The organism is Rothia sp. HMSC068F09, assembly GCF_001812775.1.
GTDB lineage: Bacteria > Actinomycetota > Actinomycetes > Actinomycetales > Micrococcaceae > Rothia > Rothia mucilaginosa_A.
Genome location: NZ_KV810430.1, coordinates 393,476 through 450,978, shown reverse-complemented (window position 1 = coordinate 450,978; position 57,503 = coordinate 393,476). Strand labels below are relative to the sequence as shown.

The following is a 57,503-nucleotide window of genomic DNA, read 5'->3' as shown; positions in this document are numbered from 1 at the left end:
CAGCGCTGCGCTGAACGTCCGGTGCCCATCTCGAGCATTGGCGCAGAGACGATGCTCTTTCTCGGGGTCAACGCGCGCGCCCGTCTGGCCAGCGGCCAGTGCACCATGTTGGCCGCCGGGATGGGCCAAAGTGCCGCCGATCTGGTGGCCACGGCGGTGGCCGTGCGCCTCGCCCACAGCGCCTACTTGCAGGTCGAGAACATGGTAGCCGGCTGGTTCGAATCGCTCGGTATCGCCCAGGACGGTAAGCTCCCTGACGGGCTGACGGTGCGAACCCACATTCGCGGCGCCCTCGCCGGCGACCCCGGCGAGGTCCGGTACCTTATCCGGCTGGCGCTGCCCGAGCTCGGGTACTATAGCGCATCAATAGCGATGCCCTATTCACCCCTCGTCGCGGCGGTACTTTTCGGAGCGACAGCCTATCTTGACGCCCGACTCAACCCCGAGATTGCCCGCCGGCGAGTGGCTGGACGGCTGTCCAGGATCACCGGAATCCCCGCGAAAATCATTGAGAAATTTATTGGGAAGGCCAAGCTATCGGTGGAGAAGGCGAATACGTGGCGGGACGTGGGCAACGCGGCACACAACGTGCGTACCGCTTCGGCTGATGAGTACGGGGTCGCGGCGCACCGGGGAGAGAAAAATCAGCTTTCTGTAGGCTCCAGCTCGGAACGGTTGCAGGCGGCCGCCAAGGCTCAGGACCAGGAATTCGAGCGTTCTCAGCAGGACCCGACGAAGGGCGAACGCGGCGCCGTGATGGTCACCGTCATGTACGAAGAAGGCCACGAGGGTGACCCCGCCTACGCCCTGTACGTGGTGAGTATTCCGGGGACTAACTTTGACTCCTGGGGCGGCTCTCCCATGGACCCTGCGGGCGCTATACGTGAAACGTTAGGTGAAGATACCACGAAGAACCCCGCCTATCGGATGGTTCTGCAGGCTTTGCGTGATGCCGGTGCGCCGCAGGGGGCCCGCGTGTACCTGGAAGGGTTTAGCCAGGGAGCCATGATTGCCTACAACATGGCTAATAGTTTCGAGGTCGCCAAAGAAATCAACATCGTCGGTATCTACGCCCAAGGTGCTCCGCTACGAGGTTTGCCCGCCAAACGCCGAGACTTCGCCGTGGACTATGTGGAAGGCGAAGGCGATATCGTTCCGGATAGCGCGGTGAGGCCTGAGGGGGGTTGGCGTCCTGACGACCGTGATACATCAATCACCGTTCAGAACTCTGTACACCATGGCGAGAAATACCGAGAAGCCCTAGACCGCGAAGGGTATAGCAACACGGTACCCGGGGGCATCCGTGCGGCGATGGATGGTAAGGAATACGTGCTGGGGGAGCAGAAGGTTACCTCGGGTTCTGCTATGCCGGATGGATACAGCCTAGCTGAGCGAAGGGACGTAACGATCTCACGTATCGGAATCTACTCGCGTCAGGCCTACAAATCGGGAGTTAGGTTTGACGAGAAGGGTGTAGACGAAACGATTGAACATGGAACAGGTGGCATGGTTAAGGGCGTTCAGGACGCCAAAGATAAGGGGGAACGAATCCAAAAAGCAGCCCAAGATACGTGGGAGAGCGCCGAACGACGTCTCCCTCACCCGGGCCCTAAACCGTCGCAGGAGCCGGGGAGCCCGAAGCCGACCTGGCCCGAGATGCCTGCACCTCAGACGCCCAAAACACCTCCCCTGCAGGGATACGACCCGCAGAATGTTCCGCCCGCCATCAACTTGCCGGCGGACCTGAGCGGCCCGGAGCCTGCCACCATCAAGTTGCCCGCTCGAGTCGAGCCGGAGGGTCCACCACCCCCGGCAGATTTGCTCCCGCCGGACCTTCTACCAGAGCCCGCAGGCTCACAGGCAAACATCGGAAAGGTTATTAATCAGCCAACCATCGATGACCTGCCACTCCCTAAAATTGGTTCTGCGTTTGCGGGCACATTCCTCGGGCCCCGACAGGGCGGGGACTACGATGGCGGGGAATCGCTTACCCCCGACCTACCAGAGCTGAAGCCTGTTCCCATGCCCGTGGCGCCGGCCGAGGACATCGACCCGGGGTTCCGCACGCCGATTCCTCCCGAGGAGATCGACCCGGGGTTGATACACCCCGCACCGGAGCCTCGGCGCGCCGTCACCGTTGAGCGGGAGCCGGTATTTGCCTAGTGGGGAGCCCGGCCGGTGAGGTGGCGGAGACCGGCATGGGGATGGCTCGTCCTGTCCCCATGCTGGTCTTCACCCCGGTGGCACTGGCTCCGCGGCGCTCGCGGGCACATACTAAAGCTATGAGCCACTCAGAAGAACCCACCAGCATCCCGGTCCGCCCCGTCTTCGATACCCTGCCCAGCTATGCCGCGGGCAAGCCTCCCGTTCCCGTCGATGGCCTGACCCGGTACAAGCTTTCCTCTAACGAGAACCCGCTGGGCCCCGTGCCCGAGGTGGCGCGCGTGCTGGCCGAATTCGATGCGGTGCACCGCTATCCCGACCCCCTCTCAACCGCCCTGCGCACCGCCCTCGCCGGGCAGCTGGGCGTGGATGCCGAGGATATCGTGACCGGCGCCGGCAGCCTCGGCGCGCTCAACCAGATTCTCAAAACCTTCGCGGGCGTTAACGCCGACGGTGTGCAGGACGAGGTCATCTACGCGTGGCGTTCCTTCGAGGCTTACCCCATTCTGGTTGGCATCATGGGCGCTCGTAGCGTGCAGGTGCCGAACCTGCCCGACGGCGCGCACGACCTGGACGCTATGGCCGCGGCCGTCACCGACCGCACCCGCCTGATTCTGGTGTGCACCCCCAATAACCCGACCGGTCCCGCCGTGACCGAGAGCCAGATTCGCTCCTTCCTCGCGAAGGTGCCGGCTACCGTTCCCGTGGTCATCGACGAGGCCTACTTCGAGTTCTGCGCGGCCTCCTCCATCCCGGAGGGGGAAGAGCCTCCGTTGAACGGCCTGGATATCTACCGTGACTACCCGAACGTCATCATTCTGCGCACTTTCTCCAAGGCGCAGGGCCTGGCGGGTTTGCGCGTGGGCTACTCGATTTCGCATCCGCAGATTACCCGCCACCTGCGGGTTGCCGCGACGCCCTTTGCCGTGTCCGCCCTGGCCGAGCGGGCCGCCGTCGCCTCCATCGAGCACCAGGAGGCCGTCATGGCGCGGGTCAGTCACATTGTGGCCGAGCGTGAGCGCGTCACGGCCCGTCTACGCGAACTGGGCTACGAATTCCCGGGCACCTACGCAAACTTTGTGTGGCTGCCCCTGGGGGAGCGGACCGGCGAGTTCGTTGACCTCATGAACCGGAATGCTCTCTCGGTGCGTGCCTTCGGGTCCGAGGGCGTGCGCGTGAGTATTGGCGAGATCGAGGCAAACGACCGTTTCCTGTCCCTGTGCGAGCTCTTCGCGCAGGAGGGCTAATCTCGCTCAACATCGCTGGATAAGCTTGAATCGTATAGCGGTCCTGAGCGGATGAAGATGAAGGAACCCTCCTATATATTCTGATTATCGAATATATAGGAGGGTTCCTTTGGCCATTAAACGCAATTGGTAGCGCTGCTGGTTTTCGCCTGCTCATATGCTGAATGACGGGGTGCAATACGCGGTGTTCCAGGCGTGTTCCGAGCGTGCACGTTATTGCCGAGAGCCCGAAATAGTAAACTGGTAGGTATATATGCCCAGTCCTGATGGTGCACCGGCCGTAAATCAGCCTCTCAACCCTCCACCTTTCGTGGAGAATGAGGCTTGGCCCCGGTAGCCCGCAGGCGAAGCCATCGTCACGTGTGGAGGTTAGATGCACGAGAACGACAAGTACCCGGGAGTGCCCGAGCGCATCCAGCTCATGGATGAGAACGGCACCGTCCACGAACACCCCACCTTCAGTCGATACGTCAAAGACGTCGATGGTGATATCCTGCGCGAGGCCTACCGCCTCATGTACACCACCCGCCGCTTCGACGACGAGGCGACCGCCCTGCAGCGCCAGGGTCAGCTCGCCCTGTGGGTTCCTAGCCGAGGCCAGGAGGCCGCGCAGGTCGGTTCCGCGCTGGCCTACGCCCCCAACGACTACATCTTCCCCTCCTATCGTGAGCACGCCGTCGCTCTGGCACGCGGTGTGGATTTCCGCGACCTGATTACCATCTTCCGCGGCACCACCACCCACGGTTGGGATATGAAGGCCCACAACTTCCACACCTACACCAAGGTGCTAGCCGCCCAGACCCTGCATGCCGTCGGCTACGCCATGGGTCTGAACTTCGATGCCGATATCGAGGCTGAAACCGGCAAGCGCCCCACCGGCCAGGGCCAGGCCACCGACCCCGCAACCGACGCTCAGAAGCCCGCCGTCGCGGTCTACTTCGGTGACGGCTCCTCCAGCGAGGGTGACGTTCACGAATCCATGGTCTTCGCGGCCTCCTACGATGCCCCGGTGCTCTTCTTCGTGCAGAACAACCGCTGGGCCATCTCGGTTCCCTTCGAGGTGCAGTCGCGCGTGCCGATTTCGACCCGAGCCGCCGGTTACGGCTTCGAGGGCCTGCGCGTGGACGGCAACGACATCCTGGGCGTGCTCGCGGTGACCCGTTACGCCATGGAGAAGATTCGTGCCGGCGAGGGACCCGTGCTCATCGAGGCCGAGACCTACCGTCTGGGCCCGCACACCACTGCCGACGACCCCACGAAGTACCGCACCGAGGCCGACCTCGAGGGGCCGCTGCACCGCGACCCCATGATTCGCCTCGAGAAGTACCTGCGCGAGCAGGGCTACGCCGACGATGCCTTCTTCGAGGAGGTTGCCGAGTCTGCCCAGAAGGTCGCCTCCGGCGTGCGCGACGCCGTGCTTTCCGCCGAGGTGGCCGACTTTGAGCACTTCTTCGACCGCGTCTACGCCCAGGAACACCAGCAGGTTGAGGACGACCGCGAATTCTACCGCACCTACAATGCAGGCTTTGAAGAGGAGTAAAGATGAGCGAAAACATTGAGCGTTTGACCCTCGCCAAGGCCATTACCCGCGGCCTGGAGGACGCCCTGGAGGCTGACCGCACCGTGGTTCTGCTCGGTGAGGATATCGGCAAGCTCGGCGGCGTGTACCGCGTAACCGAGGGCTTGCAGGCCCGCTTCGGCAACCGCCGCGTCATGGATAGCCCGCTGGGGGAGTCCGGCATTATCGGTAGCTCCATCGGCATGGCGCTGCGCGGGTACCGCCCCGTTCCCGAGATTCAGTTCGACGGCTTCGTCTTCCCCGCCTTCAACCAGATCACGAGCCAGCTTGCGAAGATTCACAACCGCACCGATAAGCAGTACATCGTGCCGGTGACGATTCGTATTCCCTACGGCGGCGTAATTGGCTCGGTGGAGCACCACTCCGAGTCGCCCGAGGCGCTGTTCGCCCACACCGCCGGCCTGCGCATCGTGACCCCCTCGAGCCCGCACGAGGCCTACTGGATGACCCGCAAGGCGATTGAGTGCCCGGATCCGGTCATTATCTTTGAGCCCAAGCGCCGCTACTGGCTCAAGGGAGACGTGGACTTTAGCGACACCTCCTTTGACCCGTTTAGCGCCAAGGTCGTGCGCGAGGGTACCGACGCCACGATTGTTGCGTACGGTCCGCTGGTTCCGGTGGCCCTGGCAGCCGCGGAGGCCGCGGTTGAGGACGGCCGCTCGATTGAAGTGATTGATCTGCGCTCGATTTCTCCGCTGGATGTGCCGACCGTGGCCGCCTCGGTGGCGAAGACCGGCCGACTGATTATCGCCCACGAGGCCCCCACCTTCGGTGGCATGGGTGGTGAACTGGCGTCCGCGATTACGGAGCGTTGCTTCTACAGCCTGCAGGCCCCGGTGATTCGCGTGGGTGGCTACTACATGCCGTACCCGGTTTCCCGCGTGGAGGAGGAGTACGTGCCGGATATTGACCGCATCCTGGAGGCGGTTGATCGCGCTTTCGATTACTAGGCACGGTTTCGGGGTTGGTATGCGCGCCCCGTTTCTTGACGCTTCGTTCTGAGGTGTACCGCCGGCCTGCTATCGGCGGCGCACCGCGGCGGGTAGGACCGCCCATAATATTCCATGTAGGGTATATTCCCTAGTGAGAGGTAAATATGTCCCAGATTTTTTCGCTTCCCGACGTGGGCGAAGGCCTGACCGAGGCTGAAATCCTCAGCTGGAAGGTCGCAACCGGCACCGAGGTCGCCATCAACGATGTGCTGGTCGAGATTGAGACCGCCAAGAGCGTGGTCGAGCTGCCCTCGCCCTATGCCGGTACCGTCGAAGAACTGATGGTCGCCGAGGGTGAGACCGTCGAGGTGGGTACCCCCATCATCCGCATCTCTGGTGGCGACGGCGCGGCCCCGGCCGCCCCCGCCGCACCGCAGCAGGAGACCGAATCCGGCACCGCGTTGGTCGGCTCCGGACCCAAGGCGGACGCCGTCAAGCGCCGCGCGCGTAAGCGCCCCGCCTCCGCAACCCAGCCTGCACCTGCCGCCCCCGCAGCCCCCGCGGCGCCGGCAGTCCAGGCACCGGTGGCACACACCCCCTCCGACCCGGTGAACCGCAACCAGGGCCTGCTCAGCGAGCTGGCCGAGCGAGCCTCTCGCTTTGTGGAGAACAGCCCCCTGAACTCGATGGTTCAGCGTCTGGCCCACGAGCCCATCGCCGCCCAGACCCCGGCACCCGCGCAGGCTCTGTCGCCCGAGCAGGTTCCGTACCGCCCGACCTTGGCAGCCCCTCCGGTGCGTTTGGCCGCTAAGGAGCTCGGCGTCGACCTGGCCCACGTGACCGCCACCGGTGCCCGCGGCCAGGTGACCAAGCAGGACCTCATGAACTATGTGGCGCACCTGAGCGATGTGCAGCATAGCGGCGCCCGCCAGCCGTTCTGGCAGCCCGCAGCCACCCCCGGTGACCGCATCGAGCGCATCCCGGTGCGCGGCGTGCGCAAGGCCACCGCGAAGGCCATGGTCGCCTCGGCCTTCAGCGCCCCGCACGTGTCGATTTTCGTGGACGTGGATGCATCCCGCACCATGGAGTTCGTCAAGCGCCTGAAGAAGTCCCGCCACTTTGAGGGCGTGAAGGTCACCCCGCTGCTGGTTCTGGCCGCCGCGGTGATTTGGGCCGCCGAGCGTAACCCGCAGGTCAACGCAACCTGGACCGATAGCGAGATCCAGATTAAGCACTACATGAATCTGGGTATTGCGGCCGCCACCCCGCGCGGTCTGATGGTCCCGAACATCAAGGATGCCCAGGAGCTTTCCCTGCGTGAGCTTGCGATTGCCCTGAACAACCTGACTACTCGCGCTCGTGAGGGCAAGACCCAGCCGGCAGAGATGGCGAACGGCACCCTGACCATTACGAATATCGGTTCGCTGGGCATTGATACCGGTACCCCGATTATCAACCCGGGTGAGGTTGCGATTGTGGCCTTCGGTACCATCAATCAGAAGCCGTGGGTGGTCGACGGCGAAGTGATTCCTCGCTGGGTGACGACCCTGGGCGGCTCGTTCGACCACCGCGTGGTGGACGGCGACCTCTCGGCTCGCTTCATGGCCGATGTGGCGGCCATCCTGGAGGAACCGGCCCTGCTGCTGGATCACTAGGCAATAACCTAAACGGCCCCGAAGGGTCGCTCAACGCGAAGACCTCCGGCGCACATAGCGTGCGCCGGAGGTCTTCGCGTTTTGTATCGGCATCGGTGCGGTGTCCGGTGCTTCGGAGGCTAGCCGTCCTCGCGCTCCACCCGGGTGCTCGGGTACTTATCCACGCGGCTGTGGTATATCTGCCCGCAGGCGCCGCCTATGAGGGCTCCCAGGAAGCTGAGCGCCAGGATGAGCATAATCGCCAGCAGGCCGTTGGAGGTATCCCCGTTCATGAGCCGCTGCATGGAGAACGCGGCGGTGCCGTTCGGGAAAATCTGCGGGACCAGGTAGGTGGCCAGCGAAGCCACAATGAGGCCCATGAGGTGCCACAGCCACACCGCAATACCCTGCTTGGAGCCGGCGAATCGAGCCATGCGTCCGGCGGCGTATCCGCCGACCAGGTAGGCACCAAAGATGAGGACGCTCAGGGCGACCGCCACGGGAACTACGGAGGATTCCCCGGAGAGTAGTCGTCCGATGACGGCGTGGTACTCGAGGGACTGCTCCTGCCCGGTAGAGGTGAGCCAGGCGCCGATGCCCCAGCGGCCGCCGTCCATGAGGGTGATGGCCACGAGCCAGCCGAGCAGGCCCGGGAGCACGTGCATGCGGGAGTACCGTTCCTTCTGCATCTGCAGGGCGGTGGCGGCGGTGAGTACCGGTTCGCCGGGCTGGAGGATGGGCTGGGTGGGTTGGCCCGCGGGGACGGCGAAGCCCCCGTGCTGGGTGGGCTGTTCCGGCGCGCGCGGTGCGGTGTTCTGCGGGGTAACGCTGGGTGCCGTTCCGCGGTCGTTGGCGGCCTGCGCGCCGCGGCGCTCGGACACGCTCGGGGCAGACGCGGCGCTCGGCTCGGGCGCGGAACCCGCGGATGCGCCGCCACCCGAGCTACCCGAGCCGGGGGTGTTGAGCCAGCCGAAGGCGCTTTCCCCGCCGTCCGAGGTGTCCGCGTCATCCTGCGGGCTGGGAGCCGGGATGGGGCTGGGGAAGGCGCGGGTCGCCTCCCCGTCGGTGGTTCGCGACTCGGCGCGGCGTGAGGCGGCCTGCTGCAGGTCCTCGGCGGTCAGCACGACCGTGGGGTCGTCGGAGGAGAAGGCCGCGTCCCACAGATCCTGCTCGCTGGGCGCGGAATTGTCGTTGCCCTTTGCCTGCTGGCTGGCCGCCGGGCGGGACTCCGGCTGCTGGTTGTGTTGTGTATTCATGGCTTCCGATAACGGGGTTCGGGGATCGTCTGGCGACCCGGTGTGTGCGGTGGCTCGCGGGCCGAGCGGGTCTTAGCCTACTCGCTGTGCTCGGACTGGAAGGCCCGGGCCTCTTCGAGGGATTCGGCGGAGTAGGGGTGGGGGTGTGCGGGTCGTTCGTTCTCGTCGAGGGTGCGAACTACGCGTCCGGGGTTGCCGACCACGACGGAGTTTGCGGGTACATCCTTGGTGACGACGGTACCCGCACCGATGACGGAGTTCTTGCCGATGGTCACGCCGCCCAGGATGATGGCGCCGCCACCGATCCAGACGTTGTCCTCAACGGTGATGGGCTTGCCGCCCTCCCAGTATGCGGCGCGGTCGACGGGGTTGAGCGGGTGGGTGGGGGTGAGGAACTGCACGTTGTTGCCGACGAGCACGGTGGAGCCGATTCGGATCGGGCAGACGTCCAGGAATACGCAGCCGAAGTTGAAGAAGGAGCCGTCGCCAATGTAGGTGTTCACGCCGTAGTCGAAGCGCGCACCGGGGCGGATGTGGGAGTGCTCGCCCAGGTGGCCGAGGTTTTCGCGGTAGACGTGCATGGCCTGGGCGTGCTCGCCGCGTGCGTAGTGCTCCTCCGCGAGGACGGTGGCGGCGTGGATGCGCTTAGTCTGTGCCACACATTCGGCGTCGGGCATGTAGGCGGCACCGGAAATCATGCGGTTGAAGACGGCGCCGGTGGGGCGCTGCGGGGTGTGCATTAGTGGGCTCCTCCCAGAAGGTAGACTAGGGCGATGATGGCCAGTCCGATGAGAATGACGACTCCTCCGGCGATGGCGAATCGTTTGGAAATTTCGCGGAGGAGCTGCTTGAACTGCTCGTCGGTTATGTCTTGCTGTCGCTTACTCATGGTTTAAGTATCCCAGAGTTGCGCCGAGCGCACCCCGGGGAGCGTCGTGGAACGGGTCCCCTTAGCTGGGAGCCTGCCGTGAAGATGGCTTGGAAGGGCGCTGGAAGTTGAGCCGAGGGGTCGTCGGCGGGCACAATCGAAATCATGACTGAGGCTCAGAAGAACACGAACACGGGGGACGCTGCCCCCGCGCGCGCCGCGGTGTTCGGCGCACCCGCTACCGAATCCGGTGAGAACCCCCTGGCGCACCGCCCCTGGCTGAAGAACTATACCCCATGGACCGCGCGCGATATTGAACTGCCCGAAACCTCTCTGAGCCACCTCATCGATGAGGCGGTGCGTAGCGTCCCGCAGAAGGTCGCCCTGGAGTTCTTCGGCGCGACCACGACCTACGCTGAGCTGGGGGACCAGATTGAGCGTGCTGCGGAGGGTCTGCGCGTTGCGGGTGTGCAGGCGGGTGACCGTGTGGCGCTGATTTTGCCGAACTGCCCTCAGCATATTGCGGCGTTCTATGCGATTTTGCGCCTGGGCGCGATTGTGGTGGAGCATAACCCGCTGTACACGGGGGCCGAGCTGCGCCACATGTTTGAGGATCACGGCGCGAAGGTCGCGATTGTGTGGGACAAGATTGCCTCGCACGTGACCGAGATGCCGGCCGATATCCGCCCCACCCACATTTATTCGGTGAACCTGATTTCGGCGATGCCGCGCCTCATGCGCACCGCGCTGAAGCTACCCGTCAAGAGCGCGCGTGCCTCGCGTGAGAAGCTGACGGGCCCGGCCCCGGGCACGGTGCCATGGTCGCAGCTGCTCAAGAGCGAGCGTATTGATCCCGCGCATCGCCGCCCGACGGCACACGACATTGCGCTGCTGCAGTACACCTCCGGCACGACGGGTCTGCCCAAGGGCGTGATGCTCACGCACCGCAACCTGGAGTCGAACGGCCGCATGGGTGAGGCGTGGATTAACCCGGGCGATGACGAGGTGATTTACTCGGTCTTGCCGCTCTTCCACGCGTACGGTATGACCCTGGGCGTGACGATTGCGTCGCTGTGCCGTGCCCGCCTGGTGCTGTTCCCGACCGTGGACATGGACCTGATTTTGAAGGCGATGAAGAAGACCCGTCCGACGATTCTTCCTGCGGTTCCACCGGTGTACCGCCGCCTGATGGATGAGGCGAAGAAGCGCGGCGTGTCCCTGGAGGGTATCCGCTACGCGGTGTCGGGCGCGATGAACCTGCCGCCCGAACTGGTGGCCGAGTGGGAGGAAGCCTCCGGCGGTTTCATGGTGGAGGGCTACGGCCTGACCGAGTGTGCGCCGCTGGTCTCCTGCAACCCGCTGAACGACACCCGCCGCGCCGGCTCGATTGGTGTGCCCTTCCCCTCGACTGATATTCGCGTGGTGGATCCGGAGACGGGTGCGGATGTGCCTCTCGGCGAAGAGGGTGAGCTGTGGGTCAGCGGTCCCCAGCGCTTCATGGGTTATTGGAAGCGTGAAGACGAGACCGCGAAGACCATCACCCCCGACGGCTGGTTGCGCACGGGTGATATTGTGCGTCTGGACGAGGACTTCTTCATCCAGATTGTGGACCGCATCAAGGAGGTCATTATCACCGGCGGCTTCAACGTCTCCCCGACCGAGGTGGAGGTCGCCCTCAAGCAGCACGATACGGTCGCGGATGCGGCGGTGGTCGGTATCCCGCTGCCCGGCGGCGGCGAGATGGTCGTGGCCGCGGTGGTTCCCGCCCCCGGCCGGGTGGTGGAGGAGCACACCCTGCGCGAACACTGCTACTCGAAGGTGACTCGCTATAAGGTGCCGCGCCGCATCGTGGTCGTGGACGACCTGCCGCGTTCGATGCTCGGCAAGGTGCTGCGCCGTAAGGTGCGGGAGCAGCTGATTGCCTCGGGCGATTTTGAGCAGTAGCGTCGGTTGGTTTGCCGCCCGCCCGTAACGGGCGGGTACGATGAGCGCCGGCTCGGGTTTTAGGCCCGGGCCGGCGCTTTGCGTTGACGCAGACGGATGGCTGGTGGGGGAGTGGAATTGGCGAATAATCATCGTGTGACGAAATATGACGAAATATGACGAGCTTGACGTTCTGTGTCTCATGATTGACCCTTAACTTCCACCGCCGCCCCTGTGCGTGCTGTAATTGTCCCATCATCATTCGCATCGGCTTGTCGGCGCTCTATGCCCGTACCCGGTGAAGCACGTCATCATTCAACAGAAAGATTCATAGCCGTGAAGAAGTTTGCCGCTGCTCTTGCAGTCGTCCCCATGATTTTCAGCATGGCCGCTTGCGGTTCCACCTCGAACTCCTCTTCCTCCTCCTCGAAGAAGGTCACCATCGGTGTGGTCGGCTCCGAGAAGTTCAACAAGACCCTGAAGGAAGAAGCCAAGAAGCAGGGCATCGACATTGAGTTCAAGGAGTTCAGCGCATACACCGAGCCGAACCCCGCTCTGGACGCCGGTGACATTGACATGAACCGCTTCCAGCACATCGCCTACCTGTCGAACTACAACGTCAGCGCCAACAAGGACCTGCAGATCGTGGGCCCGACCGTCATCTACCCGATGGCTCTGTTCTCCAAGAAGCACACCAAGCTGGCCGACATCCCCCAGGGCGGCGAGATCGTGATCCCGAACGACACCGTGAACGAGGCACGCGCGCTGAAGCTGCTGAAGACCAACGGTCTGGTTACCTTCAAGAACGCTGACGTAGACGCCCCCACCATCGACGACGTGGACACCGCTAACTCCAAGGTGAAGGTCACCCCGGTCGACGCAACCCAGACCGTGGTTGGCATGGAGTCCGCTGACGGTGCAGTCGTCAACAACGACTTCCTCAAGGACGCAGGCCTGAAGCCCTCGGACGCACTGGCTCAGGACGACCCCAAGACCGACCCCTCGGCCATCAAGTACGTGAACCTCTTCGTCGCCCAGAAGGACAAGGCTGACGACGAGACCTACAAGAAGATCGTTGAAATCTTCCACACCAAGCCCGTCATGGACGCTGTTCAGGAAGAGACCCGCGGCACCGCCGTTGAGGTCAACGTGAGCACCGACGAGTTGCGTCAGTCCCTGGCCAACGAAGAGGCCAAGCTGCGCGCCAAGAAGTAATCTCCTGACAACACGCCTCTCGTAGGCACACGTAAGGCGGTAAGCCCGGGCACCCGATGCGGGTTAGAAGGGCTTACCGTCCTTTGCGTACCGGCGCCAAGTCCTCCCCGGCGCCCCAACCACGACATTTAACGGATACAAATACTATGAGTGAACAGCTAGAAGAGGTTGTAGAAAGCCTCCCCCAGCCCATGGTGATTCTGGACGGCGTGTCCAAGGTCTTCGGTAACGGCCCCAAGGCTGTCCCCGCCGTGGACAACGTCTCCCTCACCATCAACCGCGGTGAAATCTTCGCGATTATCGGCTACTCCGGCGCCGGCAAGTCCACCCTGGTGCGACTCATCAACGGCCTGGAAAAGACCACGAGCGGCACGCTAATCGTGGACGATTTCGAAATCTCCGGCAAGCGCGACTCCGAGCTGCGTGAGGCCCGCACGAACATCGGCATGATTTTCCAGCAGTTCAACCTCATGAACTCCCGCACTGTGCTCGGTAACGTTGAGTTCCCCCTCAAGGTGGCCGGTTGGCCCAAGGCCAAGCGCCGCGAACGCGCCCTGGAGTTGCTGGAATTCGTGGGTCTGAGCGACCGCGCCGGCCACTACCCGAACCAGCTTTCGGGTGGTCAGAAGCAGCGTGTGGGCATCGCCCGCGCGCTTGCGACCAACCCCTCGCTGCTGCTGGCTGACGAGGCCACCAGCGCCCTGGACCCCGAAACCACCCAGGAGGTGCTCGCCCTTCTCAAGCGCGTGAACCGCGACCTGGGTATCACCGTTGTGGTCATTACCCACGAGATGGATGTCGTGGCCAGCATCGCCGACCGCGTGGCGGTCATGGAGTCCGGCCGCGTGGTGGAAGAAGGAACCGTCTACGACGTCTTCTCTAACCCGCAGACCGATGTGGCGAAGCTCTTCGTGGCGACCACCGTCAAGCTGGCCCCCACCGGCCAGGAGGCGGAGGATCTGCGTGCATCGCACCGTGGCTACCTGGTCAACGTCGAAATCGTGGAGGGCAATCAGGAGCTCGGCAAGGTGCTGTCCTACCTGGGTGCCCGCAACGTCCGTTTCAACATCGTGGGCGGCGGTATCGAGACCCTGCAGGGCAAGGCCTACGGTACCCTCACCCTGGAACTCCTCGGCGAAATCACCAGTATTGATGCCGCCGTTGCCGAACTGAAGACCGTTGCCCGCGTGCAGGAGGTGCGCTAAATGTTTGCTACTACTCTTCCGCTGGCCGCTTCGAAGACCGACTGGGGCGAGTTTCTGCCCGAGAAGCTTATTCCGGCTATCGGCGACACCTTCTACATGGTGTCCATTACCATGCTGTGCGCCGGCCTGGTCGGCCTGATTGTGGGTGCCCTGCTGTACACCACCCGCGCCGGTAATATCTTCCAGAACCGCTTCGTGTACACGGTCCTGAATATTCTGGTGAACATCATTCGCCCGATTCCGTTCATCATTCTGATTGCGGCCCTGGGCCCGCTGACCAGCGCCGTGGTGGGTACCCGCCTGGGCGTGAATGCCGCGGTCTTTGCGATGAGCTTCGGTGCTGCGTTCGCTATCGCCCGCATCGTGGAGCAGAACATGGTCTCCATCGATCCCGGCGTGATTGAGGCGGCCCGCGCTATGGGCGCCTCGAAGCTGACCATCCTGTTCACCGTGATGATTCCCGAGGCGCTCGGCCCGTTGATCCTGGGCTACACCTTCCTCGTTATCGGCGTGGTGGATATGTCTGCAATGGCCGGTTACGTGGGTGCCGGTGGCCTGGGTAAGATCGCGATTGTGGACGGCTACCAGCGCTTCAACGACGAGATCACCTGGGCCGTTGTGGCGATTATTATCATCCTGGTCCAGCTGGTTCAGTTCATCGGTAATGCACTGGCCAAGAAGGTTATGCGCCGATAGGCTCGTGCCGCTATATGCACGGCTGATAAGGCATGGAAGACCCCCGGTCTGCTCTTGACGAGCGGGCCGGGGGTCTTTCTTCGCATCGGGGGAGGGGACGCTAATTGCTTAGCTCTGCGCCGCCTCAGACTGCTGTGCCGCCTGAAGCTTGGCAACCCAGGCGCGGGCCGCCTCCCACAGCTGCGGGTCGCGGAAGGAGTCAAAGCGCCCGTAGCCCTCGGGGGCCTTCGCGGGGTCGGTACCGGCGGGAGTGTAAATCATGACCTTCGTGCCGGCGTCGCGTGCCGCCTGAGCACCGGCGGGGGAGTCCTCGAACGCCAGCGCTTCGTGACCTTCAAAGCCGAGGCGGCGCGCCGCCTCCAGGTACATGTCCGGGGCGGGCTTACCGTTGGGAACGTCCTCGCTGCTGACCCAGGTGCGTACCAGGGGAGCGTAGCCGTAGCTTTCCATTTTCAGGGTCAGAATCTTTGCGGTGGAGTTCGACGCCACCGCAACGGGCATGTGCTCGCTCAGGAAGCCCAGGAACTCCTGCGCACCCTCAATCAGGTCCACGCCGGAGCTGATGACCTCGTGCTCGGTGGTGAGCAGGTCCTTCATCACGCGCTCGTGGTGCTCGGCGTATTCTGCGGAGGCGGTGTCCGGCTTCTGACCGTTCTGCGCCTCGTAGGAGAGCAGAGCAAGCTCCTCGGCGACGTCGGCTGCCGCCAGGCCGGTGAGGCGGTGCTCCACCTCCTCGGTGAAGGGAACAGACCAGCGGGCGAAAAGCTCACGCTGCACATCGTTCCAGACGGTCTCGGAGTCGAGGAGGATGCCGTCGCAGTCGAAGATTGCGCAGCGGGGGAACCAATCGGAGGGTACGGTGTGTTCAAACATAATGCCAGTCTCTCACAGGGCCATCGGTGAAGGAAGCGCCAGCCCGGCGCCTGAGAAAACATGCAGGGTACAAGCCGGGTCGGGACACAAAAGAACGCAGTACAAGCGCGCACATCAAGAAACCCTCCCGCCGCGTCCGGAGAACGCAACGGGAGGGTAGGAACCGAACAGTCTAGAGAGCGGATACCGGCTTATGGGTCACCTGACGCATAAACGGAATGGTCGCCAGCAAGCCCGCGTAGACCAGCACCAGACCCAGCGCAATAGCGCCGAAGGTCAGACCGAACATCTTCGCCAGAACCTCACCGGGAAGGCCCTGAGCCGCAATCAAAGCGGTCAGCGGCAGACCCAGTAGCGCAGAGACCACGCTGATGAGTACCAGCGGGCCGAAGACCACGGTCAGGCGCGAAGCCTGCAGCAGCCTCGTGGGGGTACCCATCATATTCAGCGAAGAATACAGCGAACCGCGCTCGTAAATGGCGGCGCTCTGGTTCAGTACTGCGGAGAGGGTGACCAGCAGGTACGAGAAGAACAACATGAGCAGCATGCCCTGGAACATATCCTGCATGATGGTCATGAAGGGGCCGGCGGCGGGACCGGCTTCCTTCGCGTCTTTGCTCATCTCACCCGCCAGAATCAGGATGGGGCCGAAGAAAGTCACCAGGAAGGTCGACAGAGCCACACCCGAAACCTGACGCCACGCACCGCGCGGAGACTCCAGCACAGCACGGTAACCCAGCAGAACCGACGCCTTCTGGGTCATGCGTACACGAATCTTCGCGTACGCCCACACCAGGAAGGTACCAATCAGGTCGATAGCAACCATCATCAGCAAACCCGGCAGAGCAATGAAGATCGCCAGGTTCTTAATAGCGCTATCGGCACCGCCGTCCTGGAAGGGCGAGAACATCTTGAAGCCCGTAGAGGTCGACGCCAGAACCATCACGGCAATCACCAGAACAACACCGATACCCAGGGCAATGTAACCGGCAGAACCAGCCTTCGCGCGGGTACGCACACCCAGCGGGCTGATGCTGACCTTCGCCAGACCGAAGAGCGAGCTCAGAGCCGCCAGGGCCATACACCCCAGGAAGCAGTAGAAAATCATGCTCACCGGCAGGAGCATATTCTGAGCACCCAGCGGAACGTTCATGAAGTGCATGGCACCGAACGGGAAAATCAGCACCAGGTAGAGCAACAGGCCAATAATGAAACCCACGAAGGAGTACACCAGCGCATCCGCCACCGACAGACCCACAATCAGGGTCGTAGAGGCACCAATCAGACGCAGGGACGCAAGGCGCTCGTCTCGGCGGCGGGCACTCAAACGAGCCGCCGAGGCGCCCAGGGTAAAGAGCGGAACAACCAGCACCAGGGCGGCAACCCACGCCAAACCCATGTAGAGCTTCTGAATGCCCATCAGGTTCACCAGTTCGTGGTCAACGTTGGCGGCGTGCTCAAGCCAGGTGCTCAGCGCCTGAACACCACCGGCAACCGTCAAAAACAGCGCCGATGAGGCCGCAAAAGCCAGCACGGGAAGAATCGCCTGCGAACTCCATAGGGTTCGCTTGGCGAGCAGAGCATAGATTTGCATTATGCACCTGCCTGAGACTGAGCGTCAGGGTTCTGGGTGCCGTTCTGCGCGGGTACGCCGCCCTGGCTATTGCGCTGATCGCTCACGATCTGACCGTCCTGCAGGTACACCACGCGGGAGCACGCGGCAGCCACGTTCGGATCGTGGGTAACCACCAGCAGAGTCTTACCCTGCTGCGGAATCATGGTCAGCAACAGCGCCATCACCTCGCGCGCGGTCTTCGAATCCAGCGCACCGGTCGGCTCATCCGCGAAGGTCACGGGGGCGCCGTTCACCTGCGAACGGGCAATAGCCACGCGCTGGGCCTGACCACCGGACATCTCACCCATGCGGCGGTCCAGCATCTGGCCCAGACCCAGGCGGTTCAGCAGGTCAGCAGAAATGGCGCGCGCCTGCTGGCGGGGAATACCCGCAATCATCGCGGCGAGGGAGACGTTCTCCTCCGCGGTCAGCTCGGGAACCAGCAGACCCTGCTGGAACACGAAACCAAAAGAGCTAGCGCGCAGGGAGGTGCGCTCGCGCTCGCTGAGAGACTCGACCGCCACCTGACCGGTGGGGGAGTTGAACAGCACGGAACCGGCATCGAGCTTAATAATGCCCGAGAGCGCGTGCAGCAGGGTGGTCTTACCGGAACCGGAAGGACCCATAATCGCCACGGATTCGCCGGGGTAGATATCGAGGCTCACGTTACGTAGAACCGGGTTATTGCCGTAGGACTTGTGCAGGTTGCGGGCAGAAATAATCGCACCGGGCGCGAAGGGCGCCTGCTGCATCTGCTGGGGCATCTGGGGTGCCTGAGCGGGGTAACCCGGCTGGCCCTGATAATACCCCGCCTGGCTCGGCTGACCCGGCTGGGTGGAGTACTGGCCCGCAGGCTGCGCCGCCTGCGGAGGGGTCATCGAGTACGGGTTCTGGGACGTGGGAGCCTGGAACTGCGGGTTCTGGGGTTGAGGATTCTGCGTCATAGCAACCTTCATCGGATATGAACTAACGGAAGTACCCGTCTATCATCTCAGCTTCTCGGCGGCTCGGCCCTCCATCTGAGGGCTGAAAAATATGGGAATACGCTGAGAAAAGGGCCGACGCGGCGCTGGAGGGAGCTATTCTCCTCATCCTCCGGTATGAGGCCGGCACCGCGGGCGGCGTGCCGGCGGTGTGGCTTCGACCCCTTGAACTCGCGGAGACGAGTGGGATACTAGAAGGATGACCGACGCACAGAACACCCCCATCATCACCCCCGTCGCGCCCGAACCGCACGGAACCCGCATCATTCTTATGCGCCACGGGCAGACCGATTGGAACATCGACCACCGTTTCCAGGGCGGCACCGACATTCCCCTCAACGACACCGGCCGCGACCAGGTGCGCACCGCCATCGACGCGCTGAAGCAGGCCCGTGACGAAGGCACCGTCGTCGACCTGGTGCTCTCCTCGCCCCTGAGCCGCGCGGCCGAAAGCGCCGAGATTGTGGCCGAAGGCCTGAACGTGCCCTACCGGGGTGCCGTGGCCGGATTCCAGGAGCGCTCCTTCGGCGAGCTGGAGGGGCAAATCGCCACTCGCGAGCTGGTGCTCGCCTCCCGCGAATCCGGTGAGGAGTACGGCGTGGAACCCACGGAGGAATTCGTCGCCCGCGGCCTGGCGGCCCTGAACCGCGTGCGCCGCGAGTACGACGGCAAGACCGTGCTGGTGGCAACCCACGGCATGTTCATCGCGCTGATGATGAACGCCCTGCTGGGGGAGCGCCCCGACTGCCTCACCGAGGAGGGTTTCTACCCGATTCCCGTCAACGCCTCCCTGACCGAGGTGCCCCTGCAGTACCTGGACAGCACCATCGACCGCCTGCTCGTGCGTCAGAACGAACCCGACCTGGGACCTGAGCCCCTGCCCGCCGGCGCCGAGAACACCTCCCTCACCCTGATTCGTCACGGCCAGACCGACTGGAACAAGGTGAACCTCATGCAGGGCGTCACGGACATTCCGCTCAACGACACCGGTCGCGAGCAGGCACACACCACCGGCAAGAAGCTGGCGGAGATGGGCCTGGACTTTACGGTGCTGGTGTCTTCGCCGCTGTCCCGTGCCCACGAGACCGCGCAGCTGGTCGGCGAGCACTTCGACCTGCAGGTGGACAAGACCTACCCCGAGCTGGTCGAGCGCGCCTACGGTGACGGCGAGGGCCTGGACATTCCCGCCCCCGAACGCCGCGCCCCCGAGCGCTACTACCCGAACGTGGAATCCGAACGCGACGTGTACATTCGCGCGGTACGCGTGCTGCGCCAGATTGTGCGGGACTACGCGGAGCGAGGCGGAGAACAGAAGATTATCGCCGTCAGCCACGGCAGCCTGATTCGCCGCGCCCTCTCCGCCGCCGCGGGTGAGGAGTGGACCGTGACCGTGCCGAACGCCGAGCCGCTGGTGGTGGACGTCCCCGGCCTCTTCGCGTGGGACTCCTCGCGATACACCGACGAGGTGGGTCGCATTGTCTGGTAGCGCGCGCCCCGCGGGCAAAGTCCTTGAGCGTTCGGCGCAGGGGGCATCCGTTGCACCCGAGGGGGCAGCTGAGTCCTCGGCGCGTCCCCTCTCCCGGGGGATGCGCGTGCTCCGCGGCGCCCTCTGGGCCCTTACCGCACTGTACTGCCTGGTCGTGGCGAGCATCGTGTTCGCCCCCGTCCACGTGGACGACAATGAGATGGGTGGCCGCCTCGCATCCCTGCTGGATGCGGGCCACGCCGCCGGCTGGCTACCCGAGTTTGTGACCTACTCCAGCATCGAGCAGCTCTCAAACGTCATCATGTTTGTGCCTGGAGGCTTCCTCTTCGCCCTGCTCCTGGGACCGTCTGCGCGACGCCATGTGCTGTACGCCGGGTTCGTGGTGAGCGCGTGCATCGAGACAATTCAAAGCTTCATGCCTAACCGCACGGGGGATTTCGTGGATGTGCTCATGAACGGTACGGGTGCCCTGCTGGGAGCGGCCTGCGCTTTCTGGGTGCACCGGGTGCTCCGCAAACGCCGGGAGCGCCGGGCGTAGGGACCGGCCCGCCGCCCGACCGGTGGACACTGGCGGTCGATGCGTGTGGGCCGCGTTATGTGTGGGCCGCATTATGTGTGGCCCGCGGAACAAAACCCAACGCATCATCGAGTCAAACAGACATAATCACTCACACGGGGTGGTAAAGGGTGTGGTTTCTGTAGGGAACACAGGGTAATATTCCGGTGAATACGGTGGTTTATATTGACCTACCCACAAAAACCCACATAAAATCAAGTATGATAATGGATGTTCTGGGGCGCACTGCGTTTGCTTCCCGCGGGAACGTACCCGCACTGAGAACACACCATAGATACGCACAGATTTCCTACCCACTACCGAAAGAACACCGAATTTATGTTCGCAGAAGAACGCCGTGCCGAAATTGCAAAGCTCGTTGCCTCCGCACGCCGCGTGAACGGCGCAGACCTTGCGCGCCGATACGATGTGACCATGGAGACCGTGCGCCGTGACCTTGCTGCCCTGGAAGAGGCCGGCAAGCTTCGCCGCGTCCACGGTGGCGCGGTGACCATCGAGCAGTCCACCTCCCTGGAATCGTCTATTTCCTCCCGCCAGGGCATGAACACCCCGGAGAAGCGCCGCATCGCCACCAAGGCGTACCAGATGCTACGCGATTCTGAGTCGGGTTCCATCGTGCTGGACGCGGGTTCCACCATCGAGATTCTCGCCGACCACATCGGCGCCGAGAATTTCAGCCTCAAGACCGGCAACGACCGCATCATCATCACCCACGCCCTGCATATTGCCGTTAAGCTCGCCGAGGCCGAGGGTGTAACCCTCGAGCTGGTGGGCGGTCAGCTGCGCAAGATGACCTGGGCCGCCGTCGGCGCCCGCGCGGCCGAGCACTTCGGCACGATGCGCCCCGATATTGCGTTTATCGGTGCCAACGGCATCGAGGCGCACTTTGGTATCTCCACCCCCGGCATGAACGAGGCAATCGTTAAGACTGCAATCTGCAAGTCCGCCCGTCGTGTGGTCCTGCTCTGTGACTCCGCGAAGTTTGGCCAGGAGTCCCTGGTTCGCTTCGCTGGATTTGAGGATATTGACACCCTCATTACCGATCGCGAGCCCGAGGGCGCCCTTCGCCAGGCGCTCGAGGCCGCCAATGTTGAGATTGTGATTGCCTAATGATTATTACCCTGACCGCTAACCCCAGCCTGGACCGCACGATTGAGCTCGGCGCGCCCCTGGCCCACGGCGCCGTGCAGCGTGCCGTCGGTGCCGTGCAGGATCCGGGCGGCAAGGGCGTGAATATTTCTCGCGCGCTGCAGGTTTCCGGTGTTCCGACCGTGGCTATTGTGCCCGGCGAGTCCACCGACCCGGTGCTGACCGCTCTGTCTGCGGTGGATGTCGAGTTTGCGAACCTGCCGACCGGTGAGCCGATTCGCTCGAATATCACCGTGGTGGACCCCGATGGCACCACCACCAAGCTGAACGCTCCCGGCACCCACTTTGATGCGCAGCTGCGCGAGAAGCTGGACGCCCTGGTGATTGAGCGTTCCAAGGGTGCCGAATGGGTGGTCCTGGCCGGCTCTCTTCCGCCGGGTCTGGAGCCCACCTACTATTCCGAGCTGGTGGCGGCCCTACGCGCCTCCGGTTACGAGGGCAAGATTGCGATTGATACCTCCGAAGCGCCGCTGATTGCGACCGTTGCGGGTGCGCACAAGCCCACGCTGATTAAGCCCAACTCCGAGGAGCTGGCCCAGCTGACCGGTGGTGATAATTGGGAGGAGCTTGAGGCCAGCCCCGAGCTGACTGCCCGCACCGCTCAGAAGCTGCTTGGCGACGGCATCGAGTACGTGTTGGCCACCCTGGGTGGCGGCGGCGCGGTGCTCGTGACCGAGGAAGGTATCTGGCACGCCGTGCACGAGCCGATTCAGGTGCGTAGCACGGTGGGTGCCGGTGACTCTTCGCTCTCGGGCTTCTTGATTGCGCACACTCGCGGCGCGGATGCGCCCGGTTGCCTGGTTCAGGCGGTGGCCCACGGTTCTGCCGCGGCGGCCCTGCCCGGTACCCGTATGCCCTCGCTGGAGCAGACCACCCCCGAGAAGGTTACTGTCCGTCAGATTCAGCTCTGACGAGGGGCGAAGCGCCACCGACGTAAATATTCTAATTTGAGAATATTTACCCGGGGCTCTGCACACACTTAAAACACAGGAGGAGGACGTTCCCGCCGGAGCATCCCGCCTCCACTCCAATCCGAGGAGAGAACATGTCCGATCTGATCACCGCGGATCTCGTCCTACTGGACGAGAATCTCGGCGACACCCGATTCGACGTCATCGCCAAGCTTGCCGAAGCTGTCGTCAAGGCCGGCCGTGCGACCGACTTCGAGCAGCTCTACGCGGCTGCCGAGGCTCGCGAGTCCAAGACCGACACCGGCATCCCCGGCGGCATTGCCATCCCGCACTGCCGCAGCGCCGCCGTCACCGAGCCGACCCTGGCCATGGCACGCCCCAACCCAGCCGTTTCGTTCGGCGCTAAGGACGGCCCCGCCGACCTGATTTTCTTCATCGCTGCACCCGACGGTGCCGACCAGGCCCACCTGAAGCTGCTGTCGACCCTGGCACGCTCCCTCATGAAGAAGAGCTTCACCGCCGCCCTGCGTGAGGCTTCGTCCGCCGATGAGGTCGTGGACCTGGTGAACGGTGCGCTGGGCGTGGGCGAGAAGAAGGCGGAGGCTAAGCCCGCCGAGGCTGCCCCCGCCGCTGCCGAGAAGGAAGCCCCGAAGGCTTCTGAAAGCGCGTCGGCCGTGAAGAAGATTGTCGCGGTGACCGCGTGCCCCACCGGTATCGCCCACACCTACATGGCCGCCGACGCCCTCAAGTACGCCGCCGAGGAACTCGGCTACGACCTGAAGGTTGAGACCCAGGGCTCCTCGGGCAACGAAACCCTGAGCCAGGCCGATATTGACGCCGCCGACGCCGTGATTTTTGCCGTGTCCGTGAACGTTCGTGACCGCAACCGCTTCGCCGGTAAGCCCTTCGTGGAGTCACCCGTTAAGCGCGGTATCGACGAGCCGAAGGAAATGATCGCTGAGGCCTTGGCCGAGGCCGAGAACCCGAACGGTGCCCGCGTGGCCGCCGCCGCATCCACCTCCGATGACAGCGCCGGCGCCTCCGAGGGTGCCTGGGGCTCGCGCATCTACAAGGCCGTGATGACCGGTATCTCCTACATGATTCCGTTCGTCGCCGCCGGCGGTATTCTGGTGGCCCTCGGCTTCGTCTTCGAGGCCATCACCATGCCGAACCTTGGCGACGTGGACACCAAGGCAATTCTGGGTTCGGCAACCCTGTTCAACCTGGGTGACGTGCACTGGACCCTGTACCTGGGTGCCGTGCTGCAGACCATCGGTGGCTTTGGTCTGAGCCTGATGGTTCCGGCCCTAGCCGCGTACATTGCGTACGGTCTGGCCCAGCGTCCCGGTATCGCACCGGGCTTCATCGCCGGTTCCGTGGCTCTGGCCGTGAACTCCGGCTTCCTCGGCGGTATCGTCGGCGGTATCCTCGCCGGTCTGATTGCGTACGCTCTGGGCACCCTGAAGCTACCCCGCTGGTTGGGTTCCATGATGCCCGTGGTCATCACTCCGCTCGTGACTTCGCTGGTGACCGGCCTGGCAATGTACCTGCTGCTCGGTGCGCCCCTGGCTTGGGTTATGACCACCCTGCAGGTTTGGCTGACCTCGATGTCCGGCGGTTCCGCTCTGCTGCTGGGCCTGATCCTGGGTGCCATGATGGCCTCCGATCTGGGCGGCCCCATCAACAAGGCTGCTTACCTCTTCGCAACCGCCGGTCTGTCCTCGGGTGCGACCGTGAACCAGGAAATCATGGCCGCCGTCATCATCTCGGGTATGGTTCCGCCGCTGGCCATGGCCCTGGCCACCACCCTGCGCCCCAAGCTCTTCAGTGAGACCGAGCGCGAGAACGGCAAGGCCGCCTGGCTGCTGGGTGCATCCTTCATCTCCGAGGGTGCTATTCCCTTCGCCTCGGCTGATCCCGCCCGTGTCATCCCCTCGACCATTGTGGGTGGTGCCCTCGCCGGTGCCATCTCGATGAGCGCTCACGTGGCCTCTCCGGCACCGCACGGCGGTATCTGGATTATTGGTCTGGCGCAGAACCCGCTGATGTTCTTCGTGGCCGTGCTGGCCGGTACCGTGCTATCGGCTCTGGTGTACGTTGTGCTGAAGTCCATGGGTGCCCGTTCCAAGGCATCCGCCTAAACCGTAGACCTCATCTTCTGATTGACTCGCAACTACAGAGGACAGCGCGAATAGAACGCGTTACACTGTAGAGAACCCACAGATAGGATATGAATCCCATGACTACCTACAAGGGCGTCGGCGTCTACGCCGGTCGCGTGATTGGCCCGGTTCTTCAGATGCCCAAGCCCATTGAAGAGCCCAAGGACGGCCTGCGTCTGAGCAGTGAGACCGCCGAGGCAGCCGCACAGCGCATCAAGGACGCTTCGGTCCGCGTTAAGGAAGACCTGCTCGCTCGTGCCGAGCACGCCAGCCGCGACGGCAAGGCCGTGCTGAAGTCCACCTCCCAGATGGCTACCGACCGTGCACTCATCAAGAGCGCTATCAAGCTGGTCGAGACCCAGGAGATGGCCCCCGAGCGTGCTATTTGGGAGGCAGCAACCTCCTTCGCTGACCAGATGGCTGCCCTGGGCGGCTACATGGCTGAGCGCGTGACCGACATCCACGACGTTCGTGCCCGCATCGTTGCCGAGCTGACCGGCCAGCAGGCCCCCGGTATTCCCGTTTCTGACGAGCCGTTCATCCTGGCCGCTATCGACCTGGCACCGGCCGACACCGCAACCCTGGACCCCGAGAAGGTTATCGCCCTGATTACCTCTGACGGTGGTCCCCAGGCGCACACCGCTATTCTGGCTCGCGGCCTGGGCCTGCCCGCTATTGTGGCGGCCAAGGGCGTGACCGATATTGCCGACGGCACCGTCGTGTACGTGGACTCCAACGAGGGCATCGTTGACACCGAACCCACCGATGCTGACCGCGAGGCAGCCATTAAGTACGCAAACCGCAAGCCCGTCGCCGACTTCGACGGCAAGGGCGTGCTGGCTGACGGCACCCGCGTTGAGCTGTACGCAAACGTTGGTGACGGCAAGTCCGCTGAAAAGGCTGCAAGCCTGAAGGCCGAGGGTGTTGGCCTGCTCCGCACCGAGTTCGGCTTCCTGGGCCACGACGCTGAGCCCTCCATCGAGACTCAGGCTAAGACCTACAAGTCCGTGTTTGACGCATTCCCCGGCAAGCACATCGTGGTTCGTACCCTGGACGCCGGCGCTGACAAGCCCCTGCCGTTCCTGAACGTGAACCCCGAGGAGAACCCCGCACTGGGTGTCCGCGGTTTCCGTACCGACTGGACCGTGCCGGGCGTTCTGACCCGCCAGCTGCAGGCTATCAAGGCCGCTTCGGAGGATTCCGACGCCGACATTTGGGTTATGGCCCCGATGATTTCGACCACCTCCGAGGCACGTAACTTCGCGAACATGCTCAAGGAGATTGGCCTGCCCGTTCACGGTGTGATGGTTGAGACCCCCGCAGCCGTGATGAACGCCGAGGCAATCCTGGGCGAGGTGGACTTCGTGTCCATCGGTACCAACGACCTGACCCAGTACACCATGGCGGCTGACCGCCTGCTGGGCGATCTGGCTCACCTGAACAACCCCTGGCAGCCCGCAGTGCTGAAGATGATCAAGATGACCGTTGAGGGTGCTCAGCGTGCATCGGTCACCGCCGGCAAGAAGAAGTACGTGAGCGTCTGTGGTGAGGCCGCAGCCGACCCGGCTCTGGCTGTTGTTCTGATTGGTCTGGGCGTTGATACCCTGTCCATGAACGCCGGCGCTATCCCCGCCGTGGCCGCCGTGCTGAAGTCCGTCACCAAGGAGAAGGCACAGCAGATTGCCGCTATCGCCCTGCAGCAGATTTCCTCTGCCGAGGCGAAGGAGAGCGCACGCAAGGCTCTGCCGATTCTGGACGAGCTGGGCCTCTAATCAAGAGTCGCTAGGGTTCGCGGCTTCCTCACCGTCGGATGGTCGCTGAACCGCTCGGCCCATGAGCCGACACACCTACAATGCCGGGTGCAGAGATTATTTCTGCACCCGGCATTTTTATGTTTGTTAGCGCAGGGCTAACCGGTACAATTTATAGGGTAAGGGCGGGTCCTAACGCGCCCCGTTCATCTAGAATAGGTTCCGAGATTATTTCGGTTCCTGAATCAAAGGAGAAACATAATGGCAGAGCGCGAAGCCACTATCGCAAGCCGTGTCGGCCTGCACGCACGTCCGGCAGCAATTTTCGCTGAGGCAGCTGGCGACCTCCCCGTCGAGGTCACCATCGCAGCTAAGGGCGAGCCCGCCGATGAGGCTATGGATGCAGCATCCATCCTGTCCCTGATGTCCCTGGGCGCAAAGCACGGCGATGTTGTCGTTCTGCGTGCTGAGGGTGAGGGTGCTGAAGAGGCTCTGGACTCGCTGGTTAAGATCCTCGAGACCGACCACGACGCTGAGTAATTAACCTCGGCCCCGGCCGGGTTGCCGTATTCCGTCGCCCACGGGTGCGGAAACGAGCACACAATGCGTAAATATCCCGTCACTGAGGTGGCGGGATATTTTGTTGCCCGCGTTCTTCACCGAGGGGAGGCAGACCGCGAACAGCCGAAGAAAACGGGCCGGGCGGAGGGGTGGAGAATTTGATTTCGGGACCTGCTCACGAGGGTGTACCCCTCGCGTCGCTCCCTTGTTAGACTATAGGGGCACTGTCTAAACGGGAGGGGACATTGGCAGATTCGAGGAATACTCCCGCGCCTTCGGAGGTACGAGCCGGAGCGCGGAACGCGTCGCATGCAGGCGAGGCGCAGGCTCAGCCGGGAGAGCCGGATAACACCCGGAATAGCGCCTCGGAAGAGGCCGTCCCCGCGGTCACAGCGGGTTACGTCGCAGGCAAGGGCGGGTTTCCCCTGGTCTCCCTCGATCAGGTTGCTGACGAGCGCCTGCGCCGCGTCCTGGCGCAGCAGAACACCTCCGAAGAGACGGGGACCGTGCAGGCGCACGCCGTGAGCGATGTTCTGCACGACGTAGCCGCGCAGGTTGGTATTTCTACCGTCCCGGACGAGGTATCCGCCCCGCAGGAGGAGCCTGCCGAGCTCGACCACGGTGCCCGTACCCTCATTGACCCGTCCCTCACCCCCGAGGATGAACTGGACGCATACCGCGACGAAGCGCATCCCGTGACTGCCAGCAACGTGGTGACTGAGGCGGCTCTGACGCGCCCCTCCCAGCCGGTTCCCATGACCGGCATGATTCCTCAGGTTCCGAACTCCCAGGCCGCGCAGCGTTACGGCCTCGATACGGCCTCTGCCGCGGTGCCCAAGACCGGCCCCTTCTCGGTGGCGACGACCGCCGTGCCCCTCGTGGGCCGGAACGTACGAGGAGCGCGAGGCCGCGGTACCGGCGGTCGCTGGGGTACGCGCCACCTACGTTCTTTTGTGCGTACCGAGGAGGCGGCTCCCGGCGCACCGCGCGGTGCCGCTCGCATCGCCCAGCGGCAGTTCGTGCCGACCATTCGTACTCAGGAGCACGAGCGCCGTGAGGCCTTCCGTCGCGAGAAGGAATACGCCCGCGATACCCTGAACTTCACCCTGCGTTTGGCGGAGGCGATGTTCCACTACGGTGCCGACGCTATGGACGTGGACTCGGCCATCATCGCGGTCTCTTCCGCGTACGGGCTGGACTCGGTGGACGTTGACATTACGAACCAGTCGGTGACCATCAACTACACCTCGGACCCGGATATCTACATGGAGTCCCGCATTGCCAAGCGCAACGCGAACGCGGACGAGCGCTTTACCCACACGCTTGTGCGCGTGGTGCGTTCCTCCACGGAGAACTACGAGGCGCTCTCCGAGGTGTACGGCCTGATTTACAAAATTACGCGAGGCGGCATGACCCTTGAGATTGCCGACCTAAAGCTGAGCCAGATTACGCACCGACCCAAGCCCTTCCCGCCGCTGGTCGTGTGGCTGGCTAACCTGGCCTGCGCCGCGACGCTGACCGCGGCGCTGGGTGCGAGCTTCTCCACGGCTCTGAGCGCGGCCATCATCTTTATTCCGGTGTACTTGCTGATTCAGTGGCTAAGCTCAATCGGTATCCCGGCGTTCTTCCGCATGGCAGCCAGCGCGGGCCTGATGACCTTCCTGGCGATTTGGCTGGGTGGCGATGGTTCGATTCTGCAGCGTCCGGGGGAACCGATTTCGGCACCCCTGGTGGTTGCAGCGGGCATGATTATGTTTTTGCCAACCCCCCGCCTGGTGGGTGCCGTGCAGGACGCGATTAACGGTTTCCCGGTGACGGCCGCGGGCCGCTTCGTGTCGACGGGCATGAGCTTCTTGGGCCTGGTGGTCGGCATCGCGACGGCTGTGAGTGCTATTAATATTTTCAATGGCCCGACCCTGGATATTGAGCAGCTGCGCTTCCAACCGACGACCCCGCTCGTTGCGTCGTTTTTCTTCCTGATTGCGACGGCGACCTTCGCGATTACCCTGCAGACGAAGCTGGTGAAGGTTGGGTGGCTGATGCTCATCACCACCTGTGGTCTGGCGGCTTATTACAGCTATGACATTCTGGCCGGTCCGAGCACGGGTCGCGGTCCGACGGCGTGTGCGGCGGTTGTGATTGGCGCGTTGAGTACGTATTTTGCGTACCGATTGCACGTGCCGCAGGCCATCTTTTCGATTCCCGCGATTACGTTCCTGCTGCCGGGTCTGTCGTTCTTCCGCGGCATGTACCTGCTGACGGTTGAGACCGACGTGATTCTGGGCATGCAGAACATGATTACGGCGGCCTCGATTGCGGTGGCGATGGCCTCGGGTGTGGCGCTCGGTAATTACACGATGCAGTATCTGTTGCAGCGTTTCACGAAGCCGCGTAACGTTGAACCTTTGGACGCTGTGGCTCCCGAAGCAGCGGATGCGGAATCCACCCCGGCTTAACATGCCTGACGGGATTATATAGCCAATATAGAATATGCGTGGCGGCCCGTGAACCTCAGTTCATGGGCCGCCACGCTATCTTTGAAGGCTCTAGCGCACGGTCCAGTCCACCGGCTCGGCCCCCTGCTGCACGAGCAGGGAATTCACTGTGGAGAAGGGGCGGGAACCGAAGAAACCCCGTCGCGCCGAAAGGGGCGAGGGATGCGCCGACTCCACGCTCGGGTACGGCTTCAGCATGGGCGCGCACTTGCGTGCATCCGCACCCCAGAGCAGACCCACGAGCGGCTGATTGCGCGCCACCAGGGCACGGATAGCGCACTCGGTAATCTCTTCCCAGCCCTTGCCGCGGTGCGAACCGGCATCGGACTCGCGCACGGAAAGCACCCTGTTCAGGAGCATGACGCCTTCATCAGCCCAGCAGGACAGGTCGCCGTGTTCGGCGGGAGCGATGCCCAGGTCGTCCTGCAGTTCCTTATAGATATTGGTGAGCGAGCGGGGCACGGGCATGCCGCGATGCACCGAGAAGGACAGGCCCATGGCATTACCGGGGGTGGGGTAGGGGTCCTGCCCGATGATAAGAACCTTAACCTCGCTCATCGGGCGGCGGAAAGCGTTGAAGATATCGCCGGACGGCGGGAAGGTTCGGTAGCCGGCGGCGTGCTCGGCGCGCAGGAAATCCCCCATGGCGTGAATCTGCTCTTCGACCGGGGCGAGGGCCGCGGCCCAGTCCTCGCTCATGATGGTGTTCAGGGGCTGGTTCAAGCGTACTCCTCGGGCTGGGGCGGCCCGGCTGGTTTCGGTGCCGGGCGCGCGACGTTTGCTTCTCCTCTAGACTGAGGCTCTCCTCTAGACTAAGGGAAGACGAATACTCGCGGCGGCAATGTCGGCCGCGATGGTACGCCGCAGACAGAATGAGGAGGGAATATGCCGGAGCAGGAACACGCCGAAGCCGTGCAGTCCGAAACCCCGGAGAACAAAACTTCGGAGAACAAAACCCCGGGAAAGACCGAAAGCCCGGCTGAAACCTCGGCCGAGACCCCCGTCCGTGCTGAGACTCAATCGGATGAGCTGAACGACGGGCTGAACCCGCTCGAGCGGCGCATCCTGGCCCTGGAACGCCGAGAATTCAAGCATCAGGGTTCCAAAGAGAAGGCCATTAAAGCCCTCGGATTCACCCCGATTGCCTACTACCAGATGCTGAACGTCATGCTGGACGATGAGCGCGTGCGCGCGGCGGCTCCGCGACTCGTGGATGCGCTGCGCGCCCGTCGTGACGCCGACTAGTCAATCCTGGCGTGACGCTTTGCGGTGCGTGCCCGCGTTGGTCCCGCCGGCCCGAGACGGTACTCTAGGTACAGGGAGCGCCGAGTCATCCGCCGCGCTACCTCGAAGAAGCACTGCGCGGACCACCGCGATGAAGTACCCGTGAATTGAGGAGACCATGAGCTATCCCCGCGACGAGTTTGATGAGGTGGACGAGAAGACCGCGCGCCGCGGAACCTACCGCGCGGTCAACGCCGATCCCGCAAAGAGCCCGAAGGGTGCTATTCCGCTGGTTGCCGCCGGCGTGGTCGGCCTGCTGGTGGGCGCCGCCATGTACATTTACGCCCCGCGTACGGCTTCGCCCGAGTACTCGGCGCAGAAGTCCGCGTCGAGCTCTGCTTCGGCCCGTTCCTCGGCATCCGCCACCTCCGCTTCGGCCTCTGCATCCGCGACGGCCTCGGCCAGCCCCTCGAAGACGGGCCTGGTGGACAGCATTTCGGTGGGCGTGTTTAACGCGTCCGCCCCGGCCGGTAGCGCCTCGAGCGCGGCGGCTCTGCTGAGCAATTACACCGTCAACGAGACCGCCAACTACACCGGTGCGGCCCCGGCGACCAGCGTGGTGTACTACGCGGAGGGCTACCAGGCACAGGCGCAGAGCATCGCCGCGGCCCTGGACATTTCCCAGGTGCGCCAGGCGACCTCCGCCGTGCCGATGGGCAACCACGAGGTGATTGTGGTTCTGGCCTCCGATTACACCGGCTAGGCTCCCGCCTCAACCGCCTCGGCATGACAAACTTTCAGCGACCCCACTCGTGCAATTCCAATGAGGTACGGGTGGGGTTGATGCTTTAACGTCCCCCGTCGAGAGGGCGTTGAGGCCCCCGACGGCGGGTTGGATGAGCGCAGATTAAGCACTGGGCGATTAACCCTTCAACCTTGGGCTTAAACGTTTGCCCCCTGCCGGTACGGGTGCCACAATTGTTGTAGCATTTGGGCGCCCTGTATAACGCGCGCGTGAGTTACACGCGCCAGGCCCGGGCCCCAATTTTAGACGTACCGCATCCCAGTGGGATGCGGGAGAAAATCCTATCGTTCAGGAGGACACTTATGGCAAAGCTCATTGCTTTTGACGAAGAGGCACGCCGCGGCCTGGAGCGCGGTCTGAACACCCTCGCCGATGCAGTGAAGGTGACCCTCGGCCCCCGTGGCCGCAACGTTGTGCTGGAGAAGGCGTGGGGCGCCCCCACCATCACCAACGACGGTGTCTCGATCGCGAAGGAAATCGAGCTGGAGGATCCGTACGAGAAGATTGGTGCGGAGCTCGTCAAGGAAGTTGCCAAGAAGACTGACGACATCGCCGGTGACGGTACCACCACCGCTACCGTTCTGGCTCAGGCACTGGTCCGCGAGGGCCTGCGCAACGTGGCTGCTGGCGCTGATCCGCTGAGCCTCAAGCGCGGCATCGAGAAGGCTGTTGAGGCTGTGACCGAGGCTCTGCTCTCCTCCGCTAAGGAAGTTGAGACCGAGGAAGAGATCGCCGCAACCGCATCGATTTCCGCTGGCGACGCTGAGATCGGCAAGCTCATTGCTGAGGCAATGGAGAAGGTCGGCAAGGAAGGCGTCATCACCGTTGAGGACTCCAACACTTTCGGCCTGCACCTGGAGCTGACCGAGGGTATGCGCTTCGACAAGGGCTTCCTATCCGGTTACTTCGTGACCGACCCGGAGCGTCAGGAAGCCGTCCTGGAGGACCCCTACATCCTGGTTGTGAACCAGAAGATTTCGAACGTTAAGGACCTCGTCCCCGTCCTGGAGAAGGTCATGCAGTCCGGCAAGCCGCTGCTGATTGTTGCTGAGGACGTTGAGGGTGAGGCTCTGGCTCTGCTGGTGCTGAACAAGATGCGCGGCTCCATCAAGTCTGTTGCTGTGAAGGCTCCGGGCTTCGGTGACCGCCGTAAGGCTCAGATGGCTGATATCGCTATCCTGACCGGTGGCCAGGTCATTACCGAAGAGGTTGGCCTGTCCCTGGACGCAGCAACCCTGGACATGCTCGGTTCCGCTCGCAAGGTCGTTGTGACCAAGGACGAGACCACCATCATCGAGGGTGCAGGCGACGCAGCAGCTATCGAGGGTCGCGTGGCTCAGATTCGCGCAGAGATCGCTAACTCTGACTCCGACTACGACCGTGAGAAGCTGCAGGAGCGCCTGGCTAAGCTCGCCGGTGGTGTTGCTGTGCTGAAGGCTGGTGCCGCAACCGAGGTTGAGCTGAAGGAGCGCAAGCACCGCATCGAGGATGCTGTGCGTAACGCTAAGGCTGCTGTTGAGGAGGGTATCGTCCCCGGTGGTGGCGTTGCTCTGATTCAGGCTGGCGTGAAGGTCTTCGACAAGCTGGAGCTGACCGGTGACGAGGCGACCGGCGCGAACATTGTGCGCGTGGCTATTGACGCACCGCTGAAGCAGATTGCCGCTAACGCTGGCCTGGAGCCGGGCGTTGTGGTTGACCGCGTTCGCTCCCTGCCCGCAGGTACCGGCCTGAACGCCGCAACCGGTGAGTACGAGGACCTGATGGCTGCCGGTATTGCTGACCCGGTGAAGGTGACCCGTTCGGCTCTGCAGAACGCTGCGTCGATTGCCGGTCTGTTCCTGACCACCGAGGCTGTTGTTGCGAACAAGCCGGAGCCCGCTGGTGCGGCTACTCCCGGTGCGGACGCCATGGGAGGAATGATGTAATAACTTTTTGTCCCCGATGGGGCAAAAAGTTATGGAATCCGTGGCACGCGAAGCGTGACACGGTGGCGACCTAGCGCTGGTACTCAAACCGGCGCAGGTACACGCATCCGTATGAGGCGGGGGCGGCTACCCATGAAGGGTGGCCGCCCCCGCTTTTTCTGTGCCGTTTGGGCGGTAACTCAAAGAGGCGTTGCGAGGTGGGGAAGGGGCAAGCGATATGCTGAGAAGATGAGCTCTCACACCACGTCTTCCTCTCATCTCTCGCATGCCCCGGCCCGCACCACTCGGAGCGTGAAGAGCATCGGATCGCGGGGCTCGATTCTGAGCATCGGGTCGGTGAACTCGTTCTGCAGTATTGGCTCCGTGAACTCGGCGTTTTCGATTGGCTCGGTATTCTCGATTGGATCCATCGGCTCTGTCTTTTCTGCCGGGGCCGTTGCCTCGTGCCTGGGCTTTCTTGGCGTGCTGTCGGTCTTTTCGGGGCTCTCTGTGCTTTCGGTGGGGTCGTATCGGTCGGCGCTGAAAGTAAATCGTCGCCCGGGGACTCGGCCATCCGATCCTTCGCGTTCCTAAGCACCCGCGCGTCATGGGCCGGCGGTGTGCTGGGCCGTGGAGGCGGTAAAATGGTTCCCCTATGGAATGTGCCTATTTTCGTGAAGACCTCTGCTCCTCCTGCCCCAGCATTGAGACCGCCTACACCGCTCAGGTGCAGGCGAAGCAGGAGCACGCCCGCGCCCTGCTTGCCGCGTACCCGCAGCTGCAGTGGCTGGACCCGGTGACCAGCGCGGAGGCGGGCTTCCGCAACAAGGCGAAGCTTGTGGTGGGTGGTTCGGCGAAGAACCCGACCCTCGGCATCGTGAACTACCGTACGGGCGCGTCCACTGATCTTGGCGAATGCCCGCTCTATATGGAGCCGATTCAGGCGGCTATTCCGGTGCTGCACGAGCTGATTCAGCGCGCGGACCTGACCCCTTATGACATTCCGAATCGTCGCGGTGAGCTGAAGAATATTCTGGTGAACGCTTCGGCTGCCGGTGAGCTGATGGTTCGTTTCGTGCTGCGTTCGAAGAAGCTTCTGGTGCCGATTCGTCGCCACATGGACTGGCTTCAGGAGCAGTTGCCGAACCTGGCGGTGCTGTCGGTGAACCTGCTGCGTGAACCGGTGGCGCGCGTTGAGGGCGACGAGGAGATTATTCTTTCGGAGCGTCAGACCCTGCCGATGCAGGTGAACGACCTGACCCTGCACCTGCGCCCGCAGAGCTTCTTCCAGACGAACACGAAGGTCGCCGAGGCGATGTACGCGCAGGGCCGCGAGTGGGTGCGTGAGGTGGCTCCGCGCTCGCTGTGGGACCTGTACTGCGGTGTGGGCGGTTTTGCCCTGCACGCCGCCTCGGTGATGGACGGTGGCTCGGTGACCGGCATTGAGATTAGTGCGGAAGCGGTCGCTTCGGCACAGCGTACGGTGGCTGAGTACGGGCTGAAGGGTGTGAGCTTTTCGGCTCAGGACGCGCCGGAGTTTGCGGTGTCTTCGGGCGCGGTGCCGCAGATGCTGGTGGTGAACCCGCCGCGCCGCGGTATTGGTGAGAGCCTGTGCGCGTGGATTGAGGGTTCGGGTATTGACCGTGTGGTGTATTCGAGCTGTAATGCGGTGACTTTGGCGAAGGATCTGGAGCGTATGCCGTCGTATGCGCCGGTGCAGGGCCGTGTGCTGGACATGTTCCCGCATACGGACCACTACGAGGTCATGGTGCTGCTGCAGCGCCAGTAGCGGCTTCTATACGTATGAGCGGTGGCGCCTCGGAGATGCAATCCGAGGCGCCACCGCTTTTTTGTGTCTATTGTCGGGGGTGTAGCGCTTGCCTCTAGCCCTGCGCCGCGAGAATACCCGCCGCGTACGCCGCCTGACCCACGTGCTGTGCCGCGTCGTCGATCATGCTGACCAGGCGCACACCGCGAGTCACCGCCGGAGTCCACGAACGGTCAATAATCTCACTCAAATCAGCCTCACTCAGCGTCTCCGCGTAGGCCGCGAGCGCCTCACCGGTCGCCACAAGGTACTCCACCAGAAGCGCGGAATCCTCCACCACAATGGAGCGTGCCTGCTCGGCGGTATGGCCGTAACCCATGGTGTCGCCGAGCTCGCCTAGGTTGAAACGCTCCCTGAACCCCTGAGTCTCCCAGACCTGCGGCTGACCGTTCAGAGCGGAAAGCTGCATGTCCATTTGCCGTCCGGCGTGCCAGAGTAGCCACGCAATCGAGTTCGGGTGACCGCCCGGATGCGCGTTCAAAGCCTCGGCTGACAGCCCCTTGACTGCCACGGCGGCTTCGATGCCGGGGCGGCTGGCGGCGTCGCGCAGAATATCGTGGGTTTTCATGGAATCCTCCTGAAGATGCTGGCTCCTCGCAGGGAGCCGGGTAGTTTCAGTCTACGCCCGCGTGTTCGTCGTTCTGAAAGAGCCGTCTTGAAAGAAAAATGTGGCGCTCGGGAATAATACTCATTTCTTCCCGTTGAACCCTGCGAAGACATCATCATCTGAATTCCACAGGAGAACACTATGACCACCCCCGCTCAGCTGCACTTTGACATGGTCGTCATCGGCTTCGGTAAGGGCGGCAAGACTCTCGCCGGCGCATATGCCAAGACCGGCAAGAACGTTGCCCTCATCGAACAGTCCACCGGCATGTACGGCGGCACCTGCATCAACATCGGATGCGTACCCACCAAGGCGCTCGTGCACCGCGCCGACGAGTTCCGTGCCCGCGGTGAGCACAGCGCCGAGGACGCAAATAGCGCTTACGAGTCCGCCGTCATCTTCCGTGACAAGCTGACCAGCGCGATGCGCGCCAAGAACCGCGAGATCCTCCTGTCGAACGAGACCGCAACCCTCATTGACGGCCGTGCACGCTTCATCTCTGACACCGAGGTTGAGGTCACCGCGGGCGAGGACACCCTGCGCATTACCGCTGACTACTTCATCATCAACACCGGCGCCGTTCCGGTCATCCCGCCGATTGAGGGCATCCGCGAATCTGAGCGTGTGCTTACCTCCACCGAGCTGCAGAAGCTCACCCCGCGCCCCAAGCGCCTGGGCATCATCGGTGGCGGCCCCATCGGCGTTGAGTTCGCCGGTATTTTCGCCTCCTACGGCACCGAGGTGACCATTCTGGACGGCGCTCCCGCCCTCTTCGGCCGCTACGATGAGGACGTCGCCCAGGTTGCCCGCGAAATTATTGCCGACCAGGACATCACCGTCCACTCGGGCGTGCGCGTTCAGTCCTTCAAGGACGGCGCTGACTCCGTGACCGTGACCTACCTCGACTCCGAGGGTGCTACTCAGCAGCTGGAGGTGGACTACGTGATGGTCGCGACCGGCCGCAAGCCCGCCACCGAGGGCCTGGGTCTGGAGAACACCTCCATCGAAACCACCGACCGAGGAGCAATCGTCGTGGACGAGCACCTGCGCAGCACCGTGCCGAACATCTTCGCGCTCGGTGACGTGAACGGTGGCCCGCAGTTCACCTACATCTCCCTGGATGACTACCGCGTGGTGCTCTCTCAGCTGGTCGGTGACGGTGCCCGCTCCACCAAGGATCGTAAGGCCGTTGCCGCAACCATCTACATGAACCCGCCGCTGTCCTCCGTGGGCCTGACCGAGCGTCAGGCAATCGAGGCTGGCCACAAGGTCAAGGTCGCTTCGAAGCCGGTTGCCGCAATTGCCGCCATGCCGCGCGCGAAGACCCTGGAGAACCCGCGCGGCATCATGAAGTTCGTGATTGATGCGCAGAGCGACCAGATTCTGGGTGCTCAGCTGCTCGTGGTGGAGTCCATGGAGGTCATTAACCTGGTGGCACTGGTGATGCGCCACGGTATTACCGCTTCGCAGTTGCGCGATGAGATTTACACCCACCCCTCGATTACCGAGGGTCTGAACGAGGTGCTGGCTGTCGCAGCGCCCGTGAATTAGTTTCACTGAGGTAGTTTTATCGAGTTAGTTTTACCGAGCTAGGTTCGCGCCCGAATTCACGTTTCGCGTAGCGTTTCTGCTTGTCCGAGTGCTTCTCCGACCGTTTCGCCCGTTGTTCCGTCAGCGGGTGAGCGGGCGGGGAAGCATTTTTGTTAAGGTTCAGACATACCTTGTATCTAAGCATGCCCTAAGATGGATATGAGATAAGCGCAAGCTCACTGACCGAGTGGTTAGTGCGAGGGCCTCGGAGGAGAGCCCCACTCACCGCTACGCCCACCGCAGTGCGCCACCTGCGCCACACATACAACCGAACATCATAGGCACGAACAGGGAGAACTATGGCACTGCCCAAAATCAAGCCCTACACCTACGTCGACCGCGAGCACAGCAACCGCGTGAGCTGGCCCGTGGACCCCAGCCGGGCCGTACTGCTCGTTCACGACATGCAGGTACACTTCGTCCAGGCCTTCGAGGGGGCAGACCTGGGGGAGGGCTACGGCAATGCCGATGCCCAGATTAACATCGCCATTCGGAATCTGCGCCGCCTCATCGACGCCGCCCACGCCGCCGGCATCCCCGTCTACTACACCGCGCAGCCGCCGCGCCAGGATCCCGAGGATCGCCGCCTGCTCATCGACTTCTGGGGTGACGGCCTGCAGAACGACGAGTCCGCCCGCGTGCTCGACGAGCTCGCACCGACTGACCGCGACACCGTGCTGACCAAGTGGCGCTACTCTGCGTTCGTGCGCAGCCCCTTCGAGGATTTGCTCAAGGAATCCGGCCGCGACCAGCTCATTATCGGTGGCGTGTACGCGCACATCGGCTGCCTGACCACCGCCCTAGAGGCGTTCATGCGTGACATTCAGCCGTTTATGGTTGCGGATGCGCTCGCCGACTTCTCGGAGGAGGAGCACCGCATGGCCTGCGAGTACGCCTCGGGCCGCTGCGCTCGCGTACTGAACACCGTGGATGTACTCGCCGACCTGCAGAAGGCTGAGAAGACCGAGGATGCAGAGGAGGCGCGCGCATGAGCTGGGTCATTGTGACCGGAGCGAACGGCGGTATTGGTGAGGCAACCGTCCACCAGCTCATTAAGAATGGTTATTCGGTGTTTGCGGCTGACCTTGCAGAGCAGCCCATTGCCTCCTTCGGCACCTACGGGGACGCGCTCTTCCGCTACCGCGCCGTGGACGTGACCAGCGAAGAGTCCGTCACCGCCCTCGCCAACGCTGTAGCGGCACTCGATGAACCCATCACCGGCGCGGTGCTCGCCGCGGGCATCGCCCACAGTCAGCCGCTGCTGGAAACCAGCTTCGACACCTGGAAGCGCCTGCACGCGGTCAACTCCGACGGCGTGTTCCTGTGCCTGCGCGAATTCGCCCGCCTCATGATCGACCAGCAGGCGACCGACCCGACCAACAGCCGCTCCCTGGTGACGGTCGCCTCCAACGCGGCGCGCGTGCCCCGCGCGGAGTTTGGTGCCTACGGCGCATCGAAGGCGTCGGCGGCGCGCGTGAGTTCCAGCTTCGGTCTGCAGCTTGCCGCGCACGGTATTCGCGTGAACTCGGTCTGCCCCGGTACCACCCGAACCCCCATGGTGACCGACGCCTGGGAGGGGGAGGACCGCTCCGCCCTGCCGGTTGCCGGTAACCCGGAAACGTTCCGCCTGGGCATTCCGCTGCGCCGTATCGCCGACCCGGCGGATATTGCGGCGGTCAACGCTTTCCTCATTTCTGAGGCGGCACGCCACATCACCATGCAGGAGATCGTCGCCGACGGCGGCGCCACCCTCTAAACCGCGGTTCGCGCCCCGCCCCTTGCACCTCGGGGCGCCCTGCGCGAGCCCACACGCCACTACCAGAAGTACAATGACGAACCTTCCCGATTTTATTTTTGCCACCGGCACCCGCGTGCTCCGCGCCGCCGGTGCGATGACCCCCGTAACCTTCGAGAACGCCCAGGAGGAGGCGAAGCGCGCCGGCACCGCCGTCGTGGGCCTCATCCCCTTCGACCCGGAGGCCCCCGCCTACCTCTTCGTCCCCGAACGCTTCGAGGAAGAGGAGGTGCCCGTCCCCGAGCACACCGTGAAGCTGGCCGAGCCCGTGTCGGTGACCGGCCGCCAGAACGATTCGTTCCGCACCGCCGTGGCCACCGCCGTGGAGCGCATGAAGGCCGGCGAGCTGAGCAAGATCGTGCTCTCGCGCGTGCTTACCGCCCGCTACGCCCCCGGCGCGCTGGACCTCGACGCGTTGTACAGCAACCTGCGCGCCCAGCAGCGTACCGCCTTCAACTTTGCGGTGCGCCTGCCCGAGGGCGAGCGCGGCATGAGCGGAAGCTACCTGATGGGCGCCTCCCCGGAGCTGGTGTTCCGCACCGAGGGCCGCGCCTTCAAAACCCACCCGCTGGCCGGTAGCGCCCCGCGTATCGCCGAGCCCGGTAGCGCCGAGGACGAGGCGATTCGCGACCGCCTGTTCGCCTCGCCGAAGGACCGCCACGAGCACGCCTACGTCATCAACGACATTGCCGAACGCCTGGCGCCCATCGCCGAGGAGTTGAACGTGCCGCAGGTGCCCTCGCTGCTCAAGACCCCGCAGCTCTGGCACCTGGCGACCCCCATCGACGGCGTGCTGAAGGAGGGCCTGACCTGCCTGGACGGTGCCCGCGCGATTCACCCGACCCCCGCAATCTGCGGCGCACCCACCGAGAAGGCGCTGGAACTGATTCGCCAGCTGGAGTCTTTTGAGCGCCGCTACTTTGGTGGCCTGGTCGGCTACATGGATGCCGAGGGTAACGGCGAGTGGGCGCTGGTGCTGCGTTGCGCCCAGGTCAGCCCGGACGAGGCGGTGCTGTACGCGGGTGCGGGTATTGTGGCTGAGTCCGACCCGGAGCTGGAGCACACGGAGACCGGCACGAAGCTCGGTAGCTTTGGCCGTGCTCTGGGTGTGGACACCCTGGGCGAAGATACGCCCTAACACTCTGTCTTGAACGCCTTGACGAGGCAGAATACAACGACTGAATACGATGACTGAATACGATGACTGAATAAAACGACGGAACGCGCTCGCTGGCATGGCGGGCGCGTTCCGTCGTTGTATCAGGTGTTAGGGGATTGAGCGCGGCTAATCGGTGAGCAGGCGCTTGAGCTCCAGGGGAGTGGCCACGGGCAGAAGCTCGACCTCAACCTGCGCGGGATCGCCCTCGGCTGGGTTCTCAACGGCCAGGGCGATGAGCATCTTCTGCGCGCCTTTGGGATGCTCCTCATCGGGAAGCGCCACGGGAACCCAGCGCAGGATAAAGGCCCGTTCGGGATTGCCCTCGGTATCGTCGCCGGGCGCGCGGAAGGTAGCGCTTGCCCGCAGCGTCTCGCCGGTCAGGTCCTTCAGGAGCTCTTCGTTAGAGTCGGTGCTTTCCGGTGCCCCGGCTCCTGGGTCTTCGGGGTCCCGGGCCGGGCCCTTCGGGGATTCGGCCCCGAGGGCTGCTTCGAGGGCATCCAACAGCTGCTCGCTAAACTGCACCCGGACCAGGGAGGGCGCCACGCTCAGGCCGTGGCCGGTTGCCTTAAGCACCGCCTCCTTCGCGGTCCACAGAGCCAGCGACAGCAGGCGTAGGGCGGAGGCGGGGTGCTCCTGTGCCACCCTCTCGTAGAACGCGCGTTCTTCATCGGAGAGTGCCAGGCGCGCAAAACCCGAGAAGAGGCGCGCATCCATGGTCTCGATATCCACGCCGAGCACCGTCGAGGGGTTACGGCTAAAAGCGCCCACGACCAGCGGATTCACCTGCGACATATTGAAATTCACGCCCGCGATGCGCGGCTTGCCGTGCTTCTTGCCGCTGGTGCACAGGGTGCAGGAGCGATCCACCTCAATCTCGGAGGCGGCACTCGAGGGCACATCCAGTCGTGCCGCCGCCATGGCGCGCATGAGCGCCTGCGTGCTCAGGTAGCTGACCGCCGCCGCGGGGGTCGGTAGCTGCGCCGCGTGCTGCTGCTCGGCGAGGCCCAGGTAGCTGAGCCAGCTGAAACGCAGGGGACCGTACATGGTGCGGGTCGGTAGAGCAAAAATCTGCACGCGCTCACCCCGCGAGGCGTCAGGATGGGCCGTGCGGGGGTTCCGGTTGCCAGCGGTTTCGGGGGCGGAGTAGCTCATGGAACCAGTGTACCCGCCCCGCACCGTCGCACCCCGCTCAGTTTTCCACAGTCGCGACCGCGCGCTACGCGTGCGCCTCGCCGGTGCGGTAAAGTCATCACAGACGAAACGACAGGACGGCCCCGCGCACCGGGCGGCGCAGAAAGAAGGAATCGTGAACGGCACGCAGGAGATCATCGCCGCGGCGGACGGATCGGCGCTGGGCAACCCCGGGCCGGCCGGCTGGGGCTGGTATATCGACGAGGACCACTGGGCCTGCGGCGGTTGGGAGCACGGCACCAACAACATGGGCGAGCTCAAGGCGGTGCTCGACCTCTTTGAAGCCACCGCTTCGCGCCCGGAGGCGAAGCTGCGCGTGTACTGCGATAGCCAGTACGTCATTAACTCGCTGACCAAGTGGATGCCCGGCTGGAAGAAGAAGGGTTGGAAGAAGTCCGACGGCAAGCCCGTGCTTAACCGTGACCTGCTGGAAGCGCTGGATAACGCCCTGACCGGCCGCGACTACGAGTTCATTTGGGTTAAGGGGCACGCCGGTCACGAGCTCAACGAGAAGGCCGACTCCCTGGCCAATGGCGCGGCGCGAGCCTTCCAGGAAGGCCGCACGCCCGATGGCGGCCCCGGCTTCGGCTCGCTTGCCTCCGGTCGCGAGGACGCCCCGGCGCGGGTTGAAGCGGCTTCTGAAGCTACCGCCACGACCACGGCTTCCGAGGGTGAGCCTGCCGCCTCCGTGGATGCCCACCTGCCCGTGGAGGAGTTCACCGCCGCCGAGATTGAGAATGCCCAGCGCGGTGTGGAGAGCCTGCGCCTGTCCGGCCTGCTGCGCCCCGCCTCGGCCGTGGATGCACCCGACCCGGAGGCGGTCCGCACCCGCAAGGAGCAGCTGGCCCTCGCCGCAGAGCGTGCCGCCGAGCGCGATGCCCAGGCCCTGGTCCGCCAGCAGGAAACCGCCAACCAGGCCTCCGCCGCGCAGGCGGAAGATGAGGACGACCTAACCGGCCTGGAAGAGTTCGCCGGCCTCGACCCGAACGATGTGGATCCCGCCGAGCTGCTGGGCGAGGGCGCAGAGACCCTGCCGCCCACGGAGACCCCGGCGCCCGCAGAAGCCCCTGCAGAGACCCCCGGTTCCGTGCAGACCGCCGCGCCTGCTGTCTCCACCCCCGCTGTCTCTGAGCCCGCCACTCAGCCTTCCGCACGGCAGGCTCCCGCCACGCCGCGTCCCGAGGATGCTGCCGCCGCCGAACAGCTATTGGAAAGCCGCGGCGCCGTCATGGACCCGGCTCAGCTGGATGCCCTGCTCCACGAGCGTCTGGTGTGGGTGACCGCCACCGGCAAGTCGGTTTCGCGTTCCTCGGTGTTACAGTATCGCGAGCGCGCCTTCACCCAGCAGGGTGCACCGGCCAAGCAGGGGGTTCAGCAGATTGATGCCTCGAGCGTTCTGGTCATGGCCGCCGTGGCAACCGCCCGCGGTCGCGTGAGCCGCTCGAGCATCTGGCATTACGACGCCGAGCGCGGCCTGTGGCGCCTGCGTTTCCGCCAGGAGACCCCCGCCTCGTAGCGCCCACCCGGTATCTCCCGGTGGGTTCGCCGCCCGCGGCCTCGGGAAGAGCCTCTGGAAAGAATCTCTGGGAAGAACCGGGAAAGAGAACATGAGAAACCCGCCGCCCCTCGAATAGTGAGGTGCGGCGGGTTCTCCGTTGGTACGTCACGCGCACGGGGCCCATCCAGTGGTGGCGGGACGTACCGGGTGCGGGCTGTCTAGCCCACGTTTAGCCCACGAACATCGAGGCGTTGGCCTGCTCGGTGTCGGCGTAGTTGACGCCTGCGCGGGAGAGCGCCTCGTTGATCTGGGTGATGGATTCTTCGACCTGGCGCTGGGTAGCGTGCCAGTGATCCAGTACGCCCTGGAAGTTGGCCGATGCCGAGCCCGTCCAGGAACTCTGCAGGTCGTGCAGGGAAGCGGTCATGCCGTTGACATCCGCGGTGATGGACGCGACGTAGGACTTGGCCTGGGCGCTCTTGGCCGCAATGACCTCAGAATCGACGTTGAACTGTGCCATGGGTTTCTCCTTTGAGAGTGGTGGGCGGCGGGTTGCCGCTGGGAGGGTTTGCCCCGGGTTATGAACTATCCCGAGTGCATGACACCACTATATTCTTTCAAAATGCATTAAACTACCTAAAAAAGCCTCAATGAGAGAATCTGTGGATAAACCTTCCCGATTGCTTCCAACGCACCGAAAATTTCGAACGGGGCCTTCAGAATCCGGCTGAATATTGCGTTGTGCCCTTTGCGCAGCGTCCATCCAGCGGTGCGTCCACACCCGGTCGTGCCTGCCGGAGCCGACCGATTGAACCCTCCGGACACGACGAAGCCCCCGAGCGTAAGGCTCGGGGGCTTCTCTGGGGCTTTCTTCTGGGTTTCGGTACGCCGCTGGCTGCCGGAGACACGTAACCCGCTAGTTCAGCAGCTGCTCATCCGAGATGGGCGGCGGGTAGTAGGGTAGCGAGATGACGAAGGTCGCGCCGCCACCGGGGGTCTCCTCAATGTGGATTCGGCCGTCGTGCTGTTCGATGATGGCGGCCACGATGGACAGGCCCAGACCGGTGCCACCGGTCTCGCGGGAACGCGAGGTGTCGGTGCGGTAGAAACGCTCAAAGACGCGCTCGCGATCCTCGCCGTGAATACCGGGGCCGTGGTCGCGCACCTCAAGGGTGGCCAGCGGGAATCCCGCAACCTCCTCACGCACGCCCACCGCAATCTCCAGGGGCGTGCCGTCGGGGGTGTAACGCATCGCGTTGGTCAGCAGGTTCGCCACGACCTGACGCATGCGCGATTCATCGCCAAGCACCGGCGCGGAGGTGGGGGCAACATCGTCGCTGAGGCCCACGAGCGAAACCTCGCGGTCGGGGGCCGTAGCGTAGGCGTCGTTGCTGGCGTCCACCGCCAGGTTAAACAGGTCGAAGGGCGCCAGCTTGGACTCTCTGCGCTCGTCGATGCGGGCCAGTGTCAGCAGGTCCTCGACGAGCTGGCCCATGCGCTTGGACTCCGACTCGATGCGGCTCATGGCGGTGCCGACCGCCTCCTCGGTGGGAAGCGCGCCCTGGCGGTAGAGCTCCGAGTAACCGCGGATACTCACCAACGGGGTGCGTAGCTCGTGGGAGGCGTCGCCCACGAAGCGCTGCATCTTCGCCTCGCTCTTCTCTCGGGCCTTAAAGAGCGCCTCAATCTGGGCGAGCATGGTGTTCAGCGAGATGGCGAGGTTACCAATCTCGTTGTTCGGGTTGTAGTCCTCGATACGCTGGGAGAGGTCGCCGGCGGCAATCTTGGCGGCGGTCTGCTCAACGCGCGCGAGCGGCTCGAAGGTGCGCGTCACAATCACCCACGTCATGGCGATGGCCGAGGCTAGGGTGGCGAGTCCAAACGCGAAGGTGAGCACGCCGACCAGGGCGACCACCTGGTTGGTCTGCTTGAGCGGCATCGCGATGATGAGGGAGCTCGCCTCGGTCAATCCCGAGGAGTCGTTCGCCTCAATCGGCACGGCAAGTAGACGCCAATCGGCGGAACCGCTGGAGGAGCCAACGGTCACGCCCTCCTCGTTCTGCTTGCGCACCTTCTCAGCGGTCCAACCGTTCAGGGTAGGTTCGCCGGCCTGCTCGTCGTGCTCGGAGCTGAGCGAGTACAGCACCTTGCCGTCCTTATCGAGCAGGTAGACGCGGTAGGTGCTGAGCGACCCCTCCTGCTTTCCGGAAGGTCGCACGGTGGCCAGCTGCACCAGTGCCGGTGCGCTGGTCTTCATCTCTTCGTCCAGCTGGTGCACCATCTGGGCGCGCAGAGCAGAGATAGCCACGAGGCTGGTGACGGCAATCGCCAGAGCGATGAGCATGGAGGTCACCAGCACCAGCTGCGTGCGCAGGGAAAGCGAGAGGGGGATGCGATCGAGGGGTTTGAGCGCCACGTTAGCCTCGGGAACCGCGAATCATGTAGCCCACACCGCGCTTGGTGTGGATGAGCGGCTCGTGGTTTTCGCGGTTGTTGTCAATCTTGCGGCGCAGGTACGAGATGTAGGACTCGACGATCGAGGAGTCACCGTTGAAGTCGTACTCCCACACGTGGTCGAGAATCTGCGCCTTGGACAGCACACGGTTGGCGTTGAGCATCAGGTAGTGCAGCAGGTTGAACTCGGTGGGGGAGAGGTCGATTTCTTCCTCGCCGAGGAATACCTCGTGGGTATCCACGTTCAGGCTCAGGTCGTCGACGCGCAGAACGGCATCGTCCTCGTCCTGGACGGTGCGGCTACGGCGCAGGATGGCGCGGATGCGGGCGATCACCTCGTCCAGCGAGAAGGGCTTGGTCACGTAGTCGTCGCCGCCGGCACCCAGGCCGGTGACCTTGTCCTCGGTGGCGTCCTTCGCGGTGAGGAAGAGGACGGGGACGGTGCTTCCAAGCTCGCGCAGGCGACGGGTGACCTCGAAGCCGTCCATGCCGGGCATCATGACGTCGAGGACAATCAGATCGGGAGATTCGGTGTTGGCCTTCTCGAGGGCGTCGCGGCCGTTACCGGCGGTGACGACCTCAAAACCGGCAAAGCGCAGGGAAGTGGCGAGTAGTTCAAGAATATTGAATTCGTCATCAACGACGAGGAGCTTGGCTTCAGCAGACATACTCTTTATCTTTCGTTCTGAAGGGCAGGAAGGTGATCTGTCGGTGAGTAGAGAAATGCAGTGTGTGCAATAGTGTGTGGTTAGGCTTTAGAGCGCCGCAGAACTGCCAGGCCGAGCGCAACCATCAGCGCGATGAATGCGACGGGCAGAAGCACGAGCGGAATCTGGCTCATGACGGCGGGCGGGGTGGCCCCGGCCCACTTCATAAGGAGCATGACGATTCCGCTGAGCAGGCAGAGGAGGGCGAGAATACCGCCTCCCGCGCCCAGCCAACGAATGGCACGGGCGTAGGGCAGAGGCGCGGACGCCCGGTCTGAACTGCTGTGCTGGGTCTCTACGGAGGTGTTACTCATAAAATTAACCGTATCAGCTTGTGCCCAGCTCTCTGCTAGCAAAGCCCCAGAATCGGGGGTTTGGGCCCCAAATTCACAGCGTTTGTGAAGCTTAGAGGGCCTCCCGAGGTGTTCGTGTACGCGAGATGCTTTAATAGGGGTATGTCTGAACAGGTGAATGAACTGCTCCCCGAAACCGTGCCCGCCCCCGATACTCCCGCAGATGGCGCTCTGCCCGCTGCCGCCCCGGAGGAGGCCGAGACCTCGGTGGATGGTGCTGTACCTGAGGAAGTAGAGACCGCGCAGAAGATTGCGGATGAGGCCGCCGAGGAGAAGACCGAAAAGGTCGTCGAGGCCACCGTGGAGGCAGCCCTCACCGAGGCCGCCGAGGAAGCCGAATCTTCCCGGACCCCCGCTGATACTTCTAACGACCCTTTCTCCGCGCCGGCTGAGGACCCGGGCGAACCCTCCCTGGGCGTTCCGCACAAGGCCCGTCGCACCTCCAAGGTGGATGAGATCCTGGCGGCGGCTAAGGATGTGGCGCTGCAGGGCGTCCGCGAGATTACCCCCGACCACAATATTGGTCTGGTGCACCATGTGCGCCCCGAGGAGGAGCGCCTGAGCACCCACCTCTTCGAGTGCACGATGCCCGGGTACCGCGGCTGGTTCTGGTTTGCGACCCTCTCCCGCGCCCCGCGCTCGAAGGTCGCTACGATTTGTGAGGTGGGCCTGCTGCCCGGTGATGATGCGCTCATCGCTCCGGATTGGGTGCCGTGGGCTGACCGAGTGCGTCCCGAGGACCTGGAGCAGGATTCTTCGTCCGATTCTTCGGAGGCACCCGCTGAGGAGAAGGCCGAGGGCTCTGAGGCCGCCACCGCAGCCTCCGAGGAGAGCGCGGAGAGTGCAGAAGAGGGTACCGAGACTGCACCTGCCGAGACCGCTGAGGTTTCTCTGGATTCCGACCGGGATTCCGAGGGGTCTGAGGGCAGCGTCTCCGAGTAGAGCCACCACCATAGAGATTTAAGGAGCCCCGCGGGGTGCCCGGCTGTTCGCGCTGGGCAACTCGCGGGGCTCTCTCGTGGCAAAAACCGCCCAAAGGGTACATAATGGTTTATTGAGTAAACTAACGACTTAGGCAGGGCTACCTACGCACTGTCGCGCTGATGGCTGGAGAGATAATGACTGACCTTATCGACACCACAGAGATGTACTTGCGCACTATTCTCGAACTGGAGGAAGAGGGCATCGTCCCCATGCGCGCGCGCATCGCCGAGCGTCTGGAGCACTCCGGCCCGACCGTTTCCCAGACTGTGGCCCGCATGGAGAAGCACGGACTGCTCACCGTTGAGCCTGACCGCCACCTGGAGCTGACCGACGAGGGCCGCCAGAAGGCCGTCGAGGTGATGCGCAAGCACCGCCTGGCTGAGCGTCTGCTTTCCGATATTATTGGCCTGGACCTCGAGTATGTGCACGAAGAGGCCTGCCGCTGGGAGCACGTCATGAGCGATAAGGTCGAGAAGCGCATCCTGCAGATGCTGAACGAGCCGAAGTTCTCCCCCTACGGCAACGCCATTCCCGGTCTGGAAGAGCTGGGCATTGAGAGCGAGAAGAACGACGAGCGCACCGTGCCGATGTCTCTGGCCGCTCGCGATTCGGGCCCCGAGGACCGTTTCACGATTTCCCGTTTCCCCGAGTCCATTCAGACCGACGTTGAGCTGCTGAAGCTTCTGGCGGATGCGGGCATCGTCTACGGCGCCTCGGTATCGGTTGTGGCCGGCCAGAATGATGACGTGATCGTTCACGCCGACGGAGAGGACGATACCCTGTCCCTGGACATGGACGTGGCAAACGCAATCGTCGTGAAGCGCGCCAGCGCCCTGTAGACGTAGTTAAACAGCTGTGGAGGCGGCGCCTTCCCCGAGCGGGGGAGGCGCCGCCTCCTCTGTTTACGGTTTCCGTAGCGCTCTAGTGCCGCCCGCGGGCTCGCGTGCGCGTGCTTATACTCCTCTATCCGTGGCTTTGGCAACTGCAGAAGAGTGCATTTTTCGTGTTTTTCGGTCGTGTGGGAGGCCTCAGAGGAGGCGGAATGCTGTTTTCTGGGAGATCGGTTTAAGAGACGAGGTTTATTTTTAAGAGTTTTGAATCCTGTTCTTAAGGGGCAGTGGCGCCCTTAAAAAGAATGTGCATCCTTATGAAATACCTAGTCAGAGCCATTAAACGGTTGCTAGGAGTCGCATTGATTGGAGCTTGGGTGCTTGCGCTATCAAGTATTCACCCAGGGGTGAAACGCCGAAATTTAAGCCCGAGAGAGGTGACAACTGGGAGTTTTCTGTGTATTCTCATTTCTGTGCCCAAATCCTCAACGTAAGAGGGCACCGTCGAAGCGGTTCCGCTGAGTTCTGCCAACGCTTCGATGAACGTCTACCCAGAATGGCAGAAGCGGGGGACCCAATCCCCAAGCTGGGATACGGCTTCTCACTCGAGAAGCCTCGGGGCTAAGTCACTTCGGTGGCCGAGCGAATCCATGCTCGAGCCCGACAGCTCACCTCGTCAGGCAATGGAGGAAACAATGGCTAAGAAGATCGTACGTACCGCAGGTGCAACCCTCGCAGCAGGCGCAGTTCTGCTCGGTTCGACCGTTCCCGCGAACGCATTCGCACAGATCCCCGCTGCAGCTGATCTGTCCTACGACTACACCAACTACGAGTTCGACTACACCAGCTACACCACCCCCGCAACCACCTACGTTGCACCCCAGGCTCAGGCACAGCAGACCTACGTTGCTCCCGCAGCAGCTCCGGCACCCGCAGCTGAGACCACCTACGTAGCACCCCAGGCTGAGACTCAGCAGGCTTACGTTGCTCCCGTAGCAACCCAGGAGCAGGCTGCTCCCGCTGCTTCCTCCAACACCGGTAATGCTTCCCGCGACGCAATCGTCGCAACCGCAATGAGCGGTCTGGGCGGCTCCTACGTTTGGGGCGGCAAGAGCTACGGTGCATGGGACTGCTCCGGCTTCACCTCGTGGGTTTTCGCTCAGCACGGCATCAAGCTGACCGCTTTCACCTACGCAATGAAGAACGAGCTGCGCCCCACCTCTAACCCCCAGCCCGGCGACATCGTCTTCCAGAACGGCTACAGCCACGTTGGTATCTACCTGGGCGATGGCAAGATGATCTCCGCTCTGAACCCCACCAACGGTACCCTGGTGCACCCCACCTCCTGGATGTCCGTTGATGGCTACTACACCGCTCTCTAAGCCTTGGTGCATAAGAGCTGGGTCTAGCCCAACATACTTCGAAAAGGCGCCTACCCCGCACGGGGTGGGCGCCTTTTGCGTGCCCATTCAGCGCGCAGAATACCGCCGAGTGTGCACGTGCACACTCGGCGGTACGTGTTGAGGCCGCTTCTCTACGGTGCGAGAGCCTGCAGGAGCTTCTGCGGGGCCTGGTCCCACTCGGTGAGCTCCGCACGTAGATTGACCCGCGCGGGCTCCTCCCAAAGTTCGCGGGTTCGCTCGGAGAGGAAGATGCGCTCACGCTCCAGGACGGAGTGCAGGAAGGTTGTGCGGCCGGTGCGGAACGCCTCATCATCGAAGTGGGAGTACTCGCTACGTACCCCGCGCAGGTAGCGACGGTAGCGCGCCGGTTCGGCCGCCAGGATGGCCATGTCGGCGTCAAGGAAGAACTCAATATCTGCCGGATTGTAGCCCGCCGGTAGTTCGGTGGATTCGGGCAGCTCGTGGGCTGCCGTGGCGCGAACCAGAAGGCGCACCAGCTGTAGCTCCTCTTCGCTCAGCAGACCAGCAACGACCAGCGGCTCCAGGGAGGCGCCCGCCAGCTGTTCGCTGCGGCGCTCATCCTCACCCGGCGCGCCCTCGTACACGGCATCGTGGAACCACGCCGCCAGAACCAGCGGCAGGGGAGTAGAACCCTGCGTGCGGTGTGCGTAGAGACGGTCCAGATCGGTGAGCATCTGCGAAAGGTGCCCGCTGTGGTGGTAGGCGCGGTGCGGCTGCTCCCACGCCTGCAACAGGCGCTCGCCCAACTCAGCCACCTGCGTTACGAGCCGGGCCCGCGACTCGGCGGACGCATCCGCACGCTCGAGGCGGGGCGCAAACGCCGCCTCCCAGGCGCGAAGCAGGCGCGGGCGGATCTTCTCGGGGCGTTCCTTCAGGGGAATCCGCAGACCGCTCGTAATCAGCGTGCGAGTCAGCTGTGCGCCGCTGAGCTCAATCGCGCCCGCCTGCACCAGCTCCTCGTAGAGGTGCGCCGGAACATCGTAGTGGTCGCGGTCGAAGGCACGCTCGCTAATGCCCGTCGCCGCAGCGAACTCGTGCAGTTCCGCCAGGGATGCATCGGAGATGAGGTGCGAGAAGACGGTGCCGTGCGCGGGCCAGACGGGCGGGTCAATGTAGATGCTCATTCGTACATTGTAGGAGTGGTTCTGCCGCCGGGCGTGGGTGTCTTCGAACGGTGAACACAGACGGTGAACACGGGTTGGGACGCCGGGCGGGCAGGGCGCGGGCGGGAACATAGGCATGGCTGCTGGTGGCTTCTAGGGTCCCGTGGCGAACAGTCGTGCGGGGTGCTTTATACTGGATAGGTACGCCCTCGTAGCTCAGGGGATAGAGCACTTCTCTCCTAAAGAAGGTGTCGGACGTTCGAATCGTCTCGGGGGCACACAGAACCGGCATGCGTGCCGGTACGAGAAAACCGCCCGTCGCTTGCACTAGCAGGCGCGGGCGGTTTCTCTGTTTCTGCACGTAACGAGTACTCAAGAAAACACGTTATAGCTGAGACAGGTCAATCTTGCCCATCTGCAGGATCTTCTCGCGAGCGGCCTCGTCCGCCATCAGCTCAGCAATATTGCTCGGGACAACCTGCCAGGAAACGCCCCAGCGGTCTACACACCAGCCGCAACGCTCCGCCTCAGGTACCGCGGAGAGCCGTTCCCAGTAGCGGTCAATTTCCTCCTGGTCGCGGCAGGAAACAACGACCGAAACCCCTGGCGTGAACGTGAAATCGTGGAAAGCGCCAGAATCGGCAGCTGCCAGCCAGGTGCCCTGCAGGTTAAAGTCGGTGAACATGACTGCATCCGATCCAAAGGGGGTGCCCTCCGGATAGTGATAGAGGGTTCCGCGGCGGGCATCATCAAAGATAGAAAGCCAACCGTTGGTGGCTTCTTCTGCATTGCCGTGATTCGTACCGCCAAACATGAACGAGGGAATGACGAAGGGGCGAGGGTCACCCTCGGGGTTGGTGAGCATCAGCTGCCAGGTCATACCGAAACGGTCACGAACCCAGGCGTAGTGAGGAGAGAAAGGGTACTCGCCCAGTTCCATCAGCACACCGCCACTGCTCAGCTTTTCGTAGAGCTCATCAAGGTAGGCGCGCGCTTGCTCATCGCCACCGAACAGGAGCGGATCAAAGTTCAGAATGCAGCTGATGGACTGGTTCGGGGTGTACCGGTTATCACCGTTGATGAGCGTGAGCTTGAAACCGTGAATGCTGATAGTCGCCGTGAGTCCGGGAATCTGCTCGGTAATGGAGGCGTTGCGGAAAACCTCGGTGTAGAATTGCGCGGCTTCATCAGCGGTGCCGTTGCACCACAGGGCGCATGACAGGGTGGGGGTTGCGGTCTGAGTCATGCGGTCATCCTAGCACGGGGAACCTTGGATACAGGCGTGTAGCTGCCGGCGGGAGATAAGCTGTGGGTGACCGAACGGGTGGGAGCCGCGGAGTAAATGCGGTAGCATGGAATATCGAACGTGTATTCTAGGCAGCGAGGTAGACGATGAGCGACAAGCCCGAACAGCAGAAGCAGCCCTTCACCGAACAGGACGGCCTCTTCGCCGCCGAACTCGTCACCCCCGCAGCACCCGCACCGGCTGACCTTGCACCGGTGGACGAGCCGCCCTTCGACCCGTACTACGACGTACCCCCTGCCGAGGACGACTACTACGCGCCTCCCATGGACGCCGCAGTGATGGATGCCCCGGTGATGGAGGCGCCCGCACAGGACGCACCCGTCGCCCTGCCCACCGGCATGCCCGCCTACAGTGCCCCTGCTACCAGTGTCCCCACTACCAGTGCGCCCGAACCCGGCGCACCCGAACCCGGCGCGCCCGCCGCCTTCACCGCCGCAGACCCGCTCGGCGACTTCATGCCGCCCGCTTACCGAGTCGGCGGCTACGGCGAGGACTTCGACCCTGCCGACCCCTACAATGAACGCACCCACAGCCTCAATGCGGTGGACCCCGCCTCCCTCACCGCCGGGCTCAACGAACGTCAGGAAGAAGCCGTGCTGCACTCCGGCTCGCCCCTGCTCATCGTCGCGGGCGCCGGCTCCGGCAAGACCCGCGTGCTCACCCACCGCATCGCCTACCTGCTTGCAACCCACCGCGCGACCCCCGGCCAGATCCTCGCCATCACCTTCACCAACAAGGCTGCTGCCGAAATGCGTGAACGTATCGAGGCGCTGGTTGGCCCTCGTGCCAAGCACATGTGGATTTCGACCTTCCACAGCTTCTGTGTGCGCGTGCTGCGCCGTGAGGCCGCCGCCCTGGGCCTGAAGTCCACCTTCACGATCTACGATTCGACCGACTCGCAGCGCCTGCTGAGCCTCATCATCAAAGAGCTCAACCTGGACCCCAAGAAGTTCACCGCCAAGGCAGTGGGCAACCGTATTTCCGCGCTGAAGAACGAACTGGTCAGCGCTGAGGCGTACGCCTCCCGCGTGGCCTCCGATAACCCGTATGAGAAGACCATCGCGCAGATTTACACCGTCTACACGCAACGTCTGCGCGCCGCCAACTCCCTCGACTTTGACGACCTGATTGGCCGCACCGTCTTCCTGCTGAAGAAGTTCCCCGAAATCGCGAACTACTACCGCCGCAAGTTCCGCCACATCCTCGTGGACGAGTACCAGGACACCAACCACGCCCAGTACCAGCTGGTGCGCGAGCTGGTCGGCGCCCACGCGAAGGTGCCGGCTGACCGCGGCCCCTACCCGGACGCGGTGCCCCCTGCCGAGCTGACCGTGGTGGGTGACTCCGACCAGTCCATCTACGCATTCCGCGGCGCAGACATTCGCAATATCACGGACTTCGAGAAGGACTACCCGAACGCCCACACGATTCTGCTCGAGCAGAACTACCGCTCCACGCAGAACATCCTCTCGGCGGCGAACGCGGTCATTGAACGCAACCCCGATCGTCGCCCCAAGAAGCTGTGGACCGCATCCGGCGCGGGCGCGAAGATTATCGGTTACGTGGCCGAATCCGAGCACGCCGAGGCACGCTTCATCACCCGCGAAATTGACCGCCTGGCCGACGAGCACGGCGTGCAGCCCGGCGACGTTGCCATCTTCTACCGCACCAATGCGCAGTCCCGAACCCTCGAGGACATGCTCATGCGCGCCGGCCTGCCCTATCGCGTGGTCGGCGGTACCCGCTTCTACGAGCGCAAGGAAATCAAGGATGCGCTCGCCTACCTGCGCGCCCTGAGCAACCCCGATGACGACGTGAACGTGCGCCGCATCCTGAATGAGCCCAAGCGCGGTATCGGGGCCAAGTCCGAGTCTGTGGTGGCCGATTACGCGACCGCTCACCGCATCTCGTTCTTTGCGGCGGCTCGTCAGGCTGCCGATGTTCCGGGTCTGGGTGCCGCCGCCGTGAAGAAGTACGCCGAGTTCGTGCGCCTCATGGATGACCTGGCGCAGATTGCCCGCACCGAACCCGCCGCAACCTGCCTGGAAGCGGTCCTGGAGCAGACCGGATACCTGGCGGCTCTGCGCGCCTCCAAGGACATTCAGGACGAGTCGCGTGTGGAGAACCTCTCCGAGCTGCTCGACGCTATGGTCGAGTTCGAGACCGAGAACCCCGGTGCTGACCTGGAGCAGTTCCTCGAGCACGTGGCGCTGGTTGCCGATGCTGACTCGATCCCGAACCGCCCTGCCAGCGCGGAGGGTGAGAACGCCTCCGCCGCACAGATTGCCGCCGAAGCGGCCGAGGCGAAGGCCCAGGGCATGGTCACCCTCATGACCCTGCACACCGCCAAGGGCCTGGAGTTCCCCGTGGTGTTCCTGACCGGTATGGAACACGGCCTGTTCCCACACCAGCGCGCCCTGACCGATGAGAAGGAAATGAGCGAGGAACGCCGCCTGGCGTATGTGGGTCTGACCCGCGCCATGGAGCGCCTGTACCTGACCCGCTCCGAGACTCGCACGATGTGGGGTAAGAGCCAGTTCAACCCGCCCTCGCCCTTCCTGGAGGAAATCCCGGAGGAGCTCATCGAGTGGAAGCGCACCGCGGGCTTCTCTGGCTTCGGCGCCTCTGGCATGGGGGCCTACGGCGCTCGCGGTGGTGGCTCCTATGGCGGCGGCTCATACGGTGGTTCCTACGGCAATGGTTACTCCGGCGGTTCGCGCTCCGGATACGGCTCGGGTTATGGCTCTAACAGCTATGGATCCCGAGGTTCCTACTCTGATTCCTATGAGTCCCGCCCTGTGCGCCGCTCCGAGCCGTCCACCGCGGATATTAACGGTTCGGCGAGCTACGGGCTGGCGGCGGCTACCGCCTCCTCGAAGGTGACGAACCGTTCCCGCGTGCATCAGAGCAAGGAAATCCCGACCCTGGCGGTCGGCGATACCGTGCGCCACACCAAGTTCGGTGAGGGCCGCGTGCTCGCCGTTGAGGGTAGCGGCGATAAGACCGTGGCGAAGGTTCGCTTCGGCTCGGAAGAGAAGCGCCTGCTGCTGCGTTACGCGCCGCTGGAGAAGGTGAGCTAGCGAGTCAGGAGCGAGAACCTGATAGAGCTGATGGAGGGGCGGGTATCCGATGGTGTCCGCCCCTGCCTTGCGCGCTCCCTTGCGCGTGCTTTAGGTGCCTGGCTCCTAAACCTTTTCCCGGCATGCGATACGCGGTGATATCCACCCCGCAATATCTGTGACCTAAGTCGCTAAAATCCCGTATTTCGGGCTCCGTGAGTGCGAGCTCACGCCGAATCCGATAGAGTAGAAACGAGAGAAATTCCCCGCGTCAATGATGCGCGTGCGCCGGGTGCGAGAGACCCCTATCGCACCGTAGCGGGCACATGGGGAATACTCCTCTAATGACCAGGCCGAGCGTACACCGCGCTCGGCACCACTTCGAAGAAGAAGGACACCTGTGGACCTTTTCGAATACCAGGCGCGCGAGCTCTTCGCCAAGCACGGCGTTCCCGTGCTCAAGGGCATTGTTGCGACCACCCCTGAAGAAGCAAAGGCAGCAGCTGAGGAAATTGGCGGCCTGACCGTCATCAAGGCTCAGGTTAAGACCGGCGGCCGCGGTAAGGCCGGCGGCGTGAAGCTCGCAAAGTCCCCCGAAGAGGCTTACGAGCACGCTAAGGCAATTCTCGGCATGGACATCAAGGGCCACACCGTTCACCGCGTGCTGGTCGCCGACGGCGCAGACATCGCTGAAGAGTACTACTTCTCCCTGCTGCTGGACCGTGCAAACCGCTCCTACCTGGCAATGTGCTCGGTTGAAGGCGGTATGGAAATTGAGCAGCTGGCAGCTGAGCGTCCCGAGGCGCTGGCCAAGGTTGAGGTTGACCCGCTGGTCGGCCTGGACCAGGCTAAGGCTGAGGAGATTGTGAAGGCAGCAGGCTTCTCCGCAGAACTGCAGGAGAAGGTTGTTCCCGTCCTCGTCAAGCTGGGTGAGGTCTTCAGCAAGGAAGACGCAACCCTGGTTGAGGTTAACCCCCTCGTTCTGACCCCCGAGGGCACCATCCTGGCCCTGGACGGCAAGGTCTCCCTGGACGACAACGCAGAATTCCGCCAGCCCGAGCACGAGGCTCTCGTGGACAAGTCCGCAGAGAACCCCCTGGAAGCTAAGGCAAAGCAGTTCGACCTGAACTACGTGAAGCTGGACGGCGAGGTCGGCATCGTTGGTAACGGTGCAGGTCTGGTTATGTCCACCCTGGACGTCGTTGCCTACGCCGGTGAGAACCACGGCAACGTCAAGCCCGCTAACTTCCTTGATATTGGTGGCGGCGCCTCCGCCGAGGTTATGGCTGCCGGCCTGGAGATTATTCTGGGCGACGAGCAGGTCAAGAGCGTCTTCGTGAACGTCTTCGGCGGCATCACCGCGTGTGACGCAGTGGCCGACGGCATTGTGAAGGCTCTGGAGATCCTGGGCGACGCAGCAACCAAGCCCCTGGTTGTGCGCCTGGACGGCAACAATGTTGCTGAGGGTCGCCGCATCCTCTCCGAGGCGAACCACCCGCTGGTTGTTCTGGCTGAGACCATGGACTCCGGCGCCGACAAGGCAGCAGAGCTCGCTCACAAGGCGTAATCGCCAGCAAAGGATTTCAAGGAAGTAATATGTCTATCTTTGTGAACAAGGACTCCAAGGTCATCGTTCAGGGCATCACCGGTGGCGAGGGTACCAAGCACACCGCACGCATGCTCGCAGCTGGCACCAACATTGTGGGCGGCGTGAACGCCCGCAAGGCCGGCACTACCGTCACCCACAAGGCAAAGGACGGCTCGGACATCGAGCTGACCGTGTTCGGTACCGTGGCTGAGGCCATGGAGAAGACCGGCGCGAACGTCTCCATCGTGTTCGTTCCCCCGGCCTTCACCAAGGCAGCAGTTCTCGAGGCTATCGAGGCTAAGATCGGCCTCGTCGTCGTCATCACCGAGGGCGTTCCGGTTCAGGACTCCGCAGAGTTCTGGGCAGCTGCTAAGGCATCCGTGGACGAGAACGGCAAGCAGATCACCCGCATCATCGGCCCCAACTGCCCCGGCATCATCTCCCCCGAGGAGTGCCTGGTCGGCATTATCCCGGCGAATATCACCGGCAAGGGCAAGATCGGTCTGGTTTCCAAGTCCGGTACCCTGACCTACCAGCTGATGTACGAACTGTCTGACATTGGTTTCACCACCGCTATCGGTATTGGTGGCGACCCCATCATCGGCACCACCCACATCGACGCTCTGGAAGCTTTCGAGGCTGATCCCGAGACCGAGGCAATCGTCATGATTGGTGAGATCGGTGGTGACGCTGAGGAGCGCGCCGCTGAGTACATCAAGGCTAACGTGACCAAGCCCGTCGTTGGTTACATTGCAGGCTTCACCGCTCCTGAGGGTAAGACCATGGGCCACGCAGGCGCTATTGTCTCCGGTT

General features: G+C 63.4%; 47 protein-coding genes, 1 tRNA gene and 1 riboswitch (1 of these 49 cut by a window edge). Of the genes, 33 read left to right on the top strand and 15 right to left on the bottom strand.

Annotated features, from left to right (window positions below; all coding sequences use genetic code 11):
* From HMPREF2874_RS08675 to HMPREF2874_RS08655, 5 genes are all read left to right on the top strand, one after another.
* Nucleotides 1-2,163: the 3' portion of an extensin gene (locus HMPREF2874_RS08675; RefSeq protein WP_070649978.1), read on the top strand. Its footprint begins 120 nt before the window's first position; only the last 2,163 of its 2,283 coding nucleotides appear in the window; its start codon lies beyond the left edge, outside the window; the stop codon is at nt 2,161-2,163.
* 119 nt (nt 2,164-2,282) lie between these two features.
* Nucleotides 2,283-3,410: a histidinol-phosphate transaminase gene (locus tag HMPREF2874_RS08670; RefSeq protein ID WP_070649977.1), complete on the top strand. Its 1,128-nt coding sequence runs from the start codon at nt 2,283-2,285 to the stop codon at nt 3,408-3,410.
* Between the two features lie 373 nt (nt 3,411-3,783).
* Nucleotides 3,784-4,950, top strand: coding sequence for a thiamine pyrophosphate-dependent enzyme (locus tag HMPREF2874_RS08665; RefSeq protein WP_070649976.1), 1,167 nt, complete (start codon nt 3,784-3,786; stop codon nt 4,948-4,950).
* A 2-nt stretch (nt 4,951-4,952) separates the two neighbouring features.
* Nucleotides 4,953-5,939 (top strand): alpha-ketoacid dehydrogenase subunit beta, encoded by a 987-nt coding sequence (locus HMPREF2874_RS08660; RefSeq protein WP_070649975.1) that lies wholly within the window; start codon nt 4,953-4,955, stop codon nt 5,937-5,939.
* Between the two features lie 146 nt (nt 5,940-6,085).
* Entirely contained in the window at nt 6,086-7,576 is a 1,491-nt protein-coding gene (locus tag HMPREF2874_RS08655) for a dihydrolipoamide acetyltransferase family protein (RefSeq protein WP_070649974.1), read from the top strand.
* A 119-nt stretch (nt 7,577-7,695) separates the two neighbouring features.
* On the opposite strand, the gene HMPREF2874_RS08650 is transcribed toward HMPREF2874_RS08655, so the two are convergent.
* The 3 genes from HMPREF2874_RS08650 to HMPREF2874_RS09340 form a co-directional block, all read right to left on the bottom strand.
* Nucleotides 7,696-8,811: a hypothetical protein gene (locus HMPREF2874_RS08650; RefSeq protein WP_070649973.1), complete on the bottom strand. Its 1,116-nt coding sequence runs from the start codon at nt 8,809-8,811 to the stop codon at nt 7,696-7,698.
* Nucleotides 8,812-8,888: 77 nt separating this feature from the next.
* Entirely contained in the window at nt 8,889-9,551 is a 663-nt protein-coding gene (locus HMPREF2874_RS08645; RefSeq protein ID WP_070649972.1) for a sugar O-acetyltransferase, read from the bottom strand.
* Entirely contained in the window at nt 9,551-9,700 is a 150-nt protein-coding gene (locus HMPREF2874_RS09340) for a hypothetical protein (RefSeq protein WP_168162477.1), read from the bottom strand. Before HMPREF2874_RS09340 ends, HMPREF2874_RS08645 begins: the two co-directional genes overlap by 1 nt.
* Before the next feature lie 144 nt (nt 9,701-9,844).
* Between HMPREF2874_RS09340 and HMPREF2874_RS08640 the strand changes: the two genes are divergently transcribed.
* The 4 genes from HMPREF2874_RS08640 (at nt 9,845) to HMPREF2874_RS08625 (ending at nt 14,718) form a co-directional block, all read left to right on the top strand.
* A complete protein-coding gene (locus tag HMPREF2874_RS08640; protein WP_080974903.1) occupies nt 9,845-11,623 on the top strand; it encodes a long-chain-fatty-acid--CoA ligase in 1,779 nt (592 codons plus the stop codon).
* A gap of 315 nt (nt 11,624-11,938) precedes the next feature.
* Nucleotides 11,939-12,817: a MetQ/NlpA family ABC transporter substrate-binding protein gene (locus HMPREF2874_RS08635; RefSeq protein WP_070649971.1), complete on the top strand. Its 879-nt coding sequence runs from the start codon at nt 11,939-11,941 to the stop codon at nt 12,815-12,817.
* 146 nt (nt 12,818-12,963) lie between these two features.
* Nucleotides 12,964-14,022, top strand: a complete 1,059-nt coding sequence (locus tag HMPREF2874_RS08630) for a methionine ABC transporter ATP-binding protein (protein WP_070483456.1) — start codon at nt 12,964-12,966, stop codon at nt 14,020-14,022.
* Nucleotides 14,023-14,718: a methionine ABC transporter permease gene (locus HMPREF2874_RS08625; RefSeq protein WP_005504487.1), complete on the top strand. Its 696-nt coding sequence runs from the start codon at nt 14,023-14,025 to the stop codon at nt 14,716-14,718.
* A gap of 108 nt (nt 14,719-14,826) precedes the next feature.
* On the opposite strand, the gene HMPREF2874_RS08620 is transcribed toward HMPREF2874_RS08625, so the two are convergent.
* The 3 genes from HMPREF2874_RS08620 to HMPREF2874_RS08610 all read right to left on the bottom strand — a co-directional run bounded on the left by HMPREF2874_RS08620 (nt 14,827) and on the right by HMPREF2874_RS08610 (nt 18,150).
* Nucleotides 14,827-15,591 (bottom strand): HAD family hydrolase, encoded by a 765-nt coding sequence (locus tag HMPREF2874_RS08620; protein ID WP_070649970.1) that lies wholly within the window; start codon nt 15,589-15,591, stop codon nt 14,827-14,829.
* Between the two features lie 172 nt (nt 15,592-15,763).
* Nucleotides 15,764-17,185 (bottom strand): FtsX-like permease family protein, encoded by a 1,422-nt coding sequence (locus HMPREF2874_RS08615; protein WP_070649969.1) that lies wholly within the window; start codon nt 17,183-17,185, stop codon nt 15,764-15,766.
* Nucleotides 17,185-18,150: an ABC transporter ATP-binding protein gene (locus HMPREF2874_RS08610; protein ID WP_049331495.1), complete on the bottom strand. Its 966-nt coding sequence runs from the start codon at nt 18,148-18,150 to the stop codon at nt 17,185-17,187. Before HMPREF2874_RS08610 ends, HMPREF2874_RS08615 begins: the two co-directional genes overlap by 1 nt.
* A 238-nt stretch (nt 18,151-18,388) precedes the next feature.
* Between HMPREF2874_RS08610 and HMPREF2874_RS08605 the strand changes: the two genes are divergently transcribed.
* The 8 genes from HMPREF2874_RS08605 to HMPREF2874_RS08570 all read left to right on the top strand — a co-directional run bounded on the left by HMPREF2874_RS08605 (nt 18,389) and on the right by HMPREF2874_RS08570 (nt 29,242).
* Nucleotides 18,389-19,675: a histidine phosphatase family protein gene (locus HMPREF2874_RS08605; protein ID WP_070649968.1), complete on the top strand. Its 1,287-nt coding sequence runs from the start codon at nt 18,389-18,391 to the stop codon at nt 19,673-19,675.
* Nucleotides 19,665-20,213: a VanZ family protein gene (locus HMPREF2874_RS08600; protein ID WP_246823803.1), complete on the top strand. Its 549-nt coding sequence runs from the start codon at nt 19,665-19,667 to the stop codon at nt 20,211-20,213. Before HMPREF2874_RS08605 ends, HMPREF2874_RS08600 begins: the two co-directional genes overlap by 11 nt.
* Nucleotides 20,214-20,570: 357 nt before the next feature.
* On the top strand, nt 20,571-21,362 hold the full coding sequence (locus tag HMPREF2874_RS08595; RefSeq protein WP_070649967.1) for a DeoR/GlpR family DNA-binding transcription regulator: 792 nt from the start codon (nt 20,571-20,573) through the stop codon (nt 21,360-21,362).
* Nucleotides 21,362-22,312, top strand: a complete 951-nt coding sequence (locus tag HMPREF2874_RS08590; RefSeq protein ID WP_070649966.1) for a 1-phosphofructokinase family hexose kinase — start codon at nt 21,362-21,364, stop codon at nt 22,310-22,312. Before HMPREF2874_RS08595 ends, HMPREF2874_RS08590 begins: the two co-directional genes overlap by 1 nt.
* A 134-nt stretch (nt 22,313-22,446) precedes the next feature.
* Nucleotides 22,447-24,453, top strand: a complete 2,007-nt coding sequence (locus HMPREF2874_RS08585) for a PTS fructose transporter subunit IIABC (protein WP_070649965.1) — start codon at nt 22,447-22,449, stop codon at nt 24,451-24,453.
* 98 nt (nt 24,454-24,551) lie between these two features.
* Nucleotides 24,552-26,246, top strand: a complete 1,695-nt coding sequence (gene ptsP, locus HMPREF2874_RS08580; protein ID WP_049345860.1) for a phosphoenolpyruvate--protein phosphotransferase — start codon at nt 24,552-24,554, stop codon at nt 26,244-26,246.
* Between the two features lie 240 nt (nt 26,247-26,486).
* Nucleotides 26,487-26,765 (top strand): HPr family phosphocarrier protein, encoded by a 279-nt coding sequence (locus HMPREF2874_RS08575; protein ID WP_005504506.1) that lies wholly within the window; start codon nt 26,487-26,489, stop codon nt 26,763-26,765.
* A 266-nt stretch (nt 26,766-27,031) separates the two neighbouring features.
* The gene (locus HMPREF2874_RS08570) at nt 27,032-29,242 is read left to right on the top strand and encodes a threonine/serine exporter family protein (RefSeq protein ID WP_070649964.1); all 2,211 of its coding nucleotides are present in this window, start codon (nt 27,032-27,034) and stop codon (nt 29,240-29,242) included.
* Nucleotides 29,243-29,332: 90 nt separating this feature from the next.
* Here HMPREF2874_RS08570 and HMPREF2874_RS08565 read toward each other — a convergent pair whose 3' ends face one another.
* On the bottom strand, nt 29,333-30,004 hold the full coding sequence (locus tag HMPREF2874_RS08565; RefSeq protein ID WP_065423968.1) for a uracil-DNA glycosylase: 672 nt from the start codon (nt 30,002-30,004) through the stop codon (nt 29,333-29,335).
* Nucleotides 30,005-30,166: 162 nt separating this feature from the next.
* On the opposite strand from HMPREF2874_RS08565, the gene HMPREF2874_RS08560 reads away from it, so the two are divergent.
* From HMPREF2874_RS08560 to rlmC, 4 genes are all read left to right on the top strand, one after another.
* Nucleotides 30,167-30,526, top strand: coding sequence for a DUF3263 domain-containing protein (locus tag HMPREF2874_RS08560; RefSeq protein WP_070649963.1), 360 nt, complete (start codon nt 30,167-30,169; stop codon nt 30,524-30,526).
* 157 nt (nt 30,527-30,683) lie between these two features.
* On the top strand, nt 30,684-31,268 hold the full coding sequence (locus tag HMPREF2874_RS08555; protein WP_070649962.1) for a LytR C-terminal domain-containing protein: 585 nt from the start codon (nt 30,684-30,686) through the stop codon (nt 31,266-31,268).
* 344 nt (nt 31,269-31,612) lie between these two features.
* Nucleotides 31,613-33,235, top strand: a complete 1,623-nt coding sequence (gene groL / locus HMPREF2874_RS08550; RefSeq protein ID WP_070649961.1) for a chaperonin GroEL — start codon at nt 31,613-31,615, stop codon at nt 33,233-33,235.
* A 634-nt stretch (nt 33,236-33,869) separates the two neighbouring features.
* A complete protein-coding gene (gene rlmC, locus HMPREF2874_RS08545) occupies nt 33,870-35,003 on the top strand; it encodes a 23S rRNA (uracil(747)-C(5))-methyltransferase RlmC (RefSeq protein ID WP_070649960.1) in 1,134 nt (377 codons plus the stop codon).
* A 94-nt stretch (nt 35,004-35,097) separates the two neighbouring features.
* On the opposite strand, the gene HMPREF2874_RS08540 is transcribed toward rlmC, so the two are convergent.
* Nucleotides 35,098-35,610, bottom strand: coding sequence for a mycothiol transferase (locus HMPREF2874_RS08540; RefSeq protein WP_070649959.1), 513 nt, complete (start codon nt 35,608-35,610; stop codon nt 35,098-35,100).
* A 180-nt stretch (nt 35,611-35,790) separates the two neighbouring features.
* Between HMPREF2874_RS08540 and HMPREF2874_RS08535 the strand changes: the two genes are divergently transcribed.
* The 4 genes from HMPREF2874_RS08535 (at nt 35,791) to HMPREF2874_RS08520 (ending at nt 40,172) form a co-directional block, all read left to right on the top strand.
* A complete protein-coding gene (locus HMPREF2874_RS08535; RefSeq protein ID WP_070649958.1) occupies nt 35,791-37,200 on the top strand; it encodes an FAD-dependent oxidoreductase in 1,410 nt (469 codons plus the stop codon).
* Nucleotides 37,201-37,538: 338 nt separating this feature from the next.
* Complete coding sequence (locus HMPREF2874_RS08530) at nt 37,539-38,231, top strand: isochorismatase family protein (protein ID WP_070649957.1); 693 nt, start codon at nt 37,539-37,541, stop codon at nt 38,229-38,231.
* Nucleotides 38,228-38,995, top strand: coding sequence for an SDR family oxidoreductase (locus HMPREF2874_RS08525; RefSeq protein WP_070649956.1), 768 nt, complete (start codon nt 38,228-38,230; stop codon nt 38,993-38,995). Before HMPREF2874_RS08530 ends, HMPREF2874_RS08525 begins: the two co-directional genes overlap by 4 nt.
* Before the next feature lie 73 nt (nt 38,996-39,068).
* Nucleotides 39,069-40,172, top strand: coding sequence for an isochorismate synthase (locus HMPREF2874_RS08520; RefSeq protein ID WP_070649955.1), 1,104 nt, complete (start codon nt 39,069-39,071; stop codon nt 40,170-40,172).
* A 147-nt stretch (nt 40,173-40,319) separates the two neighbouring features.
* Here HMPREF2874_RS08520 and HMPREF2874_RS08515 read toward each other — a convergent pair whose 3' ends face one another.
* Nucleotides 40,320-41,267 carry a 4'-phosphopantetheinyl transferase family protein gene (locus tag HMPREF2874_RS08515; RefSeq protein WP_246823802.1) on the bottom strand — a complete coding sequence of 316 codons (948 nt, stop codon included), beginning with the start codon at nt 41,265-41,267 and terminating at the stop codon, nt 40,320-40,322.
* 232 nt (nt 41,268-41,499) lie between these two features.
* Between HMPREF2874_RS08515 and HMPREF2874_RS09630 the strand changes: the two genes are divergently transcribed.
* Nucleotides 41,500-42,900 carry an RNase H family protein gene (locus tag HMPREF2874_RS09630; RefSeq protein WP_070649953.1) on the top strand — a complete coding sequence of 467 codons (1,401 nt, stop codon included), beginning with the start codon at nt 41,500-41,502 and terminating at the stop codon, nt 42,898-42,900.
* 211 nt (nt 42,901-43,111) lie between these two features.
* On the opposite strand, the gene HMPREF2874_RS08505 is transcribed toward HMPREF2874_RS09630, so the two are convergent.
* The 4 genes from HMPREF2874_RS08505 to HMPREF2874_RS08490 all read right to left on the bottom strand — a co-directional run bounded on the left by HMPREF2874_RS08505 (nt 43,112) and on the right by HMPREF2874_RS08490 (nt 46,357).
* Entirely contained in the window at nt 43,112-43,402 is a 291-nt protein-coding gene (locus tag HMPREF2874_RS08505; protein ID WP_049331538.1) for a WXG100 family type VII secretion target, read from the bottom strand.
* A gap of 396 nt (nt 43,403-43,798) precedes the next feature.
* On the bottom strand, nt 43,799-45,298 hold the full coding sequence (locus HMPREF2874_RS08500) for a sensor histidine kinase (RefSeq protein WP_070649952.1): 1,500 nt from the start codon (nt 45,296-45,298) through the stop codon (nt 43,799-43,801).
* 1 nt (nt 45,299) lies between these two features.
* Nucleotides 45,300-46,004, bottom strand: a complete 705-nt coding sequence (locus HMPREF2874_RS08495; protein WP_049343156.1) for a response regulator transcription factor — start codon at nt 46,002-46,004, stop codon at nt 45,300-45,302.
* Between the two features lie 80 nt (nt 46,005-46,084).
* On the bottom strand, nt 46,085-46,357 hold the full coding sequence (locus HMPREF2874_RS08490; protein ID WP_049331544.1) for a hypothetical protein: 273 nt from the start codon (nt 46,355-46,357) through the stop codon (nt 46,085-46,087).
* A gap of 141 nt (nt 46,358-46,498) precedes the next feature.
* Between HMPREF2874_RS08490 and HMPREF2874_RS08485 the strand changes: the two genes are divergently transcribed.
* The 3 genes from HMPREF2874_RS08485 to HMPREF2874_RS08475 all read left to right on the top strand — a co-directional run bounded on the left by HMPREF2874_RS08485 (nt 46,499) and on the right by HMPREF2874_RS08475 (nt 49,592).
* Nucleotides 46,499-47,338, top strand: coding sequence for a DUF3027 domain-containing protein (locus HMPREF2874_RS08485; protein ID WP_070649951.1), 840 nt, complete (start codon nt 46,499-46,501; stop codon nt 47,336-47,338).
* Nucleotides 47,339-47,514: 176 nt separating this feature from the next.
* Nucleotides 47,515-48,219 carry an iron-dependent transcriptional repressor DtxR gene (locus tag HMPREF2874_RS08480; protein ID WP_049331549.1) on the top strand — a complete coding sequence of 235 codons (705 nt, stop codon included), beginning with the start codon at nt 47,515-47,517 and terminating at the stop codon, nt 48,217-48,219.
* 526 nt (nt 48,220-48,745) lie between these two features.
* A riboswitch (cyclic di-AMP (ydaO/yuaA leader) is annotated at nt 48,746-48,906 on the top strand.
* A complete protein-coding gene (locus HMPREF2874_RS08475; RefSeq protein WP_049331550.1) occupies nt 48,906-49,592 on the top strand; it encodes a C40 family peptidase in 687 nt (228 codons plus the stop codon). Its footprint overlaps the riboswitch before it by 1 nt.
* A gap of 152 nt (nt 49,593-49,744) precedes the next feature.
* Here HMPREF2874_RS08475 and HMPREF2874_RS08470 read toward each other — a convergent pair whose 3' ends face one another.
* Nucleotides 49,745-50,758, bottom strand: a complete 1,014-nt coding sequence (locus HMPREF2874_RS08470) for a DUF4031 domain-containing protein (protein ID WP_070649950.1) — start codon at nt 50,756-50,758, stop codon at nt 49,745-49,747.
* Between the two features lie 184 nt (nt 50,759-50,942).
* Between HMPREF2874_RS08470 and HMPREF2874_RS08465 the strand changes: the two genes are divergently transcribed.
* Nucleotides 50,943-51,015 (top strand) — tRNA-Arg (locus HMPREF2874_RS08465).
* A 107-nt stretch (nt 51,016-51,122) separates the two neighbouring features.
* Here HMPREF2874_RS08465 and HMPREF2874_RS08460 read toward each other — a convergent pair.
* A complete protein-coding gene (locus HMPREF2874_RS08460) occupies nt 51,123-51,983 on the bottom strand; it encodes a VOC family protein (RefSeq protein ID WP_070649949.1) in 861 nt (286 codons plus the stop codon).
* A gap of 146 nt (nt 51,984-52,129) precedes the next feature.
* Between HMPREF2874_RS08460 and HMPREF2874_RS08455 the strand changes: the two genes are divergently transcribed.
* The 3 genes from HMPREF2874_RS08455 to sucD form a co-directional block, all read left to right on the top strand.
* A complete protein-coding gene (locus HMPREF2874_RS08455) occupies nt 52,130-55,123 on the top strand; it encodes a UvrD-helicase domain-containing protein (RefSeq protein WP_070649948.1) in 2,994 nt (997 codons plus the stop codon).
* Nucleotides 55,124-55,502: 379 nt separating this feature from the next.
* Nucleotides 55,503-56,669: an ADP-forming succinate--CoA ligase subunit beta gene (sucC, locus tag HMPREF2874_RS08450; protein ID WP_049331559.1), complete on the top strand. Its 1,167-nt coding sequence runs from the start codon at nt 55,503-55,505 to the stop codon at nt 56,667-56,669.
* A gap of 29 nt (nt 56,670-56,698) precedes the next feature.
* A partial coding sequence (gene sucD / locus HMPREF2874_RS08445; RefSeq protein ID WP_070649947.1) for a succinate--CoA ligase subunit alpha occupies nt 56,699-57,503 on the top strand: 805 nt, incomplete at its 3' end.

What these genes read in the sequence shown, in the direction of transcription:
- HMPREF2874_RS08605 (WP_070649968.1), top strand. Translation starts at nt 18,389, where the DNA reads ATGACCGACGCACAGAACACCCCCATCATCACCCCCGTCGCGCCCGAA.
- HMPREF2874_RS08660 (WP_070649975.1), top strand. Translation starts at nt 4,953, where the DNA reads ATGAGCGAAAACATTGAGCGTTTGACCCTCGCCAAGGCCATTACCCGC.
- HMPREF2874_RS08490 (WP_049331544.1), bottom strand. Translation starts at nt 46,357, where the DNA reads ATGAGTAACACCTCCGTAGAGACCCAGCACAGCAGTTCAGACCGGGCG.
- HMPREF2874_RS08585 (WP_070649965.1), top strand. Translation starts at nt 22,447, where the DNA reads ATGTCCGATCTGATCACCGCGGATCTCGTCCTACTGGACGAGAATCTC.
- HMPREF2874_RS08625 (WP_005504487.1), top strand. Translation starts at nt 14,023, where the DNA reads ATGTTTGCTACTACTCTTCCGCTGGCCGCTTCGAAGACCGACTGGGGC.
- HMPREF2874_RS08475 (WP_049331550.1), top strand. Translation starts at nt 48,906, where the DNA reads ATGGCTAAGAAGATCGTACGTACCGCAGGTGCAACCCTCGCAGCAGGC.
- HMPREF2874_RS08480 (WP_049331549.1), top strand. Translation starts at nt 47,515, where the DNA reads ATGACTGACCTTATCGACACCACAGAGATGTACTTGCGCACTATTCTC.
- HMPREF2874_RS08540 (WP_070649959.1), bottom strand. Translation starts at nt 35,610, where the DNA reads ATGAAAACCCACGATATTCTGCGCGACGCCGCCAGCCGCCCCGGCATC.
- HMPREF2874_RS08560 (WP_070649963.1), top strand. Translation starts at nt 30,167, where the DNA reads ATGCCGGAGCAGGAACACGCCGAAGCCGTGCAGTCCGAAACCCCGGAG.
- HMPREF2874_RS08655 (WP_070649974.1), top strand. Translation starts at nt 6,086, where the DNA reads ATGTCCCAGATTTTTTCGCTTCCCGACGTGGGCGAAGGCCTGACCGAG.
- HMPREF2874_RS08505 (WP_049331538.1), bottom strand. Translation starts at nt 43,402, where the DNA reads ATGGCACAGTTCAACGTCGATTCTGAGGTCATTGCGGCCAAGAGCGCC.
- HMPREF2874_RS08610 (WP_049331495.1), bottom strand. Translation starts at nt 18,150, where the DNA reads ATGACGCAGAATCCTCAACCCCAGAACCCGCAGTTCCAGGCTCCCACG.
- HMPREF2874_RS08595 (WP_070649967.1), top strand. Translation starts at nt 20,571, where the DNA reads ATGTTCGCAGAAGAACGCCGTGCCGAAATTGCAAAGCTCGTTGCCTCC.
- HMPREF2874_RS08590 (WP_070649966.1), top strand. Translation starts at nt 21,362, where the DNA reads ATGATTATTACCCTGACCGCTAACCCCAGCCTGGACCGCACGATTGAG.
- ptsP (WP_049345860.1), top strand. Translation starts at nt 24,552, where the DNA reads ATGACTACCTACAAGGGCGTCGGCGTCTACGCCGGTCGCGTGATTGGC.
- HMPREF2874_RS08650 (WP_070649973.1), bottom strand. Translation starts at nt 8,811, where the DNA reads ATGAATACACAACACAACCAGCAGCCGGAGTCCCGCCCGGCGGCCAGC.
- HMPREF2874_RS08520 (WP_070649955.1), top strand. Translation starts at nt 39,069, where the DNA reads ATGACGAACCTTCCCGATTTTATTTTTGCCACCGGCACCCGCGTGCTC.
- HMPREF2874_RS08495 (WP_049343156.1), bottom strand. Translation starts at nt 46,004, where the DNA reads ATGTCTGCTGAAGCCAAGCTCCTCGTCGTTGATGACGAATTCAATATT.
- HMPREF2874_RS08555 (WP_070649962.1), top strand. Translation starts at nt 30,684, where the DNA reads ATGAGCTATCCCCGCGACGAGTTTGATGAGGTGGACGAGAAGACCGCG.
- rlmC (WP_070649960.1), top strand. Translation starts at nt 33,870, where the DNA reads ATGGAATGTGCCTATTTTCGTGAAGACCTCTGCTCCTCCTGCCCCAGC.
- HMPREF2874_RS08665 (WP_070649976.1), top strand. Translation starts at nt 3,784, where the DNA reads ATGCACGAGAACGACAAGTACCCGGGAGTGCCCGAGCGCATCCAGCTC.
- HMPREF2874_RS08525 (WP_070649956.1), top strand. Translation starts at nt 38,228, where the DNA reads ATGAGCTGGGTCATTGTGACCGGAGCGAACGGCGGTATTGGTGAGGCA.
- HMPREF2874_RS09340 (WP_168162477.1), bottom strand. Translation starts at nt 9,700, where the DNA reads ATGAGTAAGCGACAGCAAGACATAACCGACGAGCAGTTCAAGCAGCTC.
- HMPREF2874_RS08455 (WP_070649948.1), top strand. Translation starts at nt 52,130, where the DNA reads ATGAGCGACAAGCCCGAACAGCAGAAGCAGCCCTTCACCGAACAGGAC.
- HMPREF2874_RS08535 (WP_070649958.1), top strand. Translation starts at nt 35,791, where the DNA reads ATGACCACCCCCGCTCAGCTGCACTTTGACATGGTCGTCATCGGCTTC.
- HMPREF2874_RS08485 (WP_070649951.1), top strand. Translation starts at nt 46,499, where the DNA reads ATGTCTGAACAGGTGAATGAACTGCTCCCCGAAACCGTGCCCGCCCCC.
- HMPREF2874_RS08615 (WP_070649969.1), bottom strand. Translation starts at nt 17,185, where the DNA reads ATGCAAATCTATGCTCTGCTCGCCAAGCGAACCCTATGGAGTTCGCAG.
- HMPREF2874_RS08460 (WP_070649949.1), bottom strand. Translation starts at nt 51,983, where the DNA reads ATGACTCAGACCGCAACCCCCACCCTGTCATGCGCCCTGTGGTGCAAC.
- groL (WP_070649961.1), top strand. Translation starts at nt 31,613, where the DNA reads ATGGCAAAGCTCATTGCTTTTGACGAAGAGGCACGCCGCGGCCTGGAG.
- HMPREF2874_RS08630 (WP_070483456.1), top strand. Translation starts at nt 12,964, where the DNA reads ATGAGTGAACAGCTAGAAGAGGTTGTAGAAAGCCTCCCCCAGCCCATG.
- HMPREF2874_RS08530 (WP_070649957.1), top strand. Translation starts at nt 37,539, where the DNA reads ATGGCACTGCCCAAAATCAAGCCCTACACCTACGTCGACCGCGAGCAC.
- HMPREF2874_RS08645 (WP_070649972.1), bottom strand. Translation starts at nt 9,551, where the DNA reads ATGCACACCCCGCAGCGCCCCACCGGCGCCGTCTTCAACCGCATGATT.
- HMPREF2874_RS08670 (WP_070649977.1), top strand. Translation starts at nt 2,283, where the DNA reads ATGAGCCACTCAGAAGAACCCACCAGCATCCCGGTCCGCCCCGTCTTC.
- HMPREF2874_RS08620 (WP_070649970.1), bottom strand. Translation starts at nt 15,591, where the DNA reads ATGTTTGAACACACCGTACCCTCCGATTGGTTCCCCCGCTGCGCAATC.
- HMPREF2874_RS08575 (WP_005504506.1), top strand. Translation starts at nt 26,487, where the DNA reads ATGGCAGAGCGCGAAGCCACTATCGCAAGCCGTGTCGGCCTGCACGCA.
- HMPREF2874_RS08470 (WP_070649950.1), bottom strand. Translation starts at nt 50,758, where the DNA reads ATGAGCATCTACATTGACCCGCCCGTCTGGCCCGCGCACGGCACCGTC.
- HMPREF2874_RS08640 (WP_080974903.1), top strand. Translation starts at nt 9,845, where the DNA reads ATGACTGAGGCTCAGAAGAACACGAACACGGGGGACGCTGCCCCCGCG.